The 48,875-nt window shown below is 38.5% G+C and carries 51 protein-coding genes, 2 tRNA genes and 2 pseudogenes; 22 read left to right on the forward strand and 33 right to left on the reverse strand.

Translation table 11 applies throughout. The features are described from left to right. Positions 1 to 45 precede the first annotated feature (45 nt). The 10 genes from ACTTKV_RS01510 (at position 46) to mog (ending at position 10,945) form a co-directional block, all read left to right on the forward strand. Entirely contained in the window at positions 46 to 1,152 is a 1,107-nt protein-coding gene (locus tag ACTTKV_RS01510; RefSeq protein ID WP_442548914.1) for an MlaE family ABC transporter permease, read from the forward strand. Next, positions 1,149 to 1,889: an ABC transporter ATP-binding protein gene (locus ACTTKV_RS01515; RefSeq protein ID WP_442548915.1), complete on the forward strand. Its 741-nt coding sequence runs from the start codon at positions 1,149 to 1,151 to the stop codon at positions 1,887 to 1,889. The genes ACTTKV_RS01510 and ACTTKV_RS01515 overlap by 4 nt, the downstream gene beginning before the upstream one ends. Then, positions 1,890 to 2,822 (forward strand): MlaD family protein, encoded by a 933-nt coding sequence (locus ACTTKV_RS01520; RefSeq protein WP_442548916.1) that lies wholly within the window; start codon positions 1,890 to 1,892, stop codon positions 2,820 to 2,822. Further along, positions 2,819 to 3,379, forward strand: coding sequence for an ABC-type transport auxiliary lipoprotein family protein (locus tag ACTTKV_RS01525; protein WP_103593267.1), 561 nt, complete (start codon positions 2,819 to 2,821; stop codon positions 3,377 to 3,379). The genes ACTTKV_RS01520 and ACTTKV_RS01525 overlap by 4 nt, the downstream gene beginning before the upstream one ends. A 93-nt stretch (positions 3,380 to 3,472) precedes the next feature. Further along, positions 3,473 to 4,891, forward strand: a complete 1,419-nt coding sequence (locus ACTTKV_RS01530; protein WP_442548917.1) for a COG3400 family protein — start codon at positions 3,473 to 3,475, stop codon at positions 4,889 to 4,891. 3 nt (positions 4,892 to 4,894) lie between these two features. Further along, complete coding sequence (gene aroB, locus ACTTKV_RS01535; RefSeq protein WP_442548918.1) at positions 4,895 to 5,932, forward strand: 3-dehydroquinate synthase; 1,038 nt, start codon at positions 4,895 to 4,897, stop codon at positions 5,930 to 5,932. After that, the gene (locus tag ACTTKV_RS01540; protein WP_442548919.1) at positions 5,929 to 7,518 is read left to right on the forward strand and encodes a mechanosensitive ion channel domain-containing protein; all 1,590 of its coding nucleotides are present in this window, start codon (positions 5,929 to 5,931) and stop codon (positions 7,516 to 7,518) included. Before aroB ends, ACTTKV_RS01540 begins: the two co-directional genes overlap by 4 nt. Then, positions 7,515 to 8,756 carry a tRNA (N(6)-L-threonylcarbamoyladenosine(37)-C(2))-methylthiotransferase MtaB gene (gene mtaB / locus ACTTKV_RS01545; RefSeq protein WP_442548920.1) on the forward strand — a complete coding sequence of 414 codons (1,242 nt, stop codon included), beginning with the start codon at positions 7,515 to 7,517 and terminating at the stop codon, positions 8,754 to 8,756. Before ACTTKV_RS01540 ends, mtaB begins: the two co-directional genes overlap by 4 nt. After that, complete coding sequence (locus ACTTKV_RS01550; protein WP_442548921.1) at positions 8,719 to 10,395, forward strand: ATP-dependent metallopeptidase FtsH/Yme1/Tma family protein; 1,677 nt, start codon at positions 8,719 to 8,721, stop codon at positions 10,393 to 10,395. The genes mtaB and ACTTKV_RS01550 overlap by 38 nt, the downstream gene beginning before the upstream one ends. A 10-nt stretch (positions 10,396 to 10,405) precedes the next feature. Then, the gene (mog, locus tag ACTTKV_RS01555) at positions 10,406 to 10,945 is read left to right on the forward strand and encodes a molybdopterin adenylyltransferase (protein ID WP_087580042.1); all 540 of its coding nucleotides are present in this window, start codon (positions 10,406 to 10,408) and stop codon (positions 10,943 to 10,945) included. 290 nt (positions 10,946 to 11,235) lie between these two features. Here the strand turns inward: mog and ACTTKV_RS01560 are convergent, their stop codons facing one another. From ACTTKV_RS01560 to murA, 15 genes are all read right to left on the reverse strand, one after another. Next, positions 11,236 to 11,850, reverse strand: coding sequence for a thiamine phosphate synthase (locus ACTTKV_RS01560; RefSeq protein ID WP_442548922.1), 615 nt, complete (start codon positions 11,848 to 11,850; stop codon positions 11,236 to 11,238). Continuing rightward, a complete protein-coding gene (gene thiH / locus ACTTKV_RS01565) occupies positions 11,837 to 12,991 on the reverse strand; it encodes a 2-iminoacetate synthase ThiH (RefSeq protein WP_442548923.1) in 1,155 nt (384 codons plus the stop codon). The genes ACTTKV_RS01560 and thiH overlap by 14 nt, the downstream gene beginning before the upstream one ends. Further along, positions 12,991 to 13,755, reverse strand: a complete 765-nt coding sequence (locus tag ACTTKV_RS01570) for a thiazole synthase (RefSeq protein ID WP_442548924.1) — start codon at positions 13,753 to 13,755, stop codon at positions 12,991 to 12,993. Before ACTTKV_RS01570 ends, thiH begins: the two co-directional genes overlap by 1 nt. Then, a complete protein-coding gene (gene thiF, locus ACTTKV_RS01575) occupies positions 13,756 to 14,607 on the reverse strand; it encodes a sulfur carrier protein ThiS adenylyltransferase ThiF (RefSeq protein ID WP_442548925.1) in 852 nt (283 codons plus the stop codon). Positions 14,608 to 14,615: 8 nt separating this feature from the next. Further along, entirely contained in the window at positions 14,616 to 14,819 is a 204-nt protein-coding gene (gene thiS, locus ACTTKV_RS01580) for a sulfur carrier protein ThiS (protein WP_442548926.1), read from the reverse strand. Continuing rightward, positions 14,819 to 15,997, reverse strand: coding sequence for a pyridoxal phosphate-dependent aminotransferase (locus ACTTKV_RS01585; RefSeq protein ID WP_148821968.1), 1,179 nt, complete (start codon positions 15,995 to 15,997; stop codon positions 14,819 to 14,821). Before ACTTKV_RS01585 ends, thiS begins: the two co-directional genes overlap by 1 nt. Before the next feature lie 12 nt (positions 15,998 to 16,009). Beyond that, positions 16,010 to 17,848 (reverse strand): biosynthetic arginine decarboxylase, encoded by a 1,839-nt coding sequence (gene speA / locus ACTTKV_RS01590; RefSeq protein ID WP_442548927.1) that lies wholly within the window; start codon positions 17,846 to 17,848, stop codon positions 16,010 to 16,012. Next, the gene (gene hisS / locus ACTTKV_RS01595; protein WP_442548928.1) at positions 17,845 to 19,071 is read right to left on the reverse strand and encodes a histidine--tRNA ligase; all 1,227 of its coding nucleotides are present in this window, start codon (positions 19,069 to 19,071) and stop codon (positions 17,845 to 17,847) included. Before hisS ends, speA begins: the two co-directional genes overlap by 4 nt. A gap of 29 nt (positions 19,072 to 19,100) precedes the next feature. After that, on the reverse strand, positions 19,101 to 19,688 hold the full coding sequence (gene tmk / locus ACTTKV_RS01600) for a dTMP kinase (RefSeq protein WP_442548929.1): 588 nt from the start codon (positions 19,686 to 19,688) through the stop codon (positions 19,101 to 19,103). A 1-nt stretch (position 19,689) separates the two neighbouring features. Continuing rightward, positions 19,690 to 20,160: a pantetheine-phosphate adenylyltransferase gene (coaD, locus tag ACTTKV_RS01605; RefSeq protein WP_021089128.1), complete on the reverse strand. Its 471-nt coding sequence runs from the start codon at positions 20,158 to 20,160 to the stop codon at positions 19,690 to 19,692. Continuing rightward, on the reverse strand, positions 20,157 to 20,708 hold the full coding sequence (locus ACTTKV_RS01610; RefSeq protein ID WP_442548930.1) for a UbiX family flavin prenyltransferase: 552 nt from the start codon (positions 20,706 to 20,708) through the stop codon (positions 20,157 to 20,159). The genes coaD and ACTTKV_RS01610 overlap by 4 nt, the downstream gene beginning before the upstream one ends. Then, positions 20,705 to 21,511, reverse strand: coding sequence for a flagellar basal body P-ring formation chaperone FlgA (flgA, locus tag ACTTKV_RS01615; RefSeq protein ID WP_442548931.1), 807 nt, complete (start codon positions 21,509 to 21,511; stop codon positions 20,705 to 20,707). The genes ACTTKV_RS01610 and flgA overlap by 4 nt, the downstream gene beginning before the upstream one ends. 65 nt (positions 21,512 to 21,576) lie before the next feature. Continuing rightward, a tRNA-Gly gene (locus ACTTKV_RS01620) sits at positions 21,577 to 21,651 on the reverse strand. Positions 21,652 to 21,701: 50 nt separating this feature from the next. Continuing rightward, positions 21,702 to 22,862 carry a molybdopterin molybdotransferase MoeA gene (locus ACTTKV_RS01625; protein ID WP_442548932.1) on the reverse strand — a complete coding sequence of 387 codons (1,161 nt, stop codon included), beginning with the start codon at positions 22,860 to 22,862 and terminating at the stop codon, positions 21,702 to 21,704. 2 nt (positions 22,863 to 22,864) lie between these two features. Beyond that, the gene (gene murA, locus ACTTKV_RS01630; RefSeq protein ID WP_442548933.1) at positions 22,865 to 24,133 is read right to left on the reverse strand and encodes a UDP-N-acetylglucosamine 1-carboxyvinyltransferase; all 1,269 of its coding nucleotides are present in this window, start codon (positions 24,131 to 24,133) and stop codon (positions 22,865 to 22,867) included. A 71-nt stretch (positions 24,134 to 24,204) separates the two neighbouring features. Here murA and ACTTKV_RS01635 point away from each other — a divergent pair, with 71 nt between their 5' ends. The 3 genes from ACTTKV_RS01635 (at position 24,205) to ACTTKV_RS01645 (ending at position 26,422) form a co-directional block, all read left to right on the forward strand. Next, positions 24,205 to 24,951, forward strand: a complete 747-nt coding sequence (locus tag ACTTKV_RS01635; RefSeq protein WP_442548934.1) for an NlpC/P60 family protein — start codon at positions 24,205 to 24,207, stop codon at positions 24,949 to 24,951. A gap of 164 nt (positions 24,952 to 25,115) precedes the next feature. Next, a complete protein-coding gene (locus ACTTKV_RS01640) occupies positions 25,116 to 25,928 on the forward strand; it encodes a ferritin-like domain-containing protein (RefSeq protein ID WP_442548935.1) in 813 nt (270 codons plus the stop codon). Continuing rightward, the gene (locus ACTTKV_RS01645) at positions 25,925 to 26,422 is read left to right on the forward strand and encodes a SixA phosphatase family protein (protein WP_442548936.1); all 498 of its coding nucleotides are present in this window, start codon (positions 25,925 to 25,927) and stop codon (positions 26,420 to 26,422) included. The genes ACTTKV_RS01640 and ACTTKV_RS01645 overlap by 4 nt, the downstream gene beginning before the upstream one ends. 41 nt (positions 26,423 to 26,463) lie before the next feature. On the opposite strand, the gene ACTTKV_RS01650 is transcribed toward ACTTKV_RS01645, so the two are convergent. The 8 genes and pseudogenes from ACTTKV_RS01650 to ACTTKV_RS01685 form a co-directional block, all read right to left on the reverse strand. After that, positions 26,464 to 27,717, reverse strand: a complete 1,254-nt coding sequence (locus ACTTKV_RS01650; protein WP_442548937.1) for a methyl-accepting chemotaxis protein — start codon at positions 27,715 to 27,717, stop codon at positions 26,464 to 26,466. A 2-nt stretch (positions 27,718 to 27,719) separates the two neighbouring features. Next, the gene (locus tag ACTTKV_RS01655; protein ID WP_442548938.1) at positions 27,720 to 28,220 is read right to left on the reverse strand and encodes a PAS domain-containing protein; all 501 of its coding nucleotides are present in this window, start codon (positions 28,218 to 28,220) and stop codon (positions 27,720 to 27,722) included. Positions 28,221 to 28,242: 22 nt separating this feature from the next. Further along, positions 28,243 to 28,494, reverse strand: a pseudogene (locus ACTTKV_RS01660) (type II secretion system F family protein); the annotation flags it as partial. Positions 28,495 to 28,525: 31 nt separating this feature from the next. After that, positions 28,526 to 29,395, reverse strand: a complete 870-nt coding sequence (gene era / locus ACTTKV_RS01665; protein ID WP_442548939.1) for a GTPase Era — start codon at positions 29,393 to 29,395, stop codon at positions 28,526 to 28,528. After that, a complete protein-coding gene (gene hslU / locus ACTTKV_RS01670; protein ID WP_442548940.1) occupies positions 29,392 to 30,714 on the reverse strand; it encodes an HslU--HslV peptidase ATPase subunit in 1,323 nt (440 codons plus the stop codon). Before hslU ends, era begins: the two co-directional genes overlap by 4 nt. A gap of 8 nt (positions 30,715 to 30,722) precedes the next feature. Beyond that, a complete protein-coding gene (gene hslV, locus ACTTKV_RS01675; RefSeq protein WP_442548941.1) occupies positions 30,723 to 31,256 on the reverse strand; it encodes an ATP-dependent protease subunit HslV in 534 nt (177 codons plus the stop codon). Then, a complete protein-coding gene (gene rplI, locus ACTTKV_RS01680) occupies positions 31,257 to 31,703 on the reverse strand; it encodes a 50S ribosomal protein L9 (RefSeq protein ID WP_442548942.1) in 447 nt (148 codons plus the stop codon). A gap of 23 nt (positions 31,704 to 31,726) precedes the next feature. Further along, the gene (locus ACTTKV_RS01685) at positions 31,727 to 32,950 is read right to left on the reverse strand and encodes an argininosuccinate synthase (RefSeq protein WP_442548943.1); all 1,224 of its coding nucleotides are present in this window, start codon (positions 32,948 to 32,950) and stop codon (positions 31,727 to 31,729) included. Positions 32,951 to 33,146: 196 nt separating this feature from the next. Between ACTTKV_RS01685 and ACTTKV_RS01690 the strand changes: the two genes are divergently transcribed. The 6 genes from ACTTKV_RS01690 to ACTTKV_RS01715 are packed head-to-tail and all read left to right on the forward strand — an operon-like array spanning position 33,147 to position 38,722. After that, positions 33,147 to 35,249, forward strand: coding sequence for a TonB-dependent receptor domain-containing protein (locus ACTTKV_RS01690; RefSeq protein ID WP_442548944.1), 2,103 nt, complete (start codon positions 33,147 to 33,149; stop codon positions 35,247 to 35,249). Then, entirely contained in the window at positions 35,243 to 36,070 is an 828-nt protein-coding gene (locus ACTTKV_RS01695; RefSeq protein ID WP_442548945.1) for an alpha/beta hydrolase, read from the forward strand. The genes ACTTKV_RS01690 and ACTTKV_RS01695 overlap by 7 nt, the downstream gene beginning before the upstream one ends. 33 nt (positions 36,071 to 36,103) lie before the next feature. Next, a complete protein-coding gene (locus ACTTKV_RS01700) occupies positions 36,104 to 36,349 on the forward strand; it encodes an RNA-binding S4 domain-containing protein (RefSeq protein ID WP_002940508.1) in 246 nt (81 codons plus the stop codon). Continuing rightward, positions 36,349 to 36,747, forward strand: a complete 399-nt coding sequence (tsaE, locus tag ACTTKV_RS01705; RefSeq protein ID WP_442548946.1) for a tRNA (adenosine(37)-N6)-threonylcarbamoyltransferase complex ATPase subunit type 1 TsaE — start codon at positions 36,349 to 36,351, stop codon at positions 36,745 to 36,747. The genes ACTTKV_RS01700 and tsaE overlap by 1 nt, the downstream gene beginning before the upstream one ends. Next, positions 36,740 to 37,468 (forward strand): LPS export ABC transporter ATP-binding protein, encoded by a 729-nt coding sequence (lptB, locus tag ACTTKV_RS01710; protein ID WP_442548947.1) that lies wholly within the window; start codon positions 36,740 to 36,742, stop codon positions 37,466 to 37,468. Before tsaE ends, lptB begins: the two co-directional genes overlap by 8 nt. A 3-nt stretch (positions 37,469 to 37,471) precedes the next feature. Beyond that, entirely contained in the window at positions 37,472 to 38,722 is a 1,251-nt protein-coding gene (locus ACTTKV_RS01715) for an RNA polymerase factor sigma-54 (protein WP_442548960.1), read from the forward strand. Positions 38,723 to 39,030: 308 nt separating this feature from the next. Here the strand turns inward: ACTTKV_RS01715 and ACTTKV_RS01720 are convergent, their stop codons facing one another. Further along, entirely contained in the window at positions 39,031 to 39,861 is an 831-nt protein-coding gene (locus tag ACTTKV_RS01720) for an adenylosuccinate lyase (protein WP_442548948.1), read from the reverse strand. 50 nt (positions 39,862 to 39,911) lie between these two features. Beyond that, on the reverse strand, positions 39,912 to 40,097 hold the full coding sequence (locus ACTTKV_RS01725) for a hypothetical protein (RefSeq protein ID WP_442548949.1): 186 nt from the start codon (positions 40,095 to 40,097) through the stop codon (positions 39,912 to 39,914). 112 nt (positions 40,098 to 40,209) lie between these two features. Between ACTTKV_RS01725 and ACTTKV_RS01730 the strand changes: the two genes are divergently transcribed. Both ACTTKV_RS01730 and ACTTKV_RS01735 read left to right on the forward strand, forming a co-directional pair. After that, positions 40,210 to 40,286, forward strand: a tRNA-Arg gene (locus tag ACTTKV_RS01730). A gap of 71 nt (positions 40,287 to 40,357) precedes the next feature. Beyond that, the gene (locus ACTTKV_RS01735; RefSeq protein WP_442548950.1) at positions 40,358 to 41,092 is read left to right on the forward strand and encodes a hypothetical protein; all 735 of its coding nucleotides are present in this window, start codon (positions 40,358 to 40,360) and stop codon (positions 41,090 to 41,092) included. Here ACTTKV_RS01735 and murG read toward each other — a convergent pair. Beyond that, positions 41,084 to 42,106, reverse strand: a complete 1,023-nt coding sequence (gene murG / locus ACTTKV_RS01740; protein ID WP_442548951.1) for an undecaprenyldiphospho-muramoylpentapeptide beta-N-acetylglucosaminyltransferase — start codon at positions 42,104 to 42,106, stop codon at positions 41,084 to 41,086. The two genes, ACTTKV_RS01735 and murG, sit on opposite strands and share 9 nt — an antisense overlap. Then, a complete protein-coding gene (locus ACTTKV_RS01745) occupies positions 42,103 to 43,263 on the reverse strand; it encodes an FtsW/RodA/SpoVE family cell cycle protein (RefSeq protein ID WP_442548952.1) in 1,161 nt (386 codons plus the stop codon). Before ACTTKV_RS01745 ends, murG begins: the two co-directional genes overlap by 4 nt. A 91-nt stretch (positions 43,264 to 43,354) precedes the next feature. Here ACTTKV_RS01745 and murI point away from each other — a divergent pair, with 91 nt between their 5' ends. Beyond that, positions 43,355 to 44,143, forward strand: a complete 789-nt coding sequence (murI, locus tag ACTTKV_RS01750) for a glutamate racemase (protein WP_442548953.1) — start codon at positions 43,355 to 43,357, stop codon at positions 44,141 to 44,143. A 67-nt stretch (positions 44,144 to 44,210) separates the two neighbouring features. Here murI and ACTTKV_RS01755 read toward each other — a convergent pair whose 3' ends face one another. From ACTTKV_RS01755 to ACTTKV_RS01780, 6 genes and pseudogenes are all read right to left on the reverse strand, one after another. Continuing rightward, positions 44,211 to 44,798: a DedA family protein gene (locus tag ACTTKV_RS01755; protein WP_442548954.1), complete on the reverse strand. Its 588-nt coding sequence runs from the start codon at positions 44,796 to 44,798 to the stop codon at positions 44,211 to 44,213. 178 nt (positions 44,799 to 44,976) lie between these two features. Then, positions 44,977 to 45,756, reverse strand: a complete 780-nt coding sequence (locus ACTTKV_RS01760) for a MetQ/NlpA family ABC transporter substrate-binding protein (protein WP_442548955.1) — start codon at positions 45,754 to 45,756, stop codon at positions 44,977 to 44,979. A gap of 76 nt (positions 45,757 to 45,832) precedes the next feature. Further along, positions 45,833 to 46,615 carry a MetQ/NlpA family ABC transporter substrate-binding protein gene (locus ACTTKV_RS01765; protein ID WP_442548956.1) on the reverse strand — a complete coding sequence of 261 codons (783 nt, stop codon included), beginning with the start codon at positions 46,613 to 46,615 and terminating at the stop codon, positions 45,833 to 45,835. 256 nt (positions 46,616 to 46,871) lie between these two features. Next, positions 46,872 to 47,546, reverse strand: coding sequence for a methionine ABC transporter permease (locus ACTTKV_RS01770; protein ID WP_442548957.1), 675 nt, complete (start codon positions 47,544 to 47,546; stop codon positions 46,872 to 46,874). Further along, positions 47,546 to 48,502: a methionine ABC transporter ATP-binding protein gene (locus ACTTKV_RS01775; protein WP_442548958.1), complete on the reverse strand. Its 957-nt coding sequence runs from the start codon at positions 48,500 to 48,502 to the stop codon at positions 47,546 to 47,548. Before ACTTKV_RS01775 ends, ACTTKV_RS01770 begins: the two co-directional genes overlap by 1 nt. Before the next feature lie 32 nt (positions 48,503 to 48,534). Beyond that, positions 48,535 to 48,875 (reverse strand): annotated as a pseudogene (locus ACTTKV_RS01780) (diaminopimelate dehydrogenase); the annotation flags it as partial.

Below are 48,875 nucleotides of genomic sequence, written 5' to 3' on the forward strand. Positions count from 1 at the left end.
ACAAATTTATAATATAATCCGCTAATTTTAAGGCAAAGGAACTTTTTGCAAAAGAGAAATGACATCATTTTTACCAAAGCAAATGGCACTCAGACTATAAAATTTATAGGCGAGTTTAGCTATAAAGATGCAAAAAATTTACAAGGTATTTTTAAGAAAATTTCACGATTTAGAGGTAGTGTTAAATTTGATTTTAGTGAGCTCAAAAGTATTGATTACGCTGTTTTGATACTTTTAAGAAATGCGCTAAACGGTAAGAAATTTGAGATTATTACAAATGATCCCAAGGTAAGAGCGATGGGCGAACTTTTAAATGATGAAAAGATCGACTTTAACTACATGCCACCGCATAATAGTCTAAATTTTTTTTCACGACTTGGTGAAAAAATTTGTGAAGGTTTTATAAATTTAGCTGAGTTTGGTACATTTTTGGGTGAATTTTTGATAAAAAGCGTAAAAATTTTATTTAATCCAGCCAGTCTTAGATTTAGGGAATTTAGCAACTATATAAAAGATGGCGGCGTAAATGCTGTTTTTATCGTATCACTCACCGCTTTTTTGATAGGCGTCGTGCTTGCGTATCTTGGCAGTGCGATGCTTGCAAGCTTTGGGGCAAGTATATTTATAGTCGAGATCATGGGGATGCTGACGCTTAGAGAAGTGGCTCCGCTTATAGCTGCTATCGTTATTGCAGGTAGGTCTGCTTCTAGTTTTACTGCACAAATAGGCGCCATGAAGCTAACTGAAGAGATAGATGCGATGAAGACGATGGGGTTTGAGCCGTTTAACTTTTTGGTGCTGCCGCGCATCATCGCCATGGTGCTTTGTGTGCCTGTCATTATCTTTATAGCTGATGCGATAAGTATTTTGGGGCAGATGATCATTTGTCAAACAATACTTGATATCAGTTTTAGTGACTATCTAAATAGATTTCGCGAGATGGTTGAGCTTAGGCATTTTGCTGTTGGCATGATAAAGGCTCCATTTTTTGGTGCGGTTATAGCGATCATTGGATGCATGAGAGGATTTGGCGTGAGTCAAAATGCTCAGAGCCTTGGAGCAATGACTACTGTTAGTGTTGTAAATGCGATATTTTGGGTCATCGCACTTGATGCCTTTTTTGCGATAATTTTTATGTGGCTAAAAATATGAACGAAATAATAGTTGGAAAAAACATAACAACAAGTTATGGCGATAAGATAATGCACGATAATGTGAGCTGGAGCGTAAAAGAGGCAGAAATTTATGGCTTTTTGGGTGGTAGCGGCACTGGTAAAACGACGCTCATGAAGACGATGATATATCTAAAAAAACCAAATAATGGTGATATAACATTTGATGGTGTAAATATGTGGAAAAGCTCACTACAAGAGCAACAAGAGATAAAGCTAAAAAGTGGAACGATGTTTCAGTTTGGAGCGCTTTATAGCTCGATGACGATCCTTGATAACGTGGGTGTTTTGCTTCATGAGTACTCTAAATTTAACAAGCGTCAGATCGATGAGATAGCGATGTTTTGGATACAAAAAGTTGGACTTAAAAAAGAAGTTTCTATGCTTTATCCAAGTGAGCTAAGTGGCGGTATGAAAAAGCGTGCCGCGCTAGCAAGGGCTTTGGTGCTGAGTCCAAGAGTGCTATTTTTAGATGAGCCAAACAGCGGTCTTGATCCTGTTAGCTCACGTCAGATGGACGCTCTTATAAAAGATCTGCGCGATAGTATCGGACTTACCGTAGTTATGGTGACGCATGATGCTGATAGTATTTTTGATATTTTGGATAGATTTTTGATAATAGATAACAAAAAGATAGCTTTTGAGGGAAATATAAAAGAACTCGAATACCTCGAGAACAACCCGCTTGAAGAGTTATTTAAAATGAGGAAAAAGTAGATGGAAAATAGAAATTCTTATACCATTGTTGGCATGTTTTTTATAGCCTGCCTTACAGCGTTTGCGGTATTTATCTGGTGGATGACTAGCAAAAACAACACAAAGGTTGATTTTAAAGAGTACTACATTCATACAACTGAGCTACCAAGTGGACTAAAGGTTGATTCAACAGTTAAATTTATCGGTGTACCAGCTGGAACGGTCAGTAATATAAATTTTGTCGATGACAAAAATGCTCTTATAAATATCACGATGAAGATAAGAGAAGATCTGCCTATAAAGGCTGACAGTATTGCAAGTATTGAAGTTCAGGCTATTAGTGGCGTTGCTAGTATAAATATAAGCCGCGGCACTAAGGATTTTTCGTCAGATCAAAAGCCTGTCTTGCAGCTTGAAGAGAGCTTGTTTTCAAAACTTGGAAACAATGCAGAAAACATCACCTTAAAGATAAATCAAACCCTTGACAAGGTCGATAACTTTTTCTCTCCTGAAAATATCGCTCACGTAGAGTCGATCCTTAAAAATATCGATAAATTTACACAAGTTTTAACAGATGAAGAGGGACTAAGTGAGATTGACTCTATTGTTAAAAATGTTAAAAGTTTTACAGATAGTTTAAACAAAACCGACACAAAAGAGCTTGTTAAAAATTTAAACACTCTAATTTCAAACGCAAACCAAGTTTTTGTATCGGCAAATTCGGCTATTACTGGATATAATTCGCTGCAAGAACTTATCACCGAAAAAGCAAAAGATGGCGAATACGACCTTAGAAATACAGTTGGGCCGTTATTAAGAGAAGCGAGTGATTTTTTAAATGGATTTGATAAAACGCTTCGCGAGTTTAGAGGTGCGCTCCAAAGACTCGAAGATAATCCTTACGAGTTTTTCTTCACAAATCCAGTCTCAAACGACAAAGGAGATAAGAAATGAGAAATTTGATATACATAGCGGCTGCTTTTTTCTTTCTTGGCTGCTCACTAAAGACAGATGTGCCGCAAGCTACGATGTATGAAATCCACTATTCAAACAAAGAGTGCTCAGCTGAAAACAAGCAAAAAGAGCTAAAAAATGTCTTCATAGAAAACGTGAGTGCTCTTGACATGGTTGATACTAGAAAAATTTTGATCGTGGCTGAAAATAATAAAATCAGATACCTAAGCGATGCTAAATTTGTCTCTGAGCCAAGCGAAATGGTTTATAAATCGCTTGTAAAAGGGCTTTATTCAAACTGTGCTGCTAAGCCGATATTTTCACCAAATGCAAAAGATCTTAGACTAAAAGTAAGCATCATCTCTCTTCAAATAAGAGGCGACAAGGCCGAAGTTTCGCTAGCTTATGAGCTATTTAATGCAAACACTTCACTAAAATCAGGCATGATCACAAAAGAAATTTTCTGCCCAGATCCAAGCTCAAGTACTATTTTTGATACTATAAACAAGGCTACAAATTTAGCAATCGATACACTAATCTCTGAAATAATCTCTTAAATTTTCTTGGCTGTAAATTTCTAAATTTATAGCCAAAATAGCTTATTTTAAAGACCTTTTGTTATAATGTGAGCTTTAAAATACGGAGAATTGATGAAGAAAATTTTAATAATCGCAGATGGAACTTTCGCAAGAAATTTTTTAAACAGACTACTTGAAACAAAATCAAATTTACATCACTATATCGTTGTTTCGAGTGATGATTATAGACAAAAAGCAAATTACGAAAATTTCACTTTTTATAAATTCGACCCAACTAGTCTTTCAAAGCTAAAAAGCATAAGCGATGGCTACTTTAGTCAGTTTTGTATAGTTTGCGATGATAAAAATGAGGCGATTGCAGTCTATGAAAATTTAAGACAGATCAGCACAAAGACCGAGACTGTTTTTATGAGCTCATGGGAGCTTGATGAGGAGCATAAAGAGATATTTTCAAAGGATAAGCATTTAGATGTTGTTGATATCAGGGATATTGCAGCTTCAAGGCTTATGGATTATTTACCTGATCTGCCAGTTTTGGCTGATAATATCGGCCTTAGCGAGGGCGAGATTATGGAGGTTAAGGTACCAATAGGCAGCTCTTATATGTATCGTCACATCAGCTCTGTAGCTCAGAAAAAATGGCGAATAGCTCTCATATATCGAGGCAGCGAGATCATCTTGCCAAAGCCAAATATAATGATACAACCAAGCGATATTTTGCTAATTGTCGGCGATCCAAACGTGCTTCAAAATGTTTACCGTTCTATTAAACGCGAGAGTGGTCAGTTTCCAAGTCCATTTGGTAGTAACATATACGCACTAATTGATATGAAATCAATGAGTAAAGAGCGCGTTAGCAAGCTTATAGAAGATAGTCTATATATGCACTCAAAGCTAAATAACAAACGCCTTATTTTTAGAGTCATAAACGCGACTTTGGGTGAAAATTTAGAGAGACTAAAGGCGATAAAAGAGAAAAATATTCTTGTTTTGATGGATTATTTTAACAGCGACAATAAAGAGATCAAATCAGACGTCGCAAAGCACGACATAGGGCTAATCTTAAGCGATGATAAGTACTTTTTTAAATTTCAAAAGCTCTTTTATAAGCTCAAGCTTCCAGTGCTAAAGACTGGTAAAATTTTGCTTTCAGATATAAAAGAGGGTGTGATACTAGGCGATCAAAGCCAAGAAGTGGAAAATCAATCAGCCGTGATAACAGATTGTTGTGCGCAGCTTGATCTTGAGATGAAATTTTATTATTTTGACAATAAACATAGCGATGACGAGGCGTTAAAGGAGCATTTTGAAAGCATTAGTGCGCTATTTTCAAAACGCATAAAGATAGAAAATCATAGCCTAAAAAATCCGCTTGTTAAGCTAAAAAATACAAAAAATTTACTTCATTTTGTGATGTTTAGCAAGAGTGTGGCAAATGGTGGAGCTTTTGCCTTTTTATCGACAAATTTAAATAGGCTTTATAAGAAATTGAGCCAAAATGCACAACTTTTTGTGCCAGTAAGTGAGTAAAAAATGCAGATAAATTTAAATCTTAGAGAAAAGACGTCAGGCTACAAAATTTACATAAACGAGCTTGAAAAGCTTGAGCTAAAAGGCAAGGTCGGTATCGTTACAAATGCTAAGGTAGCAGGCCTTCATCTCGAAAAGCTACTTAGCGTTTTAAAGTGCGATGAGAAATTTATCATAAGCGTTCCTGACGGCGAAGAGTATAAAAATTTAGAGACGTTAGAGCAAATTTTAGAGCAGCTTTTTGTTAGTAAATTTGATCGCTCATCTACGCTAATTGCCTTTGGCGGTGGCGTCATAAGCGATATGACTGGCTTTGCAGCAAGCATTTATGAAAGAGGGATAAATTTTATAAATATCCCAACTACGCTTTTAGCACAAGTTGATGCTAGTGTGGGCGGAAAGACTGGCGTAAATAATAAATTTGGTAAAAATTTAATAGGCTCTTTTTACCAGCCAAAGGCGGTTTTTTGTGAAACAGACTTTTTAAAAACACTTCCAAAGAGAGAATTTGTGGCAGGTATTGCTGAAGCTTTAAAGATGGCAATAACATTTGATAAAGAGATGTTTGAGTGGCTAAAAAGCATAAATTTAAATGATGAAAATTTAGCCAGACTGGTTGAAAAGTCGGTAAATTTAAAGGCGAAAGTAGTTGAGCAAGATGAGAAAGAAAAAGGCTTAAGAGCCATTTTAAACTACGGTCACACATTTGCTCATGTCATCGAAAACGAAACAAACTACAAAGAGTTTTTGCACGGCGAAGCGGTAGCGATAGGTATGAATATGGCAAATCGTTTAAGCGTAAAATTAGGACTTATGAGCGAGGCAGAGGCCGAAGAGATCAGGCAGGTTTTAGTAAAATTTGATCTTCCGGTAAGTTATAAAATACAAAACAAAAATGCATTTTATGAGGCATTTTTTATGGATAAAAAAACAAAAGATGATAAGATAAATTTCATCATCGCAGACAGGATAGGCGGTGCGATCATTAAAAATGACGTCAAAAAAGAGGATATTTTAGAAATTTTAAGAGAATTTAAATGAAAAAGATCTTTATTTTATTGCTTTACTGCTTTGCTCTTTACGCAGAAGAAAATGCTAGCGTTGAGTCAAATAGTTCACAAATTTTACAAAACAGTGAGCTTAGAAAAGAAATTTCAAGCTTAGACAATTCGCTAAAAAATAATATCTGGATTACAAGATATGCTAACTATAACACCTACCAAAAACTGCTTGACGAGCTTGAAAAAAACGAAAATGATCTAAAAAAATTAGATAAGAACTCAAAAAAGGGTAGTGATCTTATAAAGAGGATCCAAACCTTAAAAGAGCAGATAAATTTGCTAAAAGAGTATGAGAAAACACCATTTTCAAATATGCTAGCAGCCCCAGAAATGGACACTCCACCAAGGATAACAAGCCCTGTTGCGCTGGTATCTGGCTTCTCATACATCAAAAAGATAAAAAGCGACAAGATCGAATATAAAAAACATATAAAAGAGCTTGATGCGCTTTTAGAAAAGCTCGAAGCAAAGGAAAATTTACTAAATAGGCTAAATTTATTGGATAATAATGAGCAAGATAGAGCAAGCCTAAATCTAGTCAAGCAAGAAATAGGTGACTTTAAAGCTGCAAAACAGATCGCAGATACGACTTTTAATGTCTATGAGAAAAGGGCTGATGAAGCTATAAATTTAACAACGGCTGATATAAAAGCTCAGTTTTTAAGCATGGGCTATACGACTATCGTCATTGTTTTGACCATCGGACTAACCTTTATCGCCAAATTTATCGTTAAAAGAACAATTACTGATAATGAGAGATTTTACACGGTCAATAAATTTTTAAACGTTCTAAATATAACCGTAATCATCATAATCTTGCTTTTTTCGTATATAGAAAATGTCACTTATCTCGTAACTGTGCTAGGTTTTGCTTCAGCTGGTATCGCCATTGCCATGAAAGATATGTTTATGAGTATGCTTGGCTGGATGGTGATCATGTTTGGTGGCTCTATACATGTAGGCGATAGGATTAGGGTATTTCATGATGGGAGCGAATTTGTAGGCGACGTCATTGATATTTCGCTGCTTCGCTTAACCGTTTTTGAGGATGTTAGCTACTCAACCTATAAAACAAACCGCCGTGCAGGTAGGATCATCTTTGTACCAAATAACTACATCTTTACCGATCTGATCGCAAACTATGCTCACTATGGTATGAAGACAGTTTGGGACGGTATAGATATTATGATAAGTTTTGATAGCAATCATAAAAAGGCTGTCTATTTGGCAAGGAATGTTGTCAAGAAATACTCAAAAGGCTATACCGATATCGCAAAACGTCAAATGAATAAATTAAGAAGCCAATATAGCATCAAAAATCCAAATGTCGAGCCAAGAATTTATACGTTTTTTGAGCCTTATGGCATAAATATCTCATGCTGGTTTATGTCAAATTCCTATGCCACGCTGGCACTTAGAAGCACAATAAGTGCTGAGATCATCGAGGCTTTTTTGGCTCAAGATGATATAAAGATCGCTTATCCAACGCAAACTATGTTTGTAGGTAAAAAAGAAAATCCAAGCGATCATACTGCACACGGTGAGCAAGAGAGCGAAAGTATTTGATGCAAAAGATATTTTTTAAAACATTTGGGTGTCGTACAAATATCTATGATACCGAGCTTTTAAAAAGCTACATCAAAGACTACGAGATCACAAATGATGAAGATGCTGCTGATATTGTGGTCATAAACTCATGCACAGTCACAAATTCTGCTGATAGCGGTGTCAGAAACTACATAAACGGTGTAAAAAGGCGTGGAGCGAAGGTGGTGCTAACTGGGTGTGGTGCGGTTAGCAAGGGTAAGGAGCTATTTAATAGTGGTATATTTGGCGTGCTTGGAGCTAGTAAAAAGAGTGATCTAAATGAGCTTTTAAAACAAGAAAAGCCATTTTTTGAGCTCGGAAATTTAAACTCTATCGATAAAAATATAGTTACAAATTACGAAAATCACACAAAGGCTTTTATAAAAATTCAGGAAGGTTGCAACTTTAACTGCAGTTACTGCATCATCCCTTCAGTGCGCGGTAGGGCTAGAAGCATGAATGAGGCTATGATATTAAAAGAGGCAAGAATTTTAGCTCAAAACGGATATAATGAGCTTGTCCTAACTGGCACAAATATAGGCAGTTACGGTAAAGATACAAATAGCTCTCTTGGTAAACTTTTGGCAAACTTGGGTAAAATTTCTGGCATTAGACGTATTCGGCTCGGAAGTATTGAGCCAAGCCAGATAGATGAGAGCTTTAGAGAAATTTTAAAAGAAGAGTGGCTAGAGCGTCATCTACATATCGCACTTCAACACACGAGTCAGGCGATGCTAAAGATCATGCGAAGACGCAACGATGCATTTAGCGACTTGGAGCTTTTTAATGAGCTTAGCTCACTTGGCTTTGCACTTGGTACGGACTACATCGTGGGACATCCAGGAGAGAGCGAGGAAATTTGGGCAGAGGCTGTGGAAAATTTTAAGAAATTTCCTATCACGCATCTGCATGCGTTTGTCTATTCACCAAGGCGTGATACGCATTCAGCGACACTAAAGAGTGATGTTAGCGGTGATGTGGCAAAAGGTAGGCTAAAAATTTTACAAGGCATAGCTTTGCAAAATAATGAAAATTTTAGAAAAAAATACAAAGAGACTTTAAAAATTTTAGTCGAGCAAAAAAACGGCGACTTTTACGAGGGCTTTGATCAGTTTTACAATAAAGCTAAAATTTTTAGTGAAAAAGACATAACGAAAGAGTGGTTGGAGGTAAGCGAATATGAAATTAAGCCAGATGCCAATTATGCAAAAATTTAAATTTAACAGAAAAAATATCCTAATAATCGCCGCCATTGCTTTAATAGGTGTGCTACTTTTTGCCGTTAGCAAAGAGCCACGAAATATCACATACTCTCAGTATATGCAGCTCATGGAGGGAAATTTTGTCGATAGAGCAGTCATAGACGGTGATGAAGTCATACTTTATGCACAAAACAATCGCTTTTCTATCATGAAAGAGGGCATTGATTTAAAAGAGCTTATCAAAAAAGTGCCTGTTGAAAAGACTAAGCAATACATCACTCCTGGTATGGTTTGGGGATTTATCATCTTTGTTTGTTTTATCCTTTGGTACGCTTACATTTTTAGGAGTATTAATAAAAAAAGCGAGAGCCTTTTTAATAAAAAAGATGGTGCTTTAGAGATAGAAAGCGTGCTAAATCAAAATGTGATGCCAGTTATTTCAAATGTTAGATTTAGTGATGTGGCTGGCATTAGTGAGGTCAAAAGCGAACTTAGTGAGATAGTTGACTTTTTGAAAAATCCACAAAAATACAGAAATTTTGGTATCAAAATGCCAAAAGGTGTGCTAATGGTAGGTCCTCCAGGTGTTGGCAAGACGCTTGTTGCAAAGGCCGTTGCAGGCGAGGCAAATGTACCATTTTTCTACCAAAATGGTGCTAGTTTTGTGCAAATTTATGTTGGCATGGGTGCAAAAAGAGTAAGAGAACTTTTTAGCAAAGCTAAGTCCTATGCTCCGTCTATTATCTTTATCGATGAGATAGATGCTGTCGGAAAGAGCAGGGGTGGTACTAGAAATGACGAGCGAGAAGCCACTCTAAATCAGCTACTAACCGAGATGGATGGCTTTGAGGATAACTCTGGCATTATTGTCATAGCGGCAACAAATAGGATCGAAATGATCGACGAGGCACTACTTAGATCGGGTCGTTTTGATAGGAGAATTTTTCTTTCGATGCCTGATTTTAACGACAGAGTGGCTATTTTAAATACCTATTTAAAAGATAAAAAATGCGATGTTTCAGCCGAAGATATCGCTAGGATGAGCGTTGGCTTTTCAGGTGCCGCACTTAGCACCCTTGTAAATGAAGCTGCGATAAATGCTCTAAGAAATAATGAGAGCGTACTAAAAATAAGAGACTTTGAAGCTGTTTTAAATAAGGTCTTGCTCGGCAAAAAAAAGGTTCTAAGCTACAGCGAGAGCGAGAAAAAAATCCAAGCCGTCTATCAAGGTGCAAAGGCACTTAGTGCTTACTGGTTTGATGTGAAATTTGAAAAAATTTCACTCATTGAAGACCGCTTTATGGCAACCGAGCAAGAGATAGAGTCAAAGTCGCAGATGATATCTCGCATTAAAGTATTAATCTCTGGTATGTGTAAGCTTGAAATAGACGAAAATGATATTTTTTCAAACTCGAGCAGTGATCTAAATTTAGCCAAAGAGATCGCATCAAAGATGGTTTATGAATACGGCATGGGGAGCTCATTTGTCCCTAATCCAAATGATGTAGAAGAAATTTTAAAACAAGCAAAAGAAGAGATAATGTCCTTTTTAAAGGGTACAAATGAGCAGATCGCAAAGATCAGCTCATATCTGCTGGCATACGAGAGCGTAGATAAAGAGACGCTGGCAAAAATTTTAAACGAAAACTACTAAAGGAGAAAAAGTGAAAGCAAAAATAGGTATATTAACCCTTTCTGACCGTGCAAGCGAAGGCACATATGAGGACAAGTCGGGTCCTGCGATCAAAGAGGTGCTTGATAGCTGGATAGTGAGCGAGCGTGAGTACTTTTACGAGGTTATACCAGATGAGTTTGAGCTGATAAAAGAGAGGCTTGTGCACATGGTGGACGTACTTGGCTGCGACCTTGTGCTAACTACCGGTGGTACAGGACCAGCGGTGAGAGACGTTACGCCAGAGGCTACTGAGGCGGTTTGCGAGAAGATGATGCCAGGCTTTGGCGAGCTAATGAGAGCCGCAAGCCTGCAATACGTCCCAACAGCGATCCTATCGCGCCAAACAGCAGGCATCAGAGGGCACGCACTTATTATAAATTTACCAGGCCAGCCAAAGGCGATAAAAGAGTGCTTGGAGCCGGTATTTCCAGCGGTGCCTTATTGCATAGATCTGATAGAGGGTGCGTTTATTGAGACTGATGAAAATGTGATGGAAGTCTTTCGTCCAAAACAAAAGAAAATTTCTTGAATCAGTTTAATTTTAAAGCCACTGCTTTTATTAATATGCAGTGGCTTTTTATTAAAATTTAGTAGTTTATTTTGAGCTAGAGGTTGGGATTTATACAGGTTATATCTCTATGTTTAGCTGTGTTTGTTGTTTACTTCTTTAGTTTATTGATGTTTTTTCATGCTCTTACTATATGTGTTGCCAGACCTTATAGCGCTGCTTATACTCGATATAAAATGGTTATATTGCTAGAAAAATTAGTAAAATTTTATGTATTGTTTTATATAAAATTTAATCATTATAAGCTAAATTTACTCGTTTTTGCTTTCTACTATCTTTTTTATAAGCTCTATATCGCAGTTCAATGCTAGGCCCATAAAACAAACGCCACTTGCACCAGCTTTTATGACATCTTTGTAGTTTTCGCTATTTAGTCCGCCAAGTGCGTAAATTTCTTTATTAAAGCTTTTTAGTTCGCTTATAAAATTTAGTCCTTTTGGCTCTAAACCCGCCTTACAAGAGGTGGCAAATATATGAGAAGCAACGAGCACGTCAGCGATAGAGGCTGAAATTTTTGCCTGCTCTAGGTCGTGAGCTGGGGCATAAATTTTAGCTGTTTGTCTAAATTCTTCTAAAAAAATGCCGTGATTTTTAAAAAAATCAAGCTGTGCCGAAGTGAGCCAAAAGTCGCTCTTTAGTTTGCATGCTACGTCAAAAAATTGATTAATGATAAATTTCTTGCGGTAGTTTTCACAAATTTGAGCCACAACCCTGGCAAGATCGTAAAAATCAGCTTCATTTAGCCCTTTTGCACGAAGCAAAATTTCATCCACGCCAGCCTTGCAAAGTAGCTGTATCCTCTTTAAAAAATCATCGCCATCATAGCTTTCAAAGTCGGCTACGCAGAGAATTTTAAACGTAGACATACTCGCTCATCAAGGGCTCTAGGCCGTTTGCTTTTAGCATAGTCTTGATCTCATCTACGCTTCTGTCGTCGCTTATCTCAAACTGCTCGTCGCCCTTTTTCTCTTCACCGTGAGCGCCGATGCTCACTTTTACGCCAGCGCTTATCTTATTTGTGGCGATCTTTACGGCATTATCGCGAAATTTCGCTTTTTCTCTGGTTGAGATGGTGATGCTGGCTGTTGGCATAAAAATTCTATAAGCACAGATCACTTGCAAAAGCTCTCGCTTGCCCACGTCGCGTGGATTTATACGGTCGTTATTTATGATAGGGCGAAGTCTTGGGCATGAAAATGCGATCTCGGCGTGCGGATACTTTTTTTGAACTAAGCTTGCGTGAAGTGCCGTAGCAAAGCCGTCAAGCCTAAAGTCATCTATGCCAAGAAGTGCTGCAAAGCCAACACCTCTCATGCCACCAAGCAGCGCTCGCTCCTGCGCGTTTATGCGGTAAGGAAAAATTCTTTTGTTGCCGCCAAGGTGGATTTTTTCATATTTTGTGGGATTATAGGTCTCTTGAAAGACGGTCACGTAGTCCACGCCACTTTTATGAAGCATGGCGTAACCGTCAGAATTTAATGGGTAAATTTCAACCCCAACTACTTTAAAAAATTTCTTTGCCAAAGCACAGGCATTTGCGATGTATGCGACACTTGAGTTGGTCTCGCTCTCGCCAGTTAGGATCAAAATTTCTTCCAAGCCGCTCTTTGAAATTTCTCTTAGCTCCCTTGTGATCTCCTCTTCACTTAGCTTTGCCCTTTTTATTTTATTGTTAGCGTTAAATCCGCAGTAAACGCAGAGATTATCGCAGTAGTTTGCTATGTAAAGTGGGGTAAAAAGCGTAATGTTTGAGCCAAAATTTGCCCTTGTTTTTTCCTGAGCGAGCTGGGCGATTTGCTCTAAAAAAGGTGCCGCAGCAGGCGAGAGTAGGGCTTTTAGGTTTTCAAGTGAGCAGTGCTTTGCACTAAGTGCGGCTTTTACATCCGCTTCGGTGTAAATTTCAGGCTTGTAGCTAGCACGCTCTTTTAAAATTTCATTCATTATCTCACTGCCAACATCCTCCATATGAGGTAGCAGCTGCATGTGGTCGGTTTTTGCAAATTTCATCAGTCTAAAAATCCAGTGAGCGGAGATGAGGCGTTTGCGCTTTTGCTCTTTGCACCAAGGCCTGCTAGATAGGCGTTGCGACCGGCGATGATAGCCTCTTTGAAGGCTCTTGCCATGAGCTGGATATTTTTTGATGAGGCGATAGCTGTGTTTGCCATGATCGCAGCTGCTCCCATCTCCATCGCTTCGCAGGCTTGTGAAGGCCTGCCGATGCCTGCATCTACGATGATCTGTGTATCAAGCTCGTTTATCAAAATCTCAATGATATCTTTAAAAATTAGCCCTTGGTTTGAGCCAATGGGCGCAGCTAGAGGCATTATGCAGCTAGCTCCTGCGGCTAGCATCGCTCTTGCGGCGTTTAGATCAGGAAACATATATGGCATCGGCACAAAGCCGTCATTTGCCAGCGCTTCGCACGCTTTTATGGTTTCAGCGTTGTCTGGAAAGAGAAATTTAGAGTCGGTGATGATCTCTATCTTAACAAGCTCGCCGCACCCAAGCTCACGTGCGAGCTGAGCGATACGAACGGCCTCTTTGGCGTTTCTAGCGCCACTCGTGTTTGGCAAAAGCGTCACACCTTTTGGGACAAAGTCAAGTATGTTGCGCTCTTTGCTCTCGTTTATGCGCCTAAGAGCAAGGGTTAAAATTTGTGCTCCAGCTTCGTTTACAGCGGAGTCTATGAGCTCGTGCGAGTATTTGCCAGAGCCAAGAATAAAGCGGCTTTTAAACTCCTTGCCGCCAAGGATCAAACTATCATTTCGCACTTAAGCCTCCAAACCCATAAGTAGTCTAATGGCTAAATTTGCTTGGTGGTTTGCACAGACTGCCACGCGTGGCGCCATGAGCCCCTGACCGATCTTTGCCTCATTTGTGAGGTCGCCACAAAGATAGACATTTTTGGCAAATTTTATGGTTTTTATGAGATTTGAGCTAAAGTGGCCTGCCATGCCAGAAGCTCCGATGATCTTTTTATCTTTTAGGCTAGCTCCTGCTTCGTTTAATATCATCGCCTTGCCAGCGACGTTGTCAAAGGCTTCGCATAAAATTTCGCACTCGCCAAAGACGCTTGCCACGTTTTTTTCATCCAAAAATATATCGTGAGTCTCAACTTCGACAAAGGGATTGACATCGTTTATCAGCTCTTTAAGCGCTTGCGTCTTTTTCAAGCCGATGTGGCGAACGAAATACTGCTGGCGGTTTAGATTGCTTGGCTCAACGACGTCAAAGTCGGCAAGCACCAGCTTTTTCACACCAACTCTTGCAAGGCTTAGCGCGATATTTGAGCCAAGTCCGCCAAGTCCAGCCACACCGATCACAGCTTTACTTAGGGCTAAATTTAGCTCAGGGCTGTTTCGTGAAGCGATCATCGAGCGTAAAATTTCACGCTCTGGCATTACGCCGCGCCTTATAAATACGACATTTGAGTCATTTTGTAACTCGGTATCTTCTTTTATGGCAAAGCCATCAACGATAAAAATGTCTGGCTCAGTTGCGTTAAATTTCTCTAAAAATTTATAAATTTCGCTATTTTTATCGCCAAGCGCAAGCTCTTTTAGCTCGCTAAGGCTTTTTGCAGGAACGCTAAATTTCTCTCCATTTAGAACTATTTCTATCATTTCTCTCCTCATCCACCACCGACTAAAGTGACGATCTCATAAGCTTTGCCCTCGCTCATAAATCTCTCATGCCAAAGCTTTTTTGGCAAAATTTCTCCGTCTCGCTCAAGGGCTATAAATTTAAGCTCATAGCCGTTTTTTGCTAAAAATTCATAAACGTTAATATCGTTTTCAAGCTCGAAAATTTTGCCATTAATAGTAAATTTGATCATTAAATTTTGTAGCTTTTTACAAAATTTGCGATCCTCTCGATCGCTCTTTTTATGCTCTCGATGTCAGTCGCAAAGGAAATTCTAAAGTATCCCTCCATGCCAAAGCCAACACCTGGAACCGTCGCTACGTTCGCCTCTTCAAGCATCTTTTTGCAAAATCTAAGCGAGTCGCCATCTACTTCTTTGCATTTTACAAATAGATAAAACGCGCCATCAGGCTTAACTACGCTAAGTCCTTGGATAGCATTTATCATCTCAACTGCCACATCACGTCTTTTTTCGTACTCTTTTCTCATGTTTTCGATATCGTCATCAGTTTCGCCAAGAAGCGATGGGATAGCGCCTATCTGCACGATCGAGCTAATATTACTTGTGCTTTGGCTCTGAAGCTTTTTGATGCCAGCTATTAGCCAGTCCATCGAGCTTGCGATATAGCCAAATCTCCAGCCAGGCATCGCTCCGCATTTGCTTAGGCCATTTATCGTGACCGTTCTTTTAAAGAGATCTTCGCTCACTGAGGCCACTGCGTGAAATTCTTTACCGTAGATCACTTTTTCATAAATTTCATCGCTTGTAATGATGATGTCAGTGCCCTTTAAAACCTCGCCAAATACCGCGATCTCCTCTTTTGTATATACCGCACCTGTTGGGTTTGTTGGGTGATTTAGCGAAAAGACTTTTGTTTTTGGTGTGATCGCTTTTTTTAGCTGCTCGGCTGTGATTTTGAAATTTGTACTCTCATTTGCTTCGATAAAGACAGGTACGCCTCCACAAAATTTAACGATCTCAGGGTAGCTCACCCAGTATGGAGAAGGGATAATGACCTCGTCGCCTGGGTTGATAAGCGCTTGAAATACGTTAAAAAGTGAGTGTTTCGCGCCGATATTTGTCACCACTTGGCTTGCCTTGTAGTCAAGTCCGTTATCTCTTTTTAGCTTTACTCTGATAGCCTCTATCACTTCAGGCAGGCCAGGTACTGGCGTGTATTTGCCACTTTTGCTGTCATTATCTAGTGCGTTTTTTACAGTTTCTCTTATCTTTTTTGGAGTCATAAAGTCAGGCTCACCAGCTGAAAGTGAGATCACGTCGATACCAGCAGCCTTCATCTCTTTGGCCTTTGTGCTGATCGCAATAGTTATCGACTCACTTAGCGTTTGCATTCTATTTGCTAGTTGCATTTTTCGTCCTTTTTAGTTGATAGTTTTTAAGTAGCTATTATCATTTAAAAATAGATAAAGTTCACCCAAAATTTGCTTCTTTTGTGTTTCGTTTATCAGAGTTGATTTCTCTAGGCGCTCATTTAGAGTGTCTTGGATTTCGTAGATATCATAGTCCATGTCCTCCATAATATCAAGGATTGATTGGCTTTCTAGTAAATTTACGATCTTGTAGCCATCGTTTGTAAGCTCTATCGTAGCCTCTGTTGGGTGAGTAAAAAGGTTGTGCTTCATGCCGATCACCTCTTGATATGCGCCAACTAGGAAAAATCCTAAAAAATAATCCTCTTTCTCCACGTCCACGTCGTGTAGAAGTAGAGGGTTTTTCTCATCATCGTAGCTGATCTCGCCGTCGCTATCGCAGGTGATATCCCAGATAGAAGCTGGCAAAGTAGGGCGCTCATCGAGCCTGTCAAGCGGCATGATAGGGAAATTTTGCTTTAGTCCCCAAAAGTCTGGTAAGCTTTGAAAGATCGAGAAATTTAGTAAGTAGCGCTCTTGCACCTCTTTTTGGATTTTGGCTAAGTCGCCGCTTGAGTTGCTCTTGTTGCCAAGCATCACGACAGCCTTTTTACTGATGAGCTTTAAAAGCACCTCGGCGTTTGACCTATCTTGAAGATCGACATATCCAAGGTCAAAAAGTGTTAGCACGCTCTCTGTGTGGTGGATGGCGTCGTGCAGGTATTCTAGGGCATTTGAAGGCTTTATCGACTTGTAAAGATCGACTAGCTCTGTTATCAAATTTGGATTATTTTTCTTTAAATTTAGCTTCTCTTCGGTGTACTCCTGAGAAAATAGCTCAAGCACGGGGGCGACCAAAAGTGCATGAGAGGCGGCGATAAAGCGGCCAGACTCGATAAATATATCAGGTTGGGGCTCGTTTTTTTGCTCGCTTATGGTTTTAAGCATGTAAACAACGTCGTTTGCATACTCGTTTAGCGTATAGTTTCTACTGCTCTCTTCTTTAAACTGAGAGTACTCAATGGCTAGGCCGCCACCTAAATTTATCGCTTTTAGATTCATCGCACCCATTTTTCTAAGCTCAGCGTAGATGTTGCCAGCCTCGATGAGTGCCTTTTTGAGCGGATGGATCTCGCTTATTTGAGAGCCGATGTGAAAGTGTATCATCGTGAAATTTTCAAGTAAATTTGCTTTTTTTAGCATCTTTACAGCCTCTATGAGCTCTGTTGATGTTAGGCCAAATTTTGAGTGAATGCCACCGCTTTTTGCCCAAAGGCCTGATCCCGTCGAGTGTAGCCTTATACGAAGTCCGATCTTTGGTTTTGGTTTAAATCTCTGTTTTGAAGTAGCGATGATCTCCTCAAGCTCGTTTAAGCCCTCGATTGTTAGCGTGATGTTGTGGCCCATTTCAGCAGCAATAAAGCCTATATTTATGAGCTCTTTGTCTTTAAAGCCATTTACCGTTATCGGCGCTTTTTCGTTGTTATATGCCATCGTTAGAAGTAGCTCAGCCTTACTGCCAGCCTCAAGGCCGTAGTTGTAGGGCTTGCCAAGGCGAACTAGGTTTTTTACAAAGCCTGGATATTGATTGACTTTAAGTGGGAAAACGGCGTTAAAGCTACCTTTGTAAGCAAATTCTTTCTTTGCCTTTGCAAAGCTTGCATGGATCTGCTCGATCTGCTTTTGGATAAGGTGCGGAAAGCGAAGCAGCAGCGGACCTCTATATCCGTCGTCCCTGATGTCACGTACGATATCGATGATAGCTGGCTTGCTGGCCGCATTTACGCAGACCTTACCATTTTCTATAACAAAATTTGAATTGCCCCAAATGCTAAGTCCAAAATCATTCATCCTAGCTCCTTTTCAAGCTCATCTAAATTTACCGTTTTTTCATCTTTGTTTTCTAAATTTTTATACCAAATTTTATTCTCTTTCATCTCGTTTTCGCCCACGCAAAGGAAAATTTTCGCCTTTTTTGAGTCGGCATTTTGCAGATGTTTTTGAAGTTTTTTAGCTTCATAAGAAATTTCAACCTGATATTTTTTGCGAAGTTTTGAGCCAAGAGCATAGACAAAGTCTAAATTTGGCGCATCAAGCGCGCAAAGGTAAATTCCAGCTCGCTCATCTTCAGCTTCGCCTAAAATTTCCATTATCCTCTCAACTCCCATCGCAAAGCCAACGCCGTAGCTTGCTCTGCCGCCAAGATACTCGACTAGTCTATCATATCTGCCGCCACCTGCGACCGCGCTTTGAGAGCCGATCTCGTTGCTGATAAACTCAAATGCCGTCTTACAGTAATAATCAAGCCCACGAACTAGCTTAGTGTCTATCTCAAATTTCACGCCATTTGCCGTTAAAATTTCTTGCAGTTTTGCAAAATCAGCCTGCGCCTCATCGCTTAGACTATCAGTGATGACTGGAGCATTTTTGTAAATTTCTTGGCAGCTCTCAATCTTGCAGTCAAGCACGCGGATAGGGTTTAAGAGCTTACGTCTTTTGCAGTCTTCGCAAATTTTATCGTCGTTTTCATCTAAAAATTTGACGAGCTTTTCTTTGTAAGACTTCATCGAGCTCTCGTCGCCAAGGGAGTTTATCTTTAGGGTTGTTTTTATATTTAGTCTGTTAAAAATTTCGCTCACCATCAAAATAATGCTCGCGTCCTCGTAAACACTGCCCTCGCCAAAGCACTCGCAACCAAACTGGTGAAACTCTCTCAAACGGCCTTTTTGTGGGCGCTCATAGCGAAACATCGAGCCGTGATAGAAACAGCGTTTTGTCACATTTGCCCTATCTAGCTTTGCCTCGATAAACGCTCTAACCACGCCAGCTGTGCCCTCAGGACGCAAGCAAACGTCGTTGCCGCCCTTGTCTTCAAACTGATACATTTCTTTGCCCACGATGTCGCTACTCTCGCCGACACTTCTTTTAAAAAGCGCTGTCTCCTCTAGGTGTGGGGTTAAAATTTGCTCATATCCGTAGTTTTTTGCGACTTCCTCGCAGTTTTTGATTATCTGTGCGTAAAGTTTTGCACGAGCTGGAAGCATATCTTTCATGCCACGAAGTGCCGTTATCATCGCATTATCCTTTTTTATTTTTTGTGATTTTACTTAAAATTTATAAAATTTTCTATCTCTTTTGAAATTAGCTCTATGCTTTTAGATGCATCTATAAAAAGTGTATCAAAGTCGTTTTTGATAAGAATTTGTTTCATTAGGCTTTGCACTTTTAAAAGATACTCTAGACCGCGAGCCTCGATCTTATCGCTTGTGCCTCTACTTTTTAGACGAGCGCCTATTAGCTCAGGGCTTGCTTCAAAAAAAACAATCTTATCTGCAAATTTATCATTTAGCGCAAATTTATTAAGCTCCAAAAGCACGTTTTCGTCCAGGCTTTCATCATTTGCCAAAGCGTAGGCGATGCCAGAGATAAAGCCTCTGTCGCTTAAAATAAGCCTACCTAAATTTGGAGCTACCAGCTTTTCAAAATGCTCGGCTCTATCAGCTAAAAAAAGTAAAATTTCAGCCCTTTTGCCTATTTTTATGTTTGAACTAAGCAAAATTTCTCGTAAATTTTCACCTAGCTGCGTGCCGCCTGGCTCTTTTGTGACTATGGCATCACTAAATTTAGAAGCTAAAATTTCTATCTGTGTACTCTTGCCAACGCCGTCAATGCCTTCAAACAAAACATACATTTTATGCCTTTAAATTTTTAAGAATTTTTGCTGGCACTAGGTTGCTCACGTCGCCATCGTGGCGTAAGACTGAACGGACGATCGAGCTTGAGATGAAGGCGTTATTTAAGCTTGGCATAAGATAAACCGTCTCAAATTCATCCCAAAGTGCAGCATTTGCGTAGCCGATTTGTAGCTCATACTCAAAGTCGCTAACCGCGCGAAGTCCCCTGATGACGGTGTTTATGCCGTGTGATTTAGCAAAATCAACAAGTAAGTTATCAAAACCAAGTACGCTTACATTGCCAAGCTCGCAAACTGCTTCTTTTGCCATCTCTATGCGTTTTTCATGTGCAAACATCGGTTGTTTGCTGTCACTTTTTGCGACTGCGACTATGACTTTGTCAAAAATTTTCGTAGCCCTTATGATAACGTCTAAATGCCCGTTTGTGATCGGATCAAAGGTCCCTGGATAGATGCAAGATTTTTTCAAATTTGCCACCTTTTGTAAAGATTATTTTCGATTTTTAAGGCATCAAGCCACTTGCCGATGATAAAATTTTCCATATCAAGAAGGCTCTTTATGCTTGCGTAGTAGCCTAAAACTGGCGGAGCGACGATAGCTCCAAGAGATGATAGTAGCTGCATCTGAGAAAGTGTGATTGCTGAAAATGGCATCTCTCTAACACCTAAAACTAGCCCTTGTCTCTCTTTTAGTGCGACACTTGCGGCTCTTGTGATGAGCGTATCGCTTATGCCATTTGCGATTTTTGCTAGCGTGTTGGTAGAGCAGGGCGCTATGATCATGGCATCCGTGCCAAACGAGCCTGAGGCAGGGCCTGCGCCAAGGTCAGAGTCGTTATAAATTTTCACACCAAGCTCATCTAAATTTAGCCTCAAATTCTCCTCAGCTTCCAAGACTTTCATGGCATTTTTACTAACTATGACGTGCGCCTCGCAACTACCTTTGGCGGCATTTAATAGCTTTAGAAAAAGCCCAGCTCCACTTGCTCCAGTGGCTGCAAAAACTATCTTTCTCATCTTATTATCGCCTGTCCTTTGCCAGAAACTGTGGCCTCTAAAATTTTATTATCTTTTGTTCTTATCTTTATCATATCGCCTAAATTTCCATCCTCAAGTGCCTTTACTTCGGCGATTATATTGACGCCGCCTTCAATCAAAACTGCATTTAGCATTTCGCCTTTTTTTACAAGGCTAACGGCGTTAAACTGGCGTTTGGTTAAAATTTCTCCACTTTTTATCTGGATTTTTGTGATCAAGGTAGCTGCGCTTAGTCCAGAGAGTGCGTCACGTGGCCATTTGCTAAACTCTATCATCGTTGGCTGATAGTCAAGTAGACTTAAAATATGGTTTGTATTCATTGAATTTATAGCGATAAAAACTGGCATTTTTGCGTTAAAGCTAAATTTAAAATAAAGGCTTTTTAAACTTAAATCAACATCCTCAAATGAAACTCTAAAGACGCCTTTTTGGCTATTTTGATCGCTTAAAAATATGTTTTTAAAGACTAGATCTTTGAAATTTACAGGGAGTTTGTTTTGTGGGCTTATGCTAAGATCGCTCACGCTGATGCCTGGATACTCGTCGCTGATCGCTTTTAAAAAGTGCATCTGAATTTCATCCATGATCTGGCAGTTTTTTACAAAAACTACGCTTCCGCCGCTTTTGTCTTTATACGTTTTAAAATTTGAAGTTAAAATTTCGTAGAGTCTTTTGCTCTCAATCTTAGCAGCCCTCATGCCCTCTAAGTTTAAAATTTCATTATCCTCGCCGTCAAAGCCGAGTGTACGAAGTGAAATTTGGTCATTTACGATGCAATACATCGGATAAATGCTGACTTCATTTGCAAAAAGTTTTGTTGAAAATAAAAAAAAGAGTAATAAAAAGATGGAGCGGGAAACGAGATTCGAACTCGCGACCCCAACCTTGGCAAGGTTGTGCTCTACCCCTGAGCTATTCCCGCAATCAAAATGAAGTCTGTATTTTATCAGATTGTTTTTCATTTGTCAAGGATTATGGAAGTTTTATTAGTGAAATTTCATCGTTTTTCAAAATTTCACTTTGATCTGGGCTAGTTATCAAGACAAAATCGCTATTTAAGATATGTTTTATCATGCCTGAGCCATATTTTCCGCCGTTAGTTGCTATAAATTTACCATCAGTTACATTGCCAAATACCGCATTTGCTCTGCCAGATTTTACCTTTAAATTTTCACCATTTACTACTTTTTGCGTCACAAAACATTCGTCTTTTAAAAGCGGTAAAACAAGCATCATTAGGCATAGATATGCTGCCATTGGATTTCCAGGGAGCACAAAGACAAGCTTGCCATCTTTTTCGTAAGCCTTGCAAGGTCTGCCAGGCCTTATGTCAAGATGTGAGAAAATTTCGCTGTATCCAAGCTCGCTTAGAGCTATTTTCATAAAGTCGGCCTCGCCTGCGCTCGCTCCGCCAGAGCAGATAACAATATCGTAGTTTGCAGCGTTTAAAAATGCCTCTTTTACGGCGCTAAGTTCATCTTTTATGATGCCAAGATATGAGCTTTTTTGACCTATGGAGCTTAAAAGTGCGGTGATGCCAAAGGCATTTGCGTTGTAAATTTCATCTTCGCTCGCTCTTTGCCAAGGCTCAATGATCTCATTTCCGCTTGAGTAAACTGCAATGCTTGGCTGCTTTTTTACATCTATAAAGCTTATGCCCTGAGCCGCTAACATCATCACGCTTCTTGTATTTAAAATTTCGCCACTTTTTAGGAGAATTTCGCCTATTTTCGCCTCTTCGCCTTTAAAGCGGTAGGCATCACCTTTTCTAAGCTTCTCTGGCGCTTTTACAAACTCACCATCAACGATGCAGTCTTCAAACCTCATGACCGTGTCAGCACCCTTTGGCATCTTAGCGCCTGTCATTATCTTCACGCACTCGTTTTTGCCGATGCTTAGCTGCTCTTTGTCGCCTGCAAAGGCGCTTGCAATGATCTTATAAGGTTTATCTTTTTCATCAAATTTGACTGCAAATCCATCAAGTGCTGAGTTGTCAAAGCAAGGCAGATCTTTGACAGCCATCACGCCATTTGCTAATGTTTTACCAAGAGCATCACTAAGAGGTAAAATTTCACTCTCATTTTTTGGTTTAAATTTAGCTTTTAAAGCCCCAAGTGCCTCATTTACTAGCATTTTTACTCCTCAAGCCTAACGATTTTTGCCCCAAGGCTTTTAAATTTCTCCTCAAGCCTCTCATAGCCTCTATCAAGGTGGTAAATTCTATGCACCAAGCTCTCGCCATTTGCGATGAGAGCGGCTAGTATTAGGGCTGAGCTAGCTCTAAGGTCAGTCGCCATCACATCTGCTGCATTTAAAATTGCAGGGGCGTAAACACTTGCGATATGCCCATTTAGGCGGATGTCAGCACCCATTCTAGCTAGTTCACTGACGTGCATAAAGCGGTTTTCAAAAAGTCTCTCATCTATTGTGCTAACACCGTTTGCCGCAAGGCAAAGTGCCATAAACTGGGCTTGCATGTCCGTAGGAAAGCCAGGATATTCAGTTGTTCTTATCTCTACTGGTTTTATCTCTTTGGCTGGCAATATCGTGATCTTGTCGCCATCGACCTCGACACCAAAGCCCATCTCTTCAAATTTATTTAAAATGGCTGTCATATGCGCAGCATTTGCGTTAGTAACTGAAATTTTGCTATTTGTTATGGCTCCAGCACAAAGATATGTACCAGCCTCGATCCTGTCTGGAATTACTTCGATATCGCAAATTTCAAGTAGCTGTTGTCCGCTACCAGTGATCTTTAGCTCGCTTGTGCCGATGCCTTCGATCTTTACGCCACTACTTGCTAAAATTTCACAAATTTGCACCACTTCAGGCTCAAGAGCGACGTTAAAAAGCTCTGTCGTGCCGTGTGCTAGAGCTGCTGCCATGATGATGTTTTCGCTACCAGTTACAGTTATCTTGTCAAAAACGATCTTTGCACCTTTTAGTCCATTTGGTGCGGTTGCGACGACATAGCCTTGCTTTATCTCGATATTTGCGCCCATTTTCTCAAGTGCGCTTAGATGTAGGTCAATAGGTCTTTGTCCGATCGCGCAACCTCCAGGAAGGCTTACTTCACAATGTCCAAAGCGTGCAAGAAGCGGCCCAAGCGTTAAGATAGAAGCTCTCATCTTTCTAACGATATCATAATTTGCTTTTGTTGAATTTACACTGCTTGTATCGATAGTTAATGAGTTTTCGCTGGTAAATTCACACTTTGCACCAAGATTGCATAGTAGTTGGCAAAGCGTCTTTATGTCAGCAACATTTGGAATATTTGTTAAATTTATTTTATTTTTTGCAAGTAAGGTTAGGGCGATTATTGGTAGGGCGGCATTTTTGGCTCCACTTATTTTTACTTCACCACTTAGTTTAGCGTTGCCCTCTATCTTTAAATAGTGCATCATTATCTTTTGCCTTAAGAAAATATATTTTTTGCCGATTATATTGTTTTTTAACTTAGAGTAAAGAAAGCAGGATGCTATTTTCGGTTCATTTACGTTTAAAAGTTAAAATTGCTGATACTAAATTTTTGGATAAAAATATGTCAAATTTACTAAATAAAAGAGTACTTTTTGCGCTTATGCTTATGTTTTTAACAGGTTGTTCCTTCACCTCTCACCAGCCACAAATTCCGCAAAACGATACCAATCAAACTACTGCTTCGAGTGTTGATTTTGGTGAGCAGATTATAGATGGCAATCTAGATAAAGAAGATGACAGGGAAGATAAAAATTTTGGTTCATTTTTTAAAAAATACTTAAATACAAGAGCTGGAGGTGACTGTTCCGGTTTCGTTTCTATCGTAAATTCTAAATACCAAAATATGTATTTTGACGAAAAGACGATCAATAATCACTATGATAACGGAGGTAGAAAGTCAAAGGCAATCTATAATTTTTACGAGAGTCAAAATTTGATCACTTATGAAAATCCAAAAATAGGCGACCTCATCTTTTTTGCAAACACACTTGGCAAAGGTGCTCAAAAAAATAAAGATAAAAAAAATATCACTCATGTTGGCATAGTCACAGCTATACTTAGAGATGAAACCGTAAAATTTATACATAATTCTGGTGGAAAAATAATCCATAGTTACATGAACTTGAAGCAAAAAAATACACATTTAAAAGGCAAACAAGAGATAAACAGCTACGTCATAAGGTGCTCAAACTCTAGCTGTCTTGCAGCAAATAGGTTTGCAGGATATGGTAAAGCCAAATAAAATAGCTTTTATACTTTAAATTTACTTACAATTTTGAGTATTAAGGCTGTAGTACATACTTTTTACTTCTTTTAATCTGATCTTTTGTAACAAACTGGTATCATAAAAATTATTTGTTTTATCTGAGTTTTATAGGTATTTATAAATTTATTTAAAGAGAAAATATGAATTTTTTTGATGAAATTTGGAAAATTTTAAATGAAAGCGAGATTGGACTTAAGTTTTTAAAATTTGAGCTGTTCTTTGAAAAATTTAAAAAAGATTTTGAGATAGATTTTGACGAAAAGTCAAAACCAAATCAGCTAACAAGTCCTAGCTATGCTCCGTTTTGCGATGTCATTAGCATGAAAGAGCTAAATAAAAAGGTCAAACCAAAAGACAAAAATTTAAATTTCATTCACTCAGTCGCACATATTGAATTTAGCGCCATTGACATCGCACTTGATGCTTGTTATAGATTTAGGGGGCTGCCAAGGGAGTTTTACGAGGACTGGCTGGAGGTGGCTGAGGATGAGATCAGACACTTTTGTATGATAGAAAATTTACTCACAAAGCAGGGCGGCAGATATGGCGAACTAAGCGTGCATGATGGCCTTTTTATTGCACTTCAAAAAACCTCAGAAAGTCTTGTTAGTCGCATGGCGCTATTGCCAAGATATATGGAGGCAAATGGCCTTGATGCAAATGTCCATATCATCAAAAGACTAGAAGGCGAGGGTGGCAATGAAGAGCTTATAGAGTGCCTAAAAGTCATTTTAAAAGAGGAGGTTTCTCACGTTTATAAGGGTGATAAGTGGTTTAAATTTGCCTGCAAAAAAGAGGGTATCGATGAGAAGAGCTATTTTGATATTATTTTAAATCTATATCCAAATTCCTTTAAAAATGTTAGAGAGATCAACGAAAAAGACCGGCTTAAAGCAGGTTTTAGTGAAGAAGAACTTTGTCAAATAAAGAATTTCTCAAAGGAGAGATCATGAGTAAAATTTATTTCATAAGGCACGCAAAGGCAGTTGAAGAGAATAAAGATAGCGCAAAAGATGCTTTAAGAGAGCTTAGCCAAAAAGGAAAAGATGATGCAAAATTCATGGCAAGCAGGCTAAAAATGTACGACGTAATGCCAAAGATCATCTACTCAAGTAGCGCCAAAAGATGCGAACAAACAGCAAAGATTATTGCAAAAATTTTAAAACTTAAAGAAAAATCTATAGAGATAAAAGATGAACTTTACGATATAAGTTTTGAAAATCTTTTGGAATTTGTAAGAAAATTAGACGAAAATTTGGACGAAATTTTTATCATTACGCATAATCCTAGCATAACTGAAATTTGCGAGTATTTAAGTGACTCATCAATCGACAATATCCCAACTTCGGGAATTTTTTGTATCGAGTTTGGTTGTGAGTTTAAAAATTTAAAAGAGGGTAGTGCAAAAGCTTTATTTTTTGACCATCCTAAAAAGCATCAAAAATAGTTTGCTTGTGTTCTTGTACACAAGCAAACTTGAGCTTAGTTTTATTTTTCAAAGATGTTATTATACGAAGCGAAAATTTCCTCGCTAAGTTTTTCTACCTTTTTAAACTCTTCAACAAAATATTTTAAATTTTGCTCGCTATAGCCTTTGGCTGATTTCTCAAGCAGACCTTTTATTTCATTGTTTAATAGTGCTGTCATCTCTTTTGACTTAGTAAAATTCTTGCCAAGCTTATGGTCTTTTATATTTTCGTTTTCATACCAGTTTGTTAGGCCTTCGGCTAGTTTTTCTACCTCTTCGCCATAGCCTTGCTCGTTTATTACATCAGAATATGCTCTAGTTTTATAGGCTATTTGTAAAATTTTTGCAATTATGGCAAAAGTTTTATTTTCAACATATTTTGATATTTGAGCGGTATTTTGAGCATTTGTATTAAACTCACTTAGCACCTTTTTGAAATTTTCAACATTTTGTGTAGTTAGCTTAGAAATTTCATCTATCTTTTTAGAATTTTCGTCTATGCCATTTACTTCTTGTTGAAGTGTTTTTATGTTTACTTCGATATCACTTGCAGCTTTTTGTGTATTTTCAGCTAATTTTCTAACCTCATCAGCAACAACGGCAAAACCACGTCCATGCTCTCCAGCACGTGCTGCTTCTATTGCTGCGTTAAGAGCTAGTAGATTTGTTTGATCGGCGATATCTTTTATTAAATTTAGCACAGAGCTTATCTCAGAAGCTCTAGTACTTAGCATGCTTGCAGTATTTGTGCAGCTCTGCACTAGATCGTCAAGTTGTCCCATGTTTTGACTAAGTACTACGATATTTGACATATTTTCTTTGGCTACTTGTGCGGTTTGGCCGGCATCTACTGCTGTTTGGCTTAGGTTTTTGATGCTTTCGTTTAGATCATCTCTTACATCATTTATGCCACTTATGCCATTTCCAAGCTTATCAAGCTCGCTTGAAAGAATGCCTCTAACCTTGCTTTTTTGACCATCTTTTATGCCTGTGACACCATTGCTCATAGATATGGCGTTTCGTTTAAATAAACCCCTAAATCCTTCAGTAAAAATATTTCGGTATGTTTTTGAGTTTTGGGCAGCTTGGATAGAAGTAGAAATTTCACGCTGAAGAGCTTCTACTTGGTCTAGTAGATCATTTATGCCAAGGGCTATTTCATACATATCGTCTTTTTCGCTAATGTTTACAATGCGAGGCTCTAGTATGCCATTGCTTGCTGATTTGACAACATTTAAAATTTCGTTTATTGCATTTGATTTTTTATTAAACATCTTTAAAACCTTTGCAAATTATTTACAAATTCATCGTAGCTCGTTGATTTCTCCTCAAGGAAATTTAACAGATACTTTTTAGATGCCTCGATACCGCCATCACGCTCTAGATCAAGTAGTTTTGCATAAAGTGTTTTTATGACCTCTATCGCTTTTGGATTTGGTTTACGTCTAACAGAATAATATCCAACGATATTATCTTGCTGATCTAAAGAAGCTGTGATATTTCCAAATACCCAGTAATATCCACCATTAAAAGTTTTATTTTTTATAAAGGCAAATATTTCTTCTTTGTTTTGTACGCGTTCCCAAAGTAGCTTAAAAATAACTCTTGGCATATCTGGGTGCCTTATGATGTTGTGCGGCTTGCCCAAAACATCGCCTTGTTTTACACCTACGATTTCTAAAAATGGCTCGTTGCAATAAGTGATTCTTCCTTTTGGATCAGTTTTTGAAACTAAAAACGCATTTTCGTCAACACTAAATTCTTTTTCTATAGACATTTTACTCCTTTATCATCTAAATTTAATTTTTAACAGCTTTTGCCATATCCCACATCGGCATAAATATACCAAGTGCTAGCAATAGCACCATTACGGCAATAAATACTAGTAAGATTGGCTCAATATAGTTTGAGATATTATCAATTATGTCGTTAAATTTCATTCTATAATAATCGGTAACTTTTTGTGTCATGTCATCCAAGCTACCACTTTGCTCGCCAGCGCTTATCATTTGTATAAGCATGCCCTCGTAAAGTCCCGTTTGCCTAAAAGCCATCTTATTTTAATGTTTTTCAAACAAAAAATCAATAGCCAATTATCTGGTTTAGGCTTTTTTCTTCTTTGCTCCAACCCTTTTTTACGACTACATCGAGTTTTAAAAAGACTTTTTGATTTGTTAAGTTTTGTATTAACTTTCTTGCAAAAATTCCAATTCTTTTAATGGTTTCGCCATTTTTGCCAATAATCATACTCTTATGAATGTCACGCTCTGTAATAATGCTTGCATAAATTTCAGTAATGCCTGGCTTTTCTTTTACACTTTTTATTATTGCGTCGCTAAGATATGGTATCTCGTCGCTTAAATTTTCATAGATCGCTTCAAGTATAAATTCTCTAAAAATTTCCTTCTCGTTTGTTGGAGTAAGAAATTCTGGATCATAAAAGTACTCATGCTCTGGCAAAAGTTTGCAAATTTCATCAAGTAGTGGTTTTTTATATGTAGGCTGCTTGGTACTAAAAGTAAGCAAAGATGCAAATTTATCTTGAAATTTCTGATATTGAGTGATCTTTTCTAATACTTTTGCGTTTGAGCTCTCATCGACTTTTGTTAGCACTAATATGTGCGGTTTTTCAGGATTTAGAGCTAGAAATTTCTCATAGTCCCCTGTGTCATCATGGATGGGCGCTAAAAATACGATGAGATCGCAGTCTCCCATCGATTTTATAGCTTGGTTTATTAGTAGTTGATTTATCGCCTTGTTGCTCTCGTGAAGTCCTGGCGTATCGGTAAAGATGATCTGATCTTCACCGTTCATCACGATGCCATTTATCTTTCTGCGAGTTGCATTTTGCTTGTGCGAAACGATGGCGATCTTTTCGTTTAGTAGCGCATTTAAAAATGAGCTTTTGCCAGCATTTGTGCGCCCTATGATGCTAACAAAGCCTGATTTCAAAGTATGTACCTCGCTAGATCTTGGTCTTCAACCACATCTTTTAGGCGCTCTTTTACAAGCTCTTTTGTCACATTTATCTTCTCGCCGCTCTTTTCGCTAGCTTCAAAGCTAATATCTTCTATCACGCGCTCGATCACCGTGTGGAGGCGTCTTGCGCCGATATCTTCCATCTTTTCATTTGCAGCGTGAGCGATCCTAGCTATCTCTCTTATCGCTTCATCGTCAAATTCTAGCTCAACATTTTCGGTTGAGAGTAGGGCAATGTATTGTTTTAAAAGCGAATTTTTTGGCTGAGTTAAAATTTGATAAAGCGCGTCCTCATCGAGGCTATCAAGCTCGACTCTTAGTGGGAAGCGGCCTTGTAGCTCTGGAATGAGATCACTTGGTTTGCTTATGTGAAAAGCGCCAGCTGCGATAAATAAAATATGATCTGTCTTTAAATTTCCAAATTTAGTATTTACATTTGAGCCTTCAACTATCGGTAGCAAGTCTCTTTGCACGCCTTCTTTGCTTGGGTCTTGCCTGTTTGAGCTACCTGAACCAACGGCTACTTTATCGATCTCATCTACAAAGATGATGCCTTCGTTTTCAGCTCTTCTTAAAGCCTCTGTTTTTACACTCTCAAGGTCTAAAATTTTATCATTTGCCTCGCTTTGAAGGGCTTTTTTGGCGTCTTTTACCTTCATCTCTTTTTTGATGTTTTTACCACCGATGCCAATTATCTTTATAAAACTCTCTTGCATCTGCGCCATATCAGGTGGCACGTTTGAGCCAGCTTCAAGTGGGTTTTGCTGCACTTCGATCTCGATACTTAGTTCGTCAAGCTCGCCGTTTCTTAGCCTGTTTAGCATTTTTTCATAGCTCTTAGAGTACTCTGCTTGCTTTTCTTCGCTAGCGCCTTTTGGAAGTGGTGGCAGTAGCTTTGAGACGATCTTTTCTTCGATGTAGGCGTTGATTTTATCTTGGTTTTTCTCGCTTTGCTCGTTTTTAACGAGATTATATGATGCCATTGCAAGGTCTCTTACCATACTTTCAACGTCACGGCCGACAAAGCCAACTTCAGTGTATTTGCTAGCTTCTACCTTGATAAAAGGCAGTCCCATCATCTTTGAAAGACGCCTTGCGATCTCTGTTTTACCAACGCCAGTTGAGCCGATCATCAAAATATTTTTTGGCATGATGTCATCTTGTAGGCTCTTTTCAAGCTTCATACGGCGGTAGCGGTTACGAAGTGCGATCGCTATGATCTTTTTGGCATCTTTTTGGCCGATCACATAGTCGTCTAAAAATTTAACAATTTCTCTTGGTGTTAAGTTCATTTTCTCTCTTATTCTAAAACATAAGTTTTGATGTTTGTATTTGTATAGATGCAAATTTCGCCGGCGATCTTGAGGCTCTCTTTAACTAGCTCCTCTTCATCGATATCAGCAAATTTATCTAAAGCACGGGCCGCTGAAAGGGCGTAGTTGCCGCCACTTCCGATCGCTGCTATCTTGCCATCTTCTGGCTCGACCACATCCCCAGTGCCACTAAGTAAGAAAATTCTATCCCTATCAAGCACAAGCATCATCGCTTCAAGCTTTCTTAGGTACTTGTCTTTGCGCCACTCTTTGCTAAATTCTATCACCGCCTTTAGCAAATCGCCCTTTGTATGCTCTAAATTTTTCTCAAACATATCAAAGAGATTAAACGCATCAGCAGTGCTGCCAGCAAAGCCAGCTAGGACTTTGCCGTTGTGAATTTTGCGAATTTTTACGGCGTTGCCTTTTAAGACGGTATTACCAAAGCTCACCTGTCCGTCGCCGCCGATGACTGATTTATTTTTGCCTTTGTAGGCTAAAATGGTTGTCGCATGAAACATCTACTCTCCTTGCACATCAACCTTCAAGCTCGCATTTATCGAGTGTCCAAGCTTTACATGAACGTCATAAAGGCCGACTGCTTTTAAGTGAGTGTCCATATCGATCGCTCTTTTTTCAACTACTAAATGGTGAGTTTTTTCAAGCTCTGCCGCGATCTCCTCTTTCGAGACTGAACCAAAGAGTGAGCCATTTGCGCCAAGAGTTTTTTTGATGACGACTGTCACTTTTGCAAGCTCTTCTTTTAGTTTTTCTAAATTTGCGATCTCGCATTTTAGCTCTTCAGCCTTTCTTTTTTGAGCCGCTTCATATTGACGAAGGACATCCGGAGTGGCTGCTTTTGCAAAGCCTTTGCCGATTAAGAAGTTATTGCCGTAGCCGTCTTTTACCTCTTTTATCTCGCCAGCTTTTCCAAGTCCTTTTACATCTTTTATTAATAATACTTTCATTTTTTTCCTTTTAAATTTTATTTTTAGTCAAATTTTCGCCCATTTTTGCGTGCGATTATAAAGCGAAGTGCATTTAGTTTGATAAATCCTTCTGCATCTTTTTGGTCATAAACGCTGTCCTCTTCAAACGTGCAGTACGCCTCGCTAAATAGATTATCATCTTTGCTGTTTCTGCCAAGGATGATAACATTGCCTTTATAAAGCTCAACTTTTACAGAGCCATTTACGTGCTCTTGGCTCTTGTCGATGAGCGCTTGGAGCATATTTCGCTCAGGTGACCACCAGTAGCCGTTATAGACTAGCTCGGCGTATTTTGGCATGTTTTCATCTTTTAAATGAGCAGCACCGCGATCAAGTGTGATACTCTCTATCGCTCTGTGTGCTTTTAGCATTATCGTACCGCCTGGAGTTTCGTAGCAGCCGCGGCTCTTCATACCAACTGAGCGGTTTTCTACGATGTCAAGTCTGCCAATGCCATGTTTTGCGCCAAGGCGGTTTAGCTCGGTTAAAATTTCAGCAGGGCTCATTTTTTTGCCATTTATGCTAACCGGATCACCTTTTTCATAGCCAATCTCAATGATCTCGCTCTTATCTGGAGCATCTTTTGGACTTACTGTCCATCTCCACATATCATCTTCTGGTGCGTGGCTCGGGTCTTCAAGTACTAGGCCTTCGTAGCTGATGTGAAGTAAATTTGCATCCATTGAGTATGGGCTCTTGCCTGGTTTTTTGGTGATATCTATGCCGTTTTTCTCAGCGTATGCCAAAAGTTTTTCACGGCTATTTAGATCCCACTCGCGCCATGGAGCGATGATAGTTAGATTATCGCCAAGTGCGTAGTATCCAAGCTCAAAGCGAACTTGGTCGTTGCCTTTGCCTGTTGCCCCGTGACTCACACCATCAGCGCCAACAAGTCTTGCGATCTCGCTTTGGCGTTTTGCTATTAGTGGGCGTGCGATCGATGTGCCAAGCAGATACTCACCTTCGTAGACCGCATTGGCTCTAAACATTGGAAATACATAATCACGTACAAATTCTTCTCTTAAATCTTCAATAAAAATATTTTCAGGCTTCACGCCAAGTGCTAGGGCTTTTTTGCGTGCAGGCTCTAACTCTTCGCCTTGTCCGATGTCAGCTGTAAATGTAACTACTTCGCATTTGTATTCATCTTGAAGCCATTTTAAAATAATGCTTGTGTCAAGTCCGCCAGAGTATGCCAAAACCACTTTTTTTACGTTTTTTTTCATAGCTCTTCCTTTTGTTAAAATAGTCGTATTTTAGCCTAAATTGATTAATTTTTAATAAATTAATTTAATGAATAATTTAAGATTTTACTAGAAATTTTTATAAAAAAGATTACTATTTAAAATTATGATAATTAATATTATTTTTATATACACTTTGTTAAATTTTTTGGTTTTAAAATTTAACAAAGGAATAGTCATGAAAAAAACAAAATTTATTGCCATTTGCCTTAGTGTTTGTGTGGCAAATTCTCTCTTTGGAGCAGAGCATAAAGATAATAACGAAACAAAACTTGATGGCATTGTAGTAAGTGCTAGTGGTTTTTCGCAGGAGATTAAAGAAGCTCCTGCAAGCATAAGCGTGATAAGAGGCGATGAGCTTACAAAAGATAGCTTTACTTCGCTCCACTCTATCGCTCAAAAGGTGCCAGGTGTAAATGTTGTTGGTGGCGAGGACGGAGCAGCTAGTGGTATCTCGATACGCGGTATGGAAAGCTCTCAAACGCTGGTCTTAATTGATGGCAAAAGGGTAAATTCAAGCAGTGCAAACCCAAAAGGCGGAGCAGGGGATATGAACTCAAATTTCATCCCACCAGCCGAGGCGATCGAGCGCATAGAGATCATTCGCGGTCCTATGAGCTCTCTTTATGGTAGCGACGCAGTTGGAGGTGTGATAAATATCATCACTAAAAAAGATTTTTCAAAATTTAGCGGCAATGTCGGCATCTCAACCACGATAAACACGCATAAAGGCATAGGCGACGGCAGACAGGGGGACTTTTATCTAAATTTGCCACTTTATAAAGACCTTTTAGCGCTTCAACTTTGGGGATACAAAAAGCTAAGGGATGAGGATAGCTATGTTGGTGGCTACCAAAAAAGCGATAAGAGAAATTTAAGTGCAAAGCTTTGGATAACGCCAGATGAGCATAATAAATTTTTTATTCTTGGCTCAAACGAAAGACACGACTATTCGCGCTCCAAGGGCAAAACAGCCGATCCAAATCCAAGAAAGAACGTCTTAAACGCTTATGATTATGAGAAAAAGAGCTATGGTGTGGGCTATCTTGGCGAATTTGATAGCCTAAATGCCGATCTTAGCTATATTTATGATGAAACGCAAAGAACGAGCCTTTTTGATAGTCTTACGCCAGCAAAAGCCAAAAACCACAATTTTAATTCCAAATTTACAACGTTTTTTGGTGTACACACTCTAACTTTTGGCTATGACTTTCATAAGCAAAACGTAAATACAACATTTATTGTCTCAAATGCCTCAAAAAATGGGCTTAAAAATCCAAAAAGCTACTCGATGAGCGAGCATGCAGGATTTATCGAAGATGAGTGGCAAATTTTAGACGAGAAGCTATTTTTAACGCTTGGTTCAAGACTCACGCACAACGAATTTTACGGCAACCACCTATCGCCAAGAGCCTATCTAGTCTATAACGCTACAGATACATTAAGCCTAAAAGGTGGTGTAGCGACTGGCTATAAAACACCAAATGTCAATCAAATTTCTCCAGAAGTAGGCACTATCCAGGGTGGCTGGAGAATAGTTGATTTTGGCAACAAAGATCTAAAACCAGAAAAGAGCACGACATACGAAGTTGGAGCATATTATGATAATCAAGCTGACTTTAGAGGCTCGGTAATGTTTTTTAAAAATGAATTTAAAGACAAGATCCTAGATACCGACGGCAGTAATGTAAATAGAATTCCAGCTTTTGGTGCTTGCTTAAATGCACCAGACGTTACTTGCCCTGGCTGGGGAACTTATTTTAACATTGAGGGTGCGACCGTTTGGGGCGTGGAACTAAGTGGCGACTATGACATCCTTTCAAATCTAAACCTAAGCTCAAACTACACCTATAATAAGTCAAAGATAAAAACTGGCAACCCAACGATAAACACGCCAAATGGTCCTATGAAATTTAGTGAGACAAATCTTGGCAGACTTGATGCAAAAAGCCTAACAGCAACGCCAGAGCACGCACTTCACGCCACGTTTACTTATAAGCCTGTAAAAAGCGTTAAGACATTTTTTGGCGCAAACTATGAGAGCAAGCTTACTAGCGTGAAATTTGGCCCTGGAAACAAAGTGAGTGAAAATGACAAAAATTTACTCACATTTGATACAGGCGTAAGCTGGGACGCAAACAAGCACCTAACACTTAGCCTAAATGCATATAATATCTTTGATAAAGTAAGATATGAAGAGGCGCAAATAAATGACAAAGACTACTATTGGTATCCGCAAGAGGGCAGGAGATTTTGGTTTAAGGTCGCTGCAAAATGGTAAAAGCGTTTAAATTTTTGCTTTTTATGCTTGCTGTGACGCAAATTTTGCACGCAGGGCCCAGCCAAACGCCTGAGCCATTAAGCGAGAAAGCCGCTAGTAAATTTGAAATTTCAACCTTTAAAATAAGCGCAAATAATGAAATTTATAAAATTTTTACAGCCAAGCTAAAAGGGCAAAATGAGTTTAAAAATGTGCTCTATCTACTGGATGCAAATGCCCAGTTTAACATGCTTTTAAATGAATTTGATGACTCTTTTGGCCCGCTAATAATAGGCATAGGATATGACACAGACAAAAGCTACGAGATAGAAAAACGCACAAGAGATCTCACGCCAAAAGCAAAGGGCGAGGAGTTTAGCAAAGGCGGTGGTGCAGATGCATTTTACTATTTTTTGACAAGAAATTTAGTGCCACTTATCGATCAGAAATTTAATGTGCAAGACCTCCCAAAAAGCATTTATGGACACTCTTTTGGCGGTCTTTTTACACTCTATGTGTTGCTTAAAAATGATGGTATTTTTCAAAATTTCTTTATCGCTTCACCATCTCTTTGGTGGGGCGAGTCTGAGATATTAAAACAAAACGTAAGCGATGGTAAATTTAAAGAGAAACTAAAAGCTAAATTTGTCTTTCTTAGCGTTGGCGAACTTGAAAAGAGAAAAGGCAAAACCGACAAACCTGGCATTTTAAAGGCGAGTGATCTGGCTAAGATTTTAAAGCAAAGTGGCGCAAATTCTCACTTTGAGCTTTTTAAAAATGAAACCCACGGCAGCGTAATACCTCTAAATTTAAAAGAGCTTTTAAAATATCTAAAGGATTAAAAATTTAAGGCTATTTTTGTTAAAATCCGCCGCATGAGAGTAGATAAATTTTTAAACGTAGTAAATATCACCAAAAGGCGTGCTGTTAGCGAAGATATGTGTAAAAGCGGCGTTGTGAGCATTAACGGTGTGCAGGCAAAAGCAGCAAAAGATGTAAAGATAGGCGATGTTATCACCATCAAATTTCTAGCTCGTGAGGCGAGATACGAGGTGCTAGCGATACCAACTACAAAAAGCATACCAAAAAGCGCTCAGAGCGAATATGTAAAAGAGCTTTGATGGTTTTTGAGCTTTTGGAAAATGAGCTTGACGAGCTTGTGCGGGTGCTGCCAAAAAGTGGCGTGGTGCTACTAAGTGGCGACCTGGCAAGTGGCAAAACGACGCTTGTAAAGGCTATTATCAAGGCTCACGGCATCGATGAGAGCGTGACGTCGCCAACATTTTCTCTGATGCAAATTTATGGTAAAAATATCTACCACTACGACATCTATCAGATCGGGTTTGACGGGATAGCTAAAAACGGCCTTTTTGAAAATTTATTTGAAGATGGACTTCATCTAGTAGAGTGGGGCGATGAAAATTTAGAAAAAGCTCTAAAGAAAAATGGCGAGAGCTATACGTTAGTAAAAATTTCTCCTAGCAAAAATGGCAGAAAATACGAGGTTATAAGTGCATAAACTAGAAGTAAAAGATCTAAAAAAGACGATCAAAAAAACTGAAATCATAAAAGGCATATCTTTAGAGGTAAATAGTGGCGAAGTGGTGGGGCTTCTTGGGCCAAATGGTGCTGGAAAGACGACTACTTTTTATATGATTTGCGGACTCATCTCGCCAACTAGTGGAGATGTCTTTTTGGATGATAAAAAGATTACAAGCGTCCCTCTTCACAAAAGGGCACACCTTGGCATCGGCTATTTACCGCAAGAATCAAGCATATTTAAAGAGCTAAGCGTAGAAGAAAATTTACTTCTTGGAGCTGAAATTTTAGGTCAAAACGCAGAAGAGATCTCTAAAAAAGTAAATGAGATGCTAAATATGCTAAACATTGAGCCTATTCGCCTAAGAAAGGGCATTAGTCTAAGTGGCGGCGAGCGCAGACGCTGTGAGATCGCTAGAAGCCTCATCATAAAGCCAAAATTTTTACTGCTTGATGAGCCATTTGCAGGCGTCGATCCTATCGCGGTTAGCGACATCCAAAGCATCGTTAGAGACCTTAAAAAGCTAGGCATCGGCGTTTTGATAACTGACCACAACGTTCGTGAGACACTAGCTATTTGCGACAGAGCCTACGTTATCAAGGATGGCTCACTTCTAGCAAGTGGGAGTGCGAGTGAAGTAGCAAACAACAAGCTCGTTAGAACGCACTATCTTGGCGAAGAATTTAAGCTACTTGAGTAGATGATGCTAAGGCAAAAGCAAACTTTAGCGCCAAAGATAAAACTAAACCAAACGCTGCGAAGCTGGCTTCCTATCCTTCAAAGCGGGCTTGATGAGCTAAAAGAGACGCTTGAGCCTTTTATAAAAGACAATCCATTTGCTACAATTGAGCACAAAAATTTAGAAAAAAGCGAAAAAAAGCGAAATTTTTTTGAGCAGGTTAGTAGAAATTCTGTTACTGAGAGTATCGAGGCTTTAAGTATTTATAAAGAAAGCCTCTATGAAAAGCTAATTAGTCAGATCAATCCGCCACTTTTTCCCACGCAAAAGTCACAAGATATCGCATATAAGATTATTGAGTGTTTAGATGATGAGGGTTATTTTTCCTATGATAATGAAATTTTTGCTGATTTTTGTGAGAGCGAAGTGGAGCGGGTTAGGGCGAGATTTGCCTACCTTGAGCCATGTGGCGTGGGCGCAAAGGATGTGAAAGAGAGTTTTTTGTTTCAGCTAAGCGAGACAGAGGCAAGTGATGAGATCGTAGAGTGCGCGAAAAAGATCATCTTAAATTTTGAAAATATAGAAAAGCTTAGAAAACTTAAATTTTACGACGATGCACTAAAGATCATAAAAAAATTTAAAAATCCACCAGCTATTGAGTATCTAGAAGAGGCTAGTCAAAAAGTACCTGACATCTTTGTGCTAAGCACAAGTAGCGGTGTGAGTGTGCAGATAAATGACGACTATTATCCCGAAATTTTGATTGACACTGAAGGATTAGACGAGAAAGATGCCTTTGTAAGCTCACGCATAAAAGAGGCTAGCGAACTCATAGATGCCCTTGAAATGAGAAAATCAACGCTTTATAAAATAGGGCTCATGATAGTTGAGTATCAATACGACTACTTCTTGGGCGGTGATATAAAGCCTATGAAGCTAAAAGACCTAGCAGACGAGCTTGGACGCAATCCGTCAACCATCTCAAGGGCAATCGCAAATAAGTATCTAAGCTGCGCAAGGGGTACTATTGCACTTAAAAATTTCTTTGCAACTGGCTTTGACGAAGAGACTTCAAATGCCGCGATAAAAGAATTTTTGCTAGAGCTCATTAAAGGCGAGGACCACAAAAAGCCACTTTCTGATCTAAAAATTCAAGAGCTGATCCAGGCCAAATTTAACATCCAAATCGTTCGCCGAACTATCACAAAATACCGCAAAATCCTAAATATCGGTAGCTCTAGCCAGCGAAAAAGAGTCTATCAGATAAACGGCTAGCTACCACTCATTTATGGCAAAAAGTGTAGCCTTTTGCATTTGCGTAAAAAACTCTGCGCTTAGCTCATCGTACTCTCTTCCATGTATACTATGGCCAGCCTACCGCGTCATCGTTCCAAGAGCCCATACCACTAAAAACATTACAGCAAAAAGAGCTAAATTTTCTTTGACATAAGCGGCGCATTAAATATCTTAATGACTTATTTTGCGGTAGAATTTAAAAAGCCAAGCAACAACAATGGCGCACAAGCTAAACATTTCGCCATTTATTTTTGTTCTTTTTAGCAGTCCTTGTGGCAAGCCGTGCTCTAGCCAACCATCACAAAATTTTCTTGATTTTTAAAGTATGGCTTTAGACTCTCATAAGCTGATTGAATATTTTTAAATTTCTTTGCGTATTCTTCTTGTATGAGAAGATTTTTGTTGGCGTGCCTGTCCGGGTGATAGATATTTGCAAGTGAAAGGTAGCTTTGTCTGATGATTTCAAAGTCATCATCTTTTTTGCAACCCAAAATCTCAAAATTTTCCTCAAGCAAATTTGCAAGCACAGAAAATCTACTTATAAATTTTGATGAGCTTTTTATTTTTATACCTTGTTTAAAGTCTTTGTAATCTTTTTCATTATAGATAAAATTTACGCTAAATTTTGGATAGCTTCTTTTGTAGAGTAGTTTATTTAATGTATATATGTCGTTGTCGTTTGAGATAGTAATGTTTAAAAAATCATCATTTTTGCTAAAAGCAACATTGCTTTTTACTAGACTTTCGCTGATATAGTTGGCAAAATCTCTGCAAAGTGCATCTTTTAGTTCAAATTTGGCTTCATTTTTTACAAAATTTACGTTTAGGCTAATTACAGGGGTTAGAGTATTTTTTTGAATAAAGCCAAGCTTTATAGTTTTATAGTTTGCAAAACGAATATCTAGTTTATCACCACTTTGTTTTTCGTAAAGTTTTTTTATAAATTTTAAAAAGCATTTGCGTTGCGGGATCTCGCTCTCTTCATAAAATGAGATAATTTTATTTTTATTTGACAAAAATTTGGTGAAATTTTTACTTATCATATCCCTAAGCTCACAAAATAATTTATCGTTTTCGGTTAAAATACTTAGAGATTCTAGTGTTTGTGTAACTTTCATTGCCTACTCCAAATAAAATATTACATGTTTTAGCAATAAGCATTCCAAATTTATATTTTTCTTATATCTTGACCTTTGATGTACTCAGCAAATTCGTCTTTTAGCTTATTCTCTTTATAAGAGATCGCCTCTTCTTTTGCATGAGAAACAGCCTCTTTTTGTATTTTTTTAGCTCCACCTTGCTCTTTAGTGAGTTCTTTTTTTATCTCTTTTAAGCTATCAAAAAAATCATTCATTTTTACATCCTTTTTCTTTTTGTGGAATTTTACTAAAACAGTTATAAAATTACAATGAATACAATTTTTTTTTAAGGAAAGTTTGGCTAATATCTCGACTTAACTTTCTTGTGCGCTCGTAGCTCAGCTGGATAGAGCATTTGATTGCGGTTCAAAAGGTCAGAGATTCGAATTCTCTCGGGCGCACCATCTTTTTACTTCTTGATGACCAAACTTCATATTTTTATAGTAAAATAATCAAAAAAATTGAAAGAGGGAAAATGGATTTTCAGAATATTCAAAAACAAATTTCTACGCTAAAAGAAGGTTTGACAGCCCTAGAACAAAGCGATGAGAATAAGATTGAGCTAACTATTGGAGTGGCTGAATTTAATAAAAATGCCGAAGAACTTAAAAAAAAGCTTACAAATTTAAAAGGTGGGAGTGATTTTTTCAAAAACGTCTTTGATACCGAAGATTACTACGAAAACATTAGCTCATATTTAGAACAAATCAAAAGAAACTTGAATTACAAAATAGAAAAAGACGGCGTTAGCTTTAAAGCAAATGAAAATTTACGAGAAAGTCTTGCTACTATTTCAAATATAATGGAAATTTTAATAGCAGAATATCAAATACAAACAAAAAAAAAGAAAAAGAGTCTTTTTTCTAGAACAACTGACACCACACAGATAAAATCACTACTCGCGGAGCTAAACGTTTTACGAGAGCGTATGCACAATGTTTTGCACGTTCATTCTAGAATAGTTTCAAACGTTGTTTTACAAAATTTTAAAATAATCTATACATTTTTTTATAATTGCATCAAAGCTGCAAAGCAACATAAAGACGAGCTTTTGCTAGTTGAGATCGCGGGCATCACAGACAAGATAATCTCCATGATAAATCCGGTTTTTGGTGCAAAAAAATTAGATACAAATGAGCTTATTTACCACTATTTAGTTTTCGAATTAAAAGAGCTAAAAGCTTGCGCGATAGGTGAAGACCTAGCTTAGAATCTTATTTATTATCTCTTTTGCTCCATTTGGCAAAAGGATCTGTTTTAGAGCTTTGCTACTTTTAGTTAGGTCAAAGCTCTCTATCATTTTTATAATTTCGCTTTTATCTAAAATCTCGCCATCTTGCAGGCAAATCTCTGCTATGCCTTTATCTTTTAGAAATTTTGCGTTGTAGTATTGGTGGTTACCAGCGGCATAAGGAAATGGTATAAAGATAGATGGTAAGGCATTTGCGCAAAGCTCCCAAAGTGAGCTAGCTCCTGCCCTTGAGATGGCAAGATCAGCCTCGCTCATCTTCTTCTCTATCTCTTTACTAAATTCAAAAATTTCTAGATTTGTTTCATTAAAACCAAGTTCATCATATCTTTTTGCAAGTTCATCAAAACTATTTTTGCCGCACTGATGAATGATCTTTATGCCTTTTTCTTTAAGATATGGAGCTAAATTTATAGCTAGCTCGTTTATCGCTTTTGCACCTTGTGAGCCACCTAAAAAGAGTATAATTTTTAGCTCATCTCTAACTCTTTGGCTATCAAAAAATTTCTTTGCAACGGGATAGGGGTAGGGCGAAGTTTCATCATAAGAGCTAAAAAAGCCTTTTGCATAGGGCTTTAAAATTTTATTTAATTTGCCCATTACGGCATTTTGTTCGTGGATAAAAAGTGGTGTTTTTGAGATGATAGCTGCGATAGCTGCTGGTGCTGCTGAGTAGCCACCAACACTAATAACTGCTTTAACGCCATTTTCTTTAAAAATTTTCTTGCATTTTAGAGCTAGGCTTATGATGTTTACTAGAGATTTTAGCTTTGCTAAACCTCTTTTATTTACCACACCACTACTTGGTAGAAAAAATTTTTGTGAAAATTTCTCATCATTTTCAAACCAAAATTTATCTTGACCGCTAGTTGAGCCAATAAATATAGGCTTTATGCCTCGCTCATTTAGCTCCTCGCAAAAGCTTCTGGCAATCGCTAAGTGTCCACCAGTACCACCACCACAAATAACAATCATAATTTTGCCCTCTTACTAACCATCAAAACCATGCCAATACCAATACAAATCGCAAGCACTGAGCTACCACCATAGCTTAAAAATGGCACAGCAATACCCTTAATAGGTGTGATTGATGTGATGCCGTAGCTATTCATCAAAAATGAAAACGATAATATAAGCCCAATACCAAGCGTAAATAGATGATATACCTTATTTTCACTTCTAGCTGATATTCTAAATATCCTATAAAGAAGCGTGATAAAGATCGCTGTGATGCACAAAATGCCAAAAACACCGACCTCTTCAGCTATGCCAGCTAGCACAAAGTCCGTATGCACCTCGCTTAAAAAGCCAAGCTTAAATATCCCAGCTCCAAGCCCCTCGCCAAAAAACTCGCCATGCTTGATCGCATTTAGTGAGTGAGAAATTTGGTATGGCTCTGGAGCATCTGCCACCCTAAGCACGTTTGCCACGCTATCAGGCAAGAAAGAGAGCACCATATTTTGTATAGTGCCCCACCATGATTTTATACGCAAGATTCTATGTTCTGAGCTGATTATTGCCACTGTCATAACAAAAGCAGCTCCTAGGATACCAATGCTAAAAAGTCTTGCGCTTGCCCCTGCAAAAAGTGCCATCGTCACAAATGTAAGTGCCAGCACGACCACTTGACCAAGGTCATTTTGCATAACAGCAATAAGAAAGATAGCAACACCAAAAAGAATAATATAAGGCACAAGTATTCTAATCTCATCTTTTAAAGTGCGTTTATTTTCGCTAAATTTTCTAGTAAAACTCCATGCCAAAAAGTATACAAACCCTATCTTAAAAAACTCAACTGGAGCTAGTGAAAATCCAGGTAGTCTAATCCAACGTCTAGCACCGCCAGCGTCAGTTACCATAGAAGCTGGTAATGCATGCATTAACCCCATAGCGATACCACAAGATATAAGGAGCCCAAACCCTATCCAAACAAGCGTTTTTTCAGGATTGAGCCTGGAGAGCCACCACATGAGAAAAATTCCTATGCAGCCGACGATAAATTGGCGTATAAAAAAGTGAAATTCTCCGTAGTTAAAAAATAAAACTGTAAAAACTGGCAAAGAAAGTGAAAAGATAATACTTATAGCGATCAAAGTCGCACAAAGATAAAAAATAACCTTATCAACTGCCAAATTTAACTCCAACTTTAAAATGAGCCAAAGTATAATAAAAAACGGCTTACAAAGATATTATTTGCTATAATTGCAAGCTTTAAGGAAAAGCATGAAAATAGGTATATTTGACTCAGGGCTTGGCGGGCTTAGCGTCTTAAATGAAGCTTTAAGTAAGCTTAGCGAGCATGAATTTTTATATTACGCAGATGTGAAAAATGTCCCATACGGACAAAAGAGCAGGGATGAAATTTTAAAATTTAGCTTTGACGCTGTTAAATTTCTTATAGAAAATGGCGCAGAAGCTGTTGTAGTAGCTTGTAACACAGCAACAAGTGTGGCGATAAAAGATCTTAGAGCAAAGTTAAGTGTGCCGATCATCGGCATGGAGCCAGCAGTAAAAAAAGCCCACGATCTAAGCCGCAATGATACCCTAAAAACGCTTGTCATAGCTACTCCAGTCACCGTTAATGGTGCAAAACTAAAAAAGCTAATCGTAAATTTAAATGCAAAAGATAAAACCGAGCTACTTGCCTTACCACGACTTGTAAATTTCGCTGAAGATGAAGAATTTGACACACAAAATGTAAAATCATATTTAAAAAACGAGCTATCTAAATTCGATCTAAACAAATTTGATTTTTTGGTGCTTGGCTGTACGCATTTTAACTACTTTAAAGATAGCCTAAGAGAAATTTTGCCGCCGAATGTAAATATAATAGACGGCAACGAAGGGACGGTAAATCGCCTTATAAGCGAGCTTAGTTTAGAAATTTCACCACAAAAATCAACTTCAAAAATTAAATTTTTCTATTCTGGTAAAGAGGTATTTAACAAGAGTGAGCTAGATAAAATATCAAGAAATTTATCTCGTCTCGAAAAAATGAGAGAAATTTGTTAAAGTATTTTTGTATTTTTAAAATACAATAAATTATATGTATTTTTATTTGTAAAATTTATTGTATTTTTTAGTTTTTTTGTTTTGCAATATAGATTGCACTAATTATTGCAACTATTATTAAAAGAGCAATTGTTACCATTAAAAGAGTGTTTTTGTCAGGATTTGAGCCCAGAAAATAACCAATCCCAAGTAAAATAGCACACCAAATGCCGGCACCAAGTGTGGTAAATAAGCAAAATCTAAATATATTCATTTTGGCAAGTCCGGCTGGCAGGCTGATGTATTGGCGAATGCCTGGAATTAGACGTGAGTTGAAGGTAGAAATTTCGCCATGTTTGTTAAAAAATGCTTCAAATTTATCCATCTTTTCATGAGTGATGCCCACAAATTTGCCGTATTTTAAAATGATCTCACGTCCAAAAAAATAGCAAAGATAGTAGTTGAAAATAGCTCCAAAAAGGCTACCAAGTGTGCCTGCAAGAAAGGCTAAAATTAAGCTCATCTCAACTTTATGTGCTAAATAGCCAGCTGGTATCATCGCTACTTCACTAGGAAATGGAAAAAAGGAGCTTTCTAAAAACATCATTACAAATATTCCAGCATAGCCCCAGTTGCTAACACTTGTAACGATAAAATCTATAATATCATGTAGCATTTAATTTCCTAAAATTTTATAAAAAGAGCCATTTTAGCAAAGCTTTGCTTAAGTTTTTTGGCATAAATTTAAACAGACTTTGTCGATAATTGTGACATCTAATATGATAGAGAAGATAGCATTACAAAATAAAAATAAAATGTGAGTATATAAAATAGGGCGAAAGGCTCGCCCATTTTTAAAATGCAGGTATAACTTCGCCTTTGTAGCGAGTGATGATGAAATTTTTAGTATCAGGGCTAAGCACCGCATCGACTAAAGCTTTGATCTTAGGGCTATTTTCGTTGCCAGATTTTGTAACGATGATGTTTGCATAAGGACTATTGGCGTCTTCAAGTAAAAGTGCGTCTTTTGCCACGCTCATGCCAAGATCAAGGACGAAATTTGTGCTAATAGCTGCGATATCCACATCATCAAGCGTTCTTGGGATCTGAGCGCCCTCAAGCTCGACAAACTGCAAATTCTTAGGATTTTTCGCTATGTCATTTACGCTAGCTGTTTTGACGCCTTTGTTGATCTCTATAAGACCAGCTTTTTCTAAAATCCTAAGCGCTCTGTTACCATTTGATGGATCATAAGCGATCGCTACTTTAGAGCCATCTTTTAGCTCTTTGATATCTTTTATCTTTTTAGAGTAAAAGCCAAGCGGCTCGACGTGGACGTTTGCAACGCTTATAAGATGTAGACCTCTAGCCTTGTTTTGCTCCTCAAGATATGGCAAATGCTGAAAGAAATTTGCGTCCAAGCTACCATCTTCTGTTGCGACATTTGGGATAGAGTAGTCTGAAATTTCAGAGATAACTAGGTCGTAGCCTTTATCTTTTAGCTTTGGTTTTACAAATTCTAAAATTTCAGCGTGTGGTACTGGTGAAACGCCAACTACGATAGTGTGGTCTTTGTCGGCTGCGTGAAGGCTTAGAGCAACTAAAGATGCGGTTAAAAGTTTGATAAATTTCATTGTTTTTCCTTTTTTATTTGGTTTAAAGCGACGCCAAAAAGGTAAAAGCTTTTACGTCGCCTATTTAAATTTTTAATTAAAATGCTGGAAGAATCGCGCCATTATATTTGATCTCGATAAATTTCTTAACTTCTGGTGAGTTGATCGCTTTATCAAGAGCTTTTATTTTTGGGCTATTTTCATTACCAGCTTTTACAACTACGTAGTTTACATATGGGCTATCTTTACCCTCGATCACAAGTGCGTCTTTCGTTGGATTGAGGCTCGCATTTAAAGCGTAGTTTGTGTTGATAACTGCGATAGTAACGTCATCAAGTGTTCTTGGTACTTGAGCTGTCTCTATCTCTTCAAATTTAAGTTTTTTAGGGTTGTCAACTATATCAAGCGGAGTTTTTAGTGGGTTGTCATTTAGCTTGATAAGGCCGGCACCAGCTACGATATCAAGAGCACGGCTCTCGTTTGTTGGGTCATTTGGGATAGAAACGATCGCGCCATCTTTTAGCTCTTTGATATCTTTGATCTTTTTAGAGTAAACGCCCATTGGCTCAAGATGAACTCCTACTGTTTTTACAAGGTGAGTGCCTTTGTTTTTGTTAAATTCTTCAAGATATGGGATGTGTTGAAAGAAGTTTGCGTCAAGGTCGCCGTCCTCTGTCGCAAGGTTTGGCGTGGTGTAGTCGTTAAATTCTTTGATCTCAAGTGTGTAGCCATCTTTTGCTAAAATAGGTTTTACAACCTCTAAAATTTCAGCATGTGGGATAGGTGTAGCACCAACGATTATTGTTTTTGACTTGTCAGCAGCATTTGCACTAACGCTAAGGCCTAGGGCAACTAAAGAAGTAAGAAGTAGTTTTTTCATTTATTATCCTTTTTTAAAATTTGCCAAGCACCAAAAAGGATAAATTTAAGCTAGAAGGTTAAATTTCTTTTTAAGTACTTAAGCTATTTCTAAGCACTTAAAAAGAAATTTTGTGCTTAGAGATTAGTCTTTCGACGACGCGTTTTTTAGTAGGCGGCACATCTGGCACATATCTGATTTCATCTTTTGTCCTTTCAGCTAAAATTAATTTGGCAATTTTAAGAAAAAAAGCTTAAAATCAGATAAAAATGTGGTCTTATTTTTTTGAAATTTTATACAAATAATTACCCAAAATTTGAAAAATTTGCACCATTATAATGAGTATCACGACGGTGTAAAACATAATATCTGGGCGAAATCTTTGATAGCCGTAGTTTATAGCGACTGATCCTAGTCCGCCACCGCCAACTGCACCAGCCATTGCTGAAAAGCCGATGTTTACGATAAGCGTTAGCGTAAATGCCGAGATGATACCAGGAAGCGCCTCGACAAACATAACACGGAAAATGATCTGAAATTTTGAGCTACCAAAGCTTTGAGCAGCTTCGATGATGCCTTTATCAACCTCTTTTAGCGCATTTTCAATGAGCCTTGCTACAAACGGAGCCGCTCCGATAGTTAGTGGAACGATCGCAGCTGTGGTGCCAATGCTCGTGCCTACGATCATTTTTGTAATTGGAAAGAGCACGATGATTAAAATGATAAACGGAAAGCTTCTAAGCACGTTTATAACGATATCAAGTACAAGATAAAGCTGCTTGTTTGGCTTTAGTCCGTCTTTATCTGAAAGGATGAGTAAAACCGCAGGTATAAGGCCTATGGCAAAGGCGAGCAGGGTGGAGACGATGCTCATATATAGCGTCTCACCGATAGCTGGCAAAAGTATCCTAGAAAAAACATCTGGAAATTTAGAAAAATCAATACCAAACATCAAGCAACCTCCCATAAAACGCCACTTTGCTTGATATAGTTAAGCACGTTTTCTTTGTCTTTTTCATCTATGTTTATGACAAGCGAGCCAAGGACGTTGTCGTTTAGCTTTTCAAGCTTGCCCCAAACTATGTTAAAGTCGATATTTAGGCTTCTAGCCATGTGCGTGATCACGCTATTTTGAGCCACTTCTTTTGGAAAAAATAGCCTGATATTTGTGCCAGTGCTCGGCAAAATTTCGACTTCACCCAAAAACTCTTTCATCTTCTCATCTGGCTTTAAAAATAGCTCTTCAATGCTTCCAGAGCCTATTATCTTGCCGCCTTCAAGCAAGATGGCACGTTTTGCGATAGATTTTACCACCTCCATCTCGTGCGTGACGATGACGACGCTAATGTCTAGCTCTTTGTTTATCTTCTCAAGCAATTCTAAAATTTGATTTGTCGTGTTTGGATCAAGAGCCGAAGTCGCCTCGTCGCTTAGTAAAATTTTAGGATTTAAAGCAAGCGCTCTAGCGATTGCGACGCGCTGTTTTTGTCCGCCACTTAGCTCGCTTGGATAGCTTTTTGCCTTGTTTTCAAGACCGACTAAATTTAAAAGCTCTCTTACTCTTTTCTCGGTTTCACCGCTTTTATATCCCCAAAATTTAAGCGGAGTAGCCACATTTTCAAAGACATTTTTCCTAGCCATCAGGGCAAAATGCTGAAATATCATTCCGACATCTCGCCTTAAATGTCTTTGCTGCATCTCATCTAAATTTTTTATCTCTTGATCAAAGACCTTTAAGCTGCCACCTTGATAGCTCTCTAGGCCATTTATGCACCTTAAAAGCGTTGATTTGCCAGCACCGCTGTGTCCTACAATAGCAAAAATTTCACCCTTTGCAACCTCTAGATTTACATCATAAAGGATCTGCGTACCGCCATAAAATTTGGTTAAATTTTCTATTTTTATCACTAAATTTTCCTTATTTTTAAAACTGCACCATCTTATAAAATTTCTCGCCTCAGCTCATCGGCGCTCTTTGGCGAAAGAAGTGCTGGAGCTATATCAAACACGCTAAATGCGCCGCTTTCGCCCTTTTGCGCCAAACGATAGGCTGCTCTAGCGTAAGCTACTAGCACGTTAGCGGTAAATTCGGGATTTGAATCAAGCTTTAGTGAAAACTCGATCAGGTGTTTATTTTCGCCGCGCTCTCCGCTCACTCCGCTTCGCAGTACAAATCCCCCATGTGGGATACCGCCATGCTCTTTTTTAAGCGTCTCCAGATCTATAAAATGCACGCTCGTGTCGTAGTCGGCAAAGTAGTTTGGCATCGTCTTTATCTCAT

Origin of the sequence: Campylobacter sp., from assembly GCF_052169515.1 — a bacterium.
Lineage (GTDB): Bacteria > Campylobacterota > Campylobacteria > Campylobacterales > Campylobacteraceae > Campylobacter_A.

Bases quoted from the DNA above. Each gene is read 5' to 3' on its own strand.
- ACTTKV_RS01585 (WP_148821968.1), bottom strand. From the start codon at position 15,997: ATGCAACTAGCAAATAGAATGCAAACGCTAAGTGAGTCGATAACTATT.
- ACTTKV_RS01530 (WP_442548917.1), top strand. From the start codon at position 3,473: ATGAAGAAAATTTTAATAATCGCAGATGGAACTTTCGCAAGAAATTTT.
- thiS (WP_442548926.1), bottom strand. From the start codon at position 14,819: ATGATCAAATTTACTATTAATGGCAAAATTTTCGAGCTTGAAAACGAT.
- ACTTKV_RS01755 (WP_442548954.1), bottom strand. From the start codon at position 44,798: ATGCTACATGATATTATAGATTTTATCGTTACAAGTGTTAGCAACTGG.
- murI (WP_442548953.1), top strand. From the start codon at position 43,355: ATGAAAATAGGTATATTTGACTCAGGGCTTGGCGGGCTTAGCGTCTTA.
- ACTTKV_RS01640 (WP_442548935.1), top strand. From the start codon at position 25,116: ATGAATTTTTTTGATGAAATTTGGAAAATTTTAAATGAAAGCGAGATT.
- thiH (WP_442548923.1), bottom strand. From the start codon at position 12,991: ATGAAATTTGCAAAAACCGACCACATGCAGCTGCTACCTCATATGGAG.
- hslV (WP_442548941.1), bottom strand. From the start codon at position 31,256: ATGTTTCATGCGACAACCATTTTAGCCTACAAAGGCAAAAATAAATCA.
- ACTTKV_RS01720 (WP_442548948.1), bottom strand. From the start codon at position 39,861: ATGAAAGTTACACAAACACTAGAATCTCTAAGTATTTTAACCGAAAAC.
- ACTTKV_RS01715 (WP_442548960.1), top strand. From the start codon at position 37,472: ATGCTAAGGCAAAAGCAAACTTTAGCGCCAAAGATAAAACTAAACCAA.
- ACTTKV_RS01645 (WP_442548936.1), top strand. From the start codon at position 25,925: ATGAGTAAAATTTATTTCATAAGGCACGCAAAGGCAGTTGAAGAGAAT.
- ACTTKV_RS01695 (WP_442548945.1), top strand. From the start codon at position 35,243: ATGGTAAAAGCGTTTAAATTTTTGCTTTTTATGCTTGCTGTGACGCAA.
- flgA (WP_442548931.1), bottom strand. From the start codon at position 21,511: ATGTATTGCATCGTAAATGACCAAATTTCACTTCGTACACTCGGCTTT.
- murG (WP_442548951.1), bottom strand. From the start codon at position 42,106: ATGATTGTTATTTGTGGTGGTGGTACTGGTGGACACTTAGCGATTGCC.
- rplI (WP_442548942.1), bottom strand. From the start codon at position 31,703: ATGAAAGTATTATTAATAAAAGATGTAAAAGGACTTGGAAAAGCTGGC.
- ACTTKV_RS01690 (WP_442548944.1), top strand. From the start codon at position 33,147: ATGAAAAAAACAAAATTTATTGCCATTTGCCTTAGTGTTTGTGTGGCA.
- ACTTKV_RS01625 (WP_442548932.1), bottom strand. From the start codon at position 22,862: ATGCTAGTAAATGAGGCACTTGGGGCTTTAAAAGCTAAATTTAAACCA.
- ACTTKV_RS01700 (WP_002940508.1), top strand. From the start codon at position 36,104: ATGAGAGTAGATAAATTTTTAAACGTAGTAAATATCACCAAAAGGCGT.
- ACTTKV_RS01515 (WP_442548915.1), top strand. From the start codon at position 1,149: ATGAACGAAATAATAGTTGGAAAAAACATAACAACAAGTTATGGCGAT.
- tsaE (WP_442548946.1), top strand. From the start codon at position 36,349: ATGGTTTTTGAGCTTTTGGAAAATGAGCTTGACGAGCTTGTGCGGGTG.
- ACTTKV_RS01650 (WP_442548937.1), bottom strand. From the start codon at position 27,717: ATGTTTAATAAAAAATCAAATGCAATAAACGAAATTTTAAATGTTGTC.
- ACTTKV_RS01635 (WP_442548934.1), top strand. From the start codon at position 24,205: ATGCTATTTTCGGTTCATTTACGTTTAAAAGTTAAAATTGCTGATACT.
- ACTTKV_RS01765 (WP_442548956.1), bottom strand. From the start codon at position 46,615: ATGAAAAAACTACTTCTTACTTCTTTAGTTGCCCTAGGCCTTAGCGTT.
- tmk (WP_442548929.1), bottom strand. From the start codon at position 19,688: ATGTATGTTTTGTTTGAAGGCATTGACGGCGTTGGCAAGAGTACACAG.
- speA (WP_442548927.1), bottom strand. From the start codon at position 17,848: ATGAATGATTTTGGACTTAGCATTTGGGGCAATTCAAATTTTGTTATA.
- ACTTKV_RS01540 (WP_442548919.1), top strand. From the start codon at position 5,929: ATGAAAAAGATCTTTATTTTATTGCTTTACTGCTTTGCTCTTTACGCA.
- ACTTKV_RS01550 (WP_442548921.1), top strand. From the start codon at position 8,719: ATGAAATTAAGCCAGATGCCAATTATGCAAAAATTTAAATTTAACAGA.
- ACTTKV_RS01770 (WP_442548957.1), bottom strand. From the start codon at position 47,546: ATGTTTGGTATTGATTTTTCTAAATTTCCAGATGTTTTTTCTAGGATA.
- hisS (WP_442548928.1), bottom strand. From the start codon at position 19,071: ATGATAACGGCACTTCGTGGCATGAAAGATATGCTTCCAGCTCGTGCA.
- hslU (WP_442548940.1), bottom strand. From the start codon at position 30,714: ATGAACTTAACACCAAGAGAAATTGTTAAATTTTTAGACGACTATGTG.
- ACTTKV_RS01685 (WP_442548943.1), bottom strand. From the start codon at position 32,950: ATGAAAAAAAACGTAAAAAAAGTGGTTTTGGCATACTCTGGCGGACTT.
- ACTTKV_RS01520 (WP_442548916.1), top strand. From the start codon at position 1,890: ATGGAAAATAGAAATTCTTATACCATTGTTGGCATGTTTTTTATAGCC.
- ACTTKV_RS01525 (WP_103593267.1), top strand. From the start codon at position 2,819: ATGAGAAATTTGATATACATAGCGGCTGCTTTTTTCTTTCTTGGCTGC.
- aroB (WP_442548918.1), top strand. From the start codon at position 4,895: ATGCAGATAAATTTAAATCTTAGAGAAAAGACGTCAGGCTACAAAATT.
- murA (WP_442548933.1), bottom strand. From the start codon at position 24,133: ATGATGCACTATTTAAAGATAGAGGGCAACGCTAAACTAAGTGGTGAA.
- thiF (WP_442548925.1), bottom strand. From the start codon at position 14,607: ATGATAGAAATAGTTCTAAATGGAGAGAAATTTAGCGTTCCTGCAAAA.
- ACTTKV_RS01655 (WP_442548938.1), bottom strand. From the start codon at position 28,220: ATGTCTATAGAAAAAGAATTTAGTGTTGACGAAAATGCGTTTTTAGTT.
- ACTTKV_RS01760 (WP_442548955.1), bottom strand. From the start codon at position 45,756: ATGAAATTTATCAAACTTTTAACCGCATCTTTAGTTGCTCTAAGCCTT.
- ACTTKV_RS01725 (WP_442548949.1), bottom strand. From the start codon at position 40,097: ATGAATGATTTTTTTGATAGCTTAAAAGAGATAAAAAAAGAACTCACT.
- ACTTKV_RS01735 (WP_442548950.1), top strand. From the start codon at position 40,358: ATGGATTTTCAGAATATTCAAAAACAAATTTCTACGCTAAAAGAAGGT.
- ACTTKV_RS01560 (WP_442548922.1), bottom strand. From the start codon at position 11,850: ATGTCTACGTTTAAAATTCTCTGCGTAGCCGACTTTGAAAGCTATGAT.
- ACTTKV_RS01610 (WP_442548930.1), bottom strand. From the start codon at position 20,708: ATGAGAAAGATAGTTTTTGCAGCCACTGGAGCAAGTGGAGCTGGGCTT.